Origin of the sequence: Coleofasciculus sp. G2-EDA-02, from assembly GCF_040226375.1 — a bacterium.
In the GTDB taxonomy this organism is placed as follows: Bacteria; Cyanobacteriota; Cyanobacteriia; order Cyanobacteriales; family Coleofasciculaceae; genus Coleofasciculus.
The window spans coordinates 1-57,671 of sequence record NZ_JAVKEW010000152.1; the positions used below are offsets into that span (position 1 = coordinate 1).

The following is a 57,671-nucleotide window of genomic DNA, read 5'->3' on the forward strand; positions in this document are numbered from 1 at the left end:
ATACTCATTAGCTTCCTTTAGGAGTTTAATCAGTCTTTCTTTCTGCTCTTGAGACAGATGATTTTTAGCTGGCATATCCTGGCGACCGCGCTCTTTACCTTGTCTTTATATTATACAATTAAGCTGCGTAGCAGCTTATCAACGCCTCAAATCCGAATTTCCCCAGATTCACGAATCGGCTGACAATGGCTTTCGCCTAACCGATTGGACTTTTGATAATCGTAACCTCACTACCCATCAACTAGAACACCTCAACGCCCTGTGTACGTCAATGGATTGGGGCTTTACCTACAGTTCGGTGCAATGTCACATTAAACCCAGATCTCAGGATAAAGCCACTGGGTTAATCCAAGTGTTACGCGACTACTTTCCCCAGTATCAACCTGAACAAGTGCTGACAGTCGGTGATAGTCCTAACGATGCCAGTTTATTTAACCCACAGCTATTTCCCCTATCGGTGGGCGTTGCTAATGTTTTGGATTATAGCGATGAACTGGACTATAAACCCGCTTATGTAACCGTCGCTACAGAAGGCGAGGGATTTTGTGAGTTAGTAGAGTACCTGAACCAGTTCATGTAGAGACGTGCCATGGCACGTCTGGGTGTAGGAAAAGCAGGGGTAGCAACAAAGAAATGACCAATGACGAATGACCAATGACGAATGTCTGCTAATGTAGTTACCGGACAAGCGATTGTGCAGGCTCCCTCGCGATTTATCCGAGGGATGAAACCGAGCGATGCGTCCAGCACAACAACTTTAGTTGCGAGTGCTAATCAGCTTGTGTTATGATTCTACCATAATCTCAACGCGGTAAAATGATTGTCTACGAGGGTAAGTTAAAAGGGAAAGAGTATCAGTACAGAAGGCTTGATGAAGCCATTCGTACTGGTCTGTTTATCCGTAATGCTTGCCTTAAATATTGGGAAGATGGTCAGGCTAAGACCCGCAATGATTTTTCCAAGTATTGTACGATTCTTGGTAAAAGTAAAGAGTTTCCCTGGGCGGGGAAATTAAACTCTCAGGCTCGACAAGCCATGTCCGAGCGTGCTTGGGCGGCTATTTCAAGATTCTTTGATAACTGCAAAAACCAGATTAAGGGGAAGAAAGGCTACCCCAAGTACAAGAAAAACCGTCCTAATCATGGTTCCGTAGAGTATAAGACATCTGGCTGGAAACTATCAGAGAATCGTGACTCAATCACATTCACCGATGGATTTAAAGCCGGAGAATTCAAGCTCTACGGTACTCGCGACTTAAACTACTATCAACTAACTCAGATAAAGCGAGTTAGGGTAGTACGCCGTGCCGATGGATACTATGCCCAATTCTGTATTGACCATGACAGGACTGAAGATAGGACTCCGACAGGTCACAACGTAGGGTTAGATGTTGGTTTAAACCATTTTTATACCGACTCAGATGGTCAGACAGTTGACAATCCGAGATTCTTGAGAAAGTCAGACCAAGCACTGAAACGACTTCAAAAACGAGTATCCAAGAAGTTTAAGAAAGGTCAACCACAATCTAACAACTACAAAAAGGCTAAGCAAAAGTTAGCCAAAAAGCATTTGAAAGTCAGTAGGCAGCGTAAAGACTTTGCGGTAAAGACTGCATTGTGCGTAGTCCGGTCTAACGACTTGGTAGCTTATGTAGACGCGCCAGCGGCTTGCCGAAGGCTAGACTTGCAAGTGCGGAATATGGTCAAGAATCATCACCTAGCTAAATCAATTAGTGATGCAGCTTGGTCTGAATTTAGGCGCACTCTTGAGTATTTTGGCAAAGTATTTGGTGTAGCAACGGTTGCCGTTAAGCCTCACTACACCTCTCAAAACTGTTCCAACTGCGGCTGTGTTGTAAAGAAAACGCTTTCAACACGAACCCACAAATGTAAATGCGGGTTTATTTTAGACCGTGATTGGAATGCCGCGATAAACATACTCAAGGAAGCACTTCGTACGCTCCGGGCATACAGGAACATTCCAGGAATACTGGATAAACGCTTCGGGACAACTCGCCCTATGCGTGTATTGATGAGAATCAATACTCGCTTGGTGGTTGGATGAGCGAAGAATCCCCCGCGTTTTTAACCGGGGGAGTGTCAATTGATTAATAATTGATGCCTTTTAGCGACCTGGCTCAAATTCACGCCTCAAGGGTTGACAACAAAGGCGTCGAAAAAAGGTGTAGGAGTAACATCTATGGTGCTGGTTGTCCAAAAATATGGTGGAACCTCGGTTGGCTCAGTTGAGCGGATTCAAACCGTTGCCCAACGACTCTTAAAAACAGTTCAAGCGGGTAACTCCTTAGTCGTCGTCGTGTCAGCGATGGGTAAAACGACTGATGGGTTAGTTAAACTGGCTCACGAAATTTCAGCCCATCCCAGCCGTCGGGAAATGGATATGTTACTCTCCACCGGCGAACAAGTCTCCATCGCCCTGCTAGCGATGGCGTTGCAGGAATTAGGACAACCCGCGATTTCTATGACTGGCGCACAAGTGGGCATTGTCACGGAAGCCCAATATAGCCGCGCCCGTATCTTTAGTATCCACACCGAACGAATTTCTCGACATCTAGACGAAGGTAAAGTCGTTGTGGTAGCGGGGTTTCAAGGGATCAGTAGTCTGAATGACTTAGAAATTACCACCTTGGGGCGCGGGGGATCAGATACCTCAGCCGTGGCGTTAGCCGCATCATTAGGGGCGGCTCGGTGTGAGATTTACACCGATGTCCCTGGTATTTTAACGGCTGATCCGCGCTTAGTCCCAGATGCCCAACTCATGGACGAGATTACCTGCGATGAGATGCTGGAATTGGCAAGCTTAGGGGCGAAGGTACTGCATCCGCGTGCGGTGGAAATTGCTAGGAATTACGGTGTACCCTTGGTTGTGCTATCGAGTTGGACTGATGCTCCGGGAACAAAGGTGATTTCTCCCACGCCACAACCCCGTTCTTTAGATGATTTAGAAATAGCTCGCTCGGTCGATGCTGTAGAATTTGATACCGATCAGGCAAAAGTGGCAATGCTGCGGGTTCCGGATCATCCCGGTGTCGCGGCACAATTGTTTGGTGAGATTGCGGGTCAAGATTTAGATGTGGATTTAATTATCCAGTCGATTCACGAGGGGAATACGAATGATATCGCTTTTAGTGTGAGTAAGGGTATTCTCAAACGGGCTGAAGCCGTCGCTGAAGCCATTGCACCCGCTTTGTGCAGCCCCACCAATCCCCGTGGGGATGAGGCGGAAGTCTTAGTGGAACCGGATATCGCCAAAATTGCGATCGCGGGGGCGGGAATGATTGGACACCCCGGTATTGCGGCTCAAATGTTCACCACCCTGGCAAATGCGGGAATCAATATTCTGATGATTTCCACCTCCGAGGTGAAAGTAAGCTGTGTGATTGATGCGGCTGATTGTAATCGTGCGATCGCAGTTTTGTGTGACCAGTTTAATATTAAGAGTTCCCCCGCCCGTCTACCGATTTCTGAGAATGTAGAGACGTTGCGTGGCGCGTCTCTACATTCAAACCCCGTCCGAGGTGTTGCCCTTGACCAAAATCAAGCCCGTTTAGCGATTCGCTATGTTCCTGATCGTCCGGGTATGGCAGCTCGGATATTTAGTATTTTAGCCGAGCAAGCAATCAGCGTGGATATGATTATTCAATCTCAGCGCTGTCGAGTGATTGATGGAATTCCCACACGCGATATTGCTTTCACCGTCGCCCAAGCTGAGGCGGAAAATGCCCAGAAAATTCTCCACAAAGCAGCGCCTATTTTAGGGTACGGAGAGGTTCTCCTTGATGCCGATATTGCTAAAGTCAGTATTGTTGGTGCAGGAATGATTGGACAACCCGGTGTAGCTGCACGAATGTTTGCTGCTCTTTCTCAGCACAAAATTAATATCCAAATGATTACCACTTCGGAAATAAGGATTAGTTGTGTAGTGAATAAAGAGCAAGGGGTGACAGCATTACAAGCCATTCACCAGGCATTTGAGTTGGCGGGAAATCAGCAAATTGAAGTTCCAGCTTAGGAGTTATATCAAGTCAGGATGTTCTTGGTTGTAGGTATCAGAACTAATGACAACGGCTGGACGTTTCTTACTCGTTGTTTGATTAGTAAAAGGAAATGGAACCAGGATAACATCGCCAAAATTATAGCTGGTCATATTCAGCATCATCTGGATTATCCCAGACCTTCGCAAATGTCTTTTCCGAAAGTTTAGCGGCTTCTCGAACCATCGTCTGATGCTGTTGACTGCGTCCTAGTAAAAAATCGACAAAATCGGCTACTTCTTCAAGTTTACCAGGAGGTAAGTCGCGGATTTTTTCAATTAGCGTATGTTCAAAAGGATTGAGGATAACTGTATTATTCATATTTTAATAGATTTTTCTTCACTTATTTAGCATGATTCAATTTTGTCCACTAAATTAGCATATTTTGGATAGGCTGGCAACTGCGATTCTGGATCATTGGCAACCGCTGTTATTAAAAATGCGATCGCGAATCTCTAGAGCGCCAAAGGAATACTGGCTCGACGGGTAAAAAAGCTGACTAATTAAGGCTTTTGATCTAAACGAATCGCCCGATCCAACGCCGTTTTTTCCCTTGCCCTACGAACATAAGGCTCTAATTGTTTCACATCCAAACCGCTTAAAATATTCAAATCCTCCACATTCATCCCTCTCATTAGCATTTCCACACACCATGTCTGTCGCGCTTGCTCAATTGAGGGAGATGGCATTTCCAACCCAGAGGTAAAGTCACGCCATGCGGATCTTAATTCTGACACAGACATCCGTTCCAAGGCTTCATTGACAAACAAGGGTGAGCGATCATCTTTACGATTTTTGAGCCATTGGTTTAAGGGATTGCGGGTGTAAGAACCATAGCGCTTACCCATAATCCGCTGATTCACAGGGACTTGGCGCACGTTACCTTGAGTCACTTGCAACAAGTGTCTGTGGGCGTCACTAATTTGGTGCGATCGCTCTAAGGCAATAATTTCTTCTATCCGCAACCCCGCACCAAAGAGGACATAGGCGAGAGCATAATCCCGGAATCCGCTTTTTTTGGCTTGTTGCAAAATGCCATGAACTAAGGATGGGGGTAAATCGGCTACAGTCTCAGAGGAGATGGCTGGAGAGGGCAAGTTCGGGGAAGAATCGGGTACAAGCTGGCGCACTATCTCCCCTGTATCGCCGCTTCCTGGTTCTTCCTCCGCCTCTTCCCGTCTCTGTAGCTCTCCGTCGGCAAAAGCTCCGTGTAAGATAAGTTCGACCAAACTTTGCAAAAAATCCTCCTGATTCTGCCAAAGCCTGTGGAACTCGCTGGTTAGTTCAATCACCAAATACCCAAATAACATCCCATTAACCAAACTGGCTAATTTTTCCGCTGATAAACGCAAATGTAAGCGATCGCGTTGAATCACGGTGGTAAGATAATTAGCAAAGTCCAGGTTGGCTTGAGTAACACCTTCTCCTAACGCCTGACGATGCTCAACGGTGTATTTTCCTGACTCCCCAACCACAGAGCGCAATAATTCGGGCATTTGCGTGAGAACCTGAAGGCGATCGCGTCCATAGTTGGTCAACGCCTGCTCAAACGTCGTTGTCTGATCCACTTGGGCTCTGAGGGATTCACCCAGACGGGTAAACACCCCAGAGTCTTCGATCACGGCTAAGAGCAATCCTTGTTTGTTACCAAAGTGACGGAACAGCGTGACTTCATTAACTTGGGCTAATTCAGCAATCTGACGTGTTGTCGTCTCGGTAACCCCCTGAACGGTAAACAACTCAAGCGCTGCTTGAATTAAACGCGCTCGTGTTGTAGAACTGGTACGAGACATAGTTTAGTAATGTAAGTAACACTTGCATTTTGATGGATAAATCGTTAAGCTGATGATAGAAGTGTAAGTAACACTTGCACCTCAATTCCTACTGTAACGATTCTCAGTCAACAACCCATCGCTAAAAGCGAGGGCTCCTTATAGCCTAAGTTGACCAGCCTAAGTGCTTAGCGCACTACGTTAACGGCAAGCGTTAAAGTTCCTACCTTGGGATGCGTGCCAGTTCCAAGCTCTAGAACCGAGTGGTTAAACAGGTCTAAAGGGTTAAGCCAGTGCTGCTTGGAAAGTACCGACCGTTAACTTATGCGAGGCAAACATTACCCCGGAAACGGGAGTTGGGGCAACCATACCCCAAAGGGGGGGCAACCATACTCCCCCACCAATTTGTCCAAGGAAAGTAGTACATTCTGCCCTGCTTTCCTCCCGTCGCTAAAAGCGAGGGTCTCCAGCAGGTTTTTAAAAGATGATGACTAATCCCTCAATTTCAGCGCCTCCTCAAAGTCGCGTTAATCTACCCTTTCATTGGCCGAGTCTGCTATTTTTTGGCACGATTCACGCTTTGGCACTGCTGGCGCCCTGGTTTTTTTCCTGGCCAGCCTTGGGAGTAATGATACTTCTCCACTGGCTCTTTGGCAGTATTGGCATCTGCTTATCCTATCACCGACTTTTGACTCATCGGAGTTTTCAAGTGCCTAAGTGGTTAGAATATACCCTTACCACCATTGGGGCTTTAGCTCTCCAAGGGGGACCAATTTTCTGGGTAGCAGGACACCGTCAGCACCATGCTCACCCTGATGATGCAAACAAAGACCCTTACTCAGCACGAAATGGGTTTTGGTGGAGTCACATGCTTTGGCTGTTCTATCACAAACCCGAATTTTTTGATTACCAAGTTTATCAAAAATTTGCTCCTGATATTGCCAGAGATCCCTATTATCGCTGGTTAGATCGCTATTTCTTAGCGCTACAAATTCCTCTGGGTCTATTGCTTTACCTAGTAGGGGGATGGCAATTTGTATTCTGGGGTGTCTTTGTGCGAGCTGTCGTACTGTGGCACAGCACCTGGTTAATTAATTCTGCCACTCACCTGCGCGGTTATCAGACTTATGAAGTTAATGATGGTTCTCGCAATCTCTGGTGGGCAGCTATTTTAACCTACGGAGAAGGTTGGCACAACAATCATCATGCTCAACCCAATGTTGCTCCGGCTGGACGTAAATGGTGGGAAATAGATATGACGTGGTGGGCAATTCAAATACTCCAAGGAGTGGGTTTAGCAAAGAAAGTTGTTCTACCACCCAAAAAGGCAGCATAGTAAAGTTCCTTTGGAATTCAAAACTATGCCCTTGAGCAAGGGCGTTGGCTTAAAAGCTTGTTTTCATCAGATGTTCAGATTGTTGGAAGAGTTGGTAAATATATGCATTGCTAAACTCTAGATTTTAGAGGAGAGTATGTCTTGAGTTAAATACTGTTTGGTACTAACTCAATTAATAATTCAATATAACTGATCAGTCGTTTAATTGAACCATATAACCAGACAAGCATAGGTTATGTGGTTTTTTGCTCTAATATAGCAGTAGACACATCGATTAGGACTTTCTGAACTGTTGTAGAGACGTTGCATGCAACGTCTCTACATAAATGATGTGTCCTAACCGTCTTGGCGGTTGCTATATCTCCTGAATAACGGTAATGTCTACTCTAAATCAACGTATTCGGCTAAATTTTCAATCTGGGGATCAGGAAACTGATAAAGTAGACGCCACAGTACGGTATAACTCCCATCTAAACGCTGGTGAACGGGTTGAAAAGCAACAATAACATCGCTGCTCGGTGTATTGAGAATTTCTGGTAAATAACGGCGCTGCGCTCTGGAAATTGGTTCTCCTTTAAGTACGGCTTCAGGTAACCGGAATTGGATTAATCTGACTAAATAGGTATTATTTAATTCTACCTCTGAACCTGTAGCCGCAGGTGGGCTTAAAGGAGGAACAAATCCGATACCATCCTTACCTGTATAAAAGCGCCGTTGGTCTATTTGTAAGGCTTCTACTGCATTGGGCGGACGATAATTCAGGAATAAATCCCGTTGTTCGGGTGTCAGGGTGGGAATCGTTTTTAGGTTGGCGTCGAGTTCGGCAAAAGAAACATCACCCAAATTTACGATAAAACCATAATCTAGCCCCTGCAAGGGAATGGTAAAGTTTCCATTTTCAATCTCCAGCGCCAAGCTAGGAACGTAATCCGTAGTCGGTTCTACCCCAGCAGTTAAGGGAAAGGGTTGGGGGAGGGGAGATAGCAGGCGGTTTTGCAGCTTATTGGGATCAGGTTGATAGCTTTCGGCGAGAAATATACGAGCAATCCCGGTGTTGGGTTGGGCAAGAAATTCGGCATATCGCTGTGGTTCTAAGGGCAAAAGACCCAAAGTACTTTGAGTTGGAATGACCGAATAGACACCGGGGTCAATTATACGAGCAGAGTCGGGAAATGCGGGTAATGTAGGTAGTAGTTGTTCCCTTGCGGCTTGCATGGTTCGGGTAATAGCTTCCGGAGGCGCGATCGCAGGTTGTAGCGGCGGCTCCTGATCCTCTGTAGTCGGGCGCTTTGTCGGCATACCTAAGACAGGTGGTTCCGGTTTTGGGAAGTCAGGTACAGGCGAAAATCTTGGACGCAGTGGCGTGGCTAAATTCAGCCGCAATCCTATGCGTTGCTCATCGGGTAAGAGACTGGGTGCAGCTACCCCGGCTAGCATCGGTAACCGCATATCCAACAGATCAACCATTGGTTTCAGCTTTTGGGTAGACGCATAAAGATTGCAATACACCTGTCGCTGGGGTAAGGTTAACGGTGCAGGAAAATCGGGATCAGGGGTTCCGTTATTACAGAGAAACTGGGGAATTTGATACTGACTCTTCAAGAAGCGTTCCACTTTGCCTAGATGTAAGAACAGTTGCGATCGCGTCGCTTCTACTTGATATACATTAGGACTGTAAAATGCCCCCTCAATCCGATTAATTAAATTCAGTTGTTCTTGCACCAGTTGTTCGGCGGGACGCCAAAATCCTTGGGCAAACCTAGGTTCTTCTGTTGTATCTTGGGCATTTGCCGGGGACAGGGAAAGTAGCGGGAACGATAGTGATAAGGATAGTAATACAAATAAAGGCGAGTAGTGCATAAGTAGTCGGACAGGAAACTTTAGGGGCGCAAAGGAGGGTTCTCAATGTAACCGTAAAATCTATTCCTCTATTTTATCTCACTGCCCTGCAAGGACAGTGATTTCCTACCAGTCGAACAGAGTTACAGCGCGATGGCGTGTAAGTGAGGTACACAAACAGATCCCCGACTTATTGAAAAAGTAGGGCATCTTGCTTAGTTGTTAAAATCGTAATGTGGTTCGTATTGTGCCAATGAATGTATCATCATTATCGCTATTATGATCAGGTGCAGTGAGCCAAATTATCCCTGGTGTAATTGTAATATTATCGGTTAATTGATACTGGTAGAATGCCTCTAGATGTAGGGATATACTCGGATCATCAATGCCCAAATTCTTCAGGCTATCGCTCCTGTTGGTGACTTTGGGTTCCATACCGACGATAAACCCGGCTAGATTGCCTGTTTTGCCTAAATCGGGTAAGGCTAATGTTACCGCCCAATACCAAAGATTAGCATCCCCTTCATTAATCACCTCGGCTGTGGTATAACCTGCCCATCCCCCGACAACAAATCGTGGATTAATTTGTACTGAAGCGGCGATACCAAAGGAATTTGTGACTACGGGCAAGTCTAATTGATTGACTAAATTAGTATCAAGACTCCCGACTTGCCAGTCTTGATTGTAAGCATTAACATAAGTCAAGCCAATTGTGGCGCGATCGCTCGGCTCATACTTGACTTGGGCTAATGCGCCATAAGCCCCATCAAATAAACCGTTACCGGGTTGAGGATTTCCCCCATTCCCAGCTAAATACCCTAAGCTGACTTCTAAGGTGTCACTCACTGCATGTCTTACCCCCAAACCCGCCCCACTGACTAAATAATAAATGGGCGCACGAGTGGCAAAACGAGACACCGCCCCACTAGCACCATCCCCATCTAGATAAGGATTAATCGTATCGGTAAAGTCATCAGCACCTCCAGCATTCGCCGCGATAACGACTTGCGTCTGATTCCCGATGGGGAAACGGTACAATAGGGCATCAATCTCTAGGTCACTATCCCTAGCCCCAGTAAAGGCTAATTCCCCTTCTGGCGTACCTGTACGACTTTCCAGACTCCTTAACCCTTCGGCTTGCAGTCGGGTTATTAGTACATCTTGACCTGTAAAACTGGTTTCTAAATTTAAGCGGGTACGATGTCCCAATGTGGTTACATGATCATCCTCACTGACAATCCCCGCCGCCCCAATAATCACTTCCCCCTCCAGTTGGGTTGTCGTCGAAAATTGCGTCAGTTCCAGTTCCCGAGTCCGGGCGGTTAGGGCGTCTACATCTGCTCTTAGCAGGGAGAGTTCTAAGACAAATTCATTGGTTAACTGTTCCAGTGTCACCAAGTCTGTTGGAGGAACATCGCGTCCTCTGGCAATTAGTAATTGTATCTGATCCAAAGCCTGACGTAATCCAGCGGCGAACTCATAGCGAGTCATAGCTTGATTGCCCCGGAACGTGCGATCGGGATACCCTGTGAGTATGCCATATCGTTCGATCAGTGATCGCAAGGCTGTATACGCCCAATCACTGGGTTGTACATCCCGCAACTGAGAAACATTTGTTACTTGACCCAAACTATTATTATCGCTGTAGTGATTAATTTGGTCTAAACGTTTCTCGGTGGGATCACTCGACTCATTCTCTGATATTTCTTTTCTCTCTAAGGTTTCTCCAAAGAAACAAAACTCCCCCACGATACCACACCTGTGCACCTCTACCTCTTGTGCCGTAAGGGTTCCAGTCCACAATAGCCAAAACGCGATCGCAGGACTTATCCGCAGCAATTTCTGCCAAATTTGATACATTTTTCGGTTTTTCCTCACAATCCTTTCCCATTCTTAATCCCTGACACGCCTAAACGCCAAGAAAGTTGAGCAAGATAGCTCAGGAACAGGAAGATGACAAATGACTAAAATATAAAATTGTTCTCTTATAAATTTAGACACGATGCCCCCTGCTGTTTGTGTCCAACACGTCAACAAAACCTACGATAAAGTCCCTGTAGTTAAGGACCTCTCCTTCACTATCGAATCGGGAGAGATATTCGGTCTACTCGGTCCCAACGGGGCGGGGAAATCGACAACAATTCGCATGTTAACCACCCTAACCCGACCCACCGAAGGGCAAATTGAGATTGCGGGTTATGATGTGGTGCGTCAACCGGCTGAGGTAAAGCAAAATATCGGCGTCGTGTTGCAACAAACCAGCGTTGACAACGACCTAACCGTTTGGGAAAATATGGAACTCCACGGACGCTTGCACCACATTCCTAATCCCCGACGGCAAACCCTGATTAACCAGTGGTTAGAGTATGTAGAATTAGCCCAACGGCGGGATTCGCCAGTGAAAACCCTATCTGGTGGGATGAAGCGTCGCCTGCAAATTGCCAGGGCGCTACTCCACCAACCTAAAATTCTATTTTTAGATGAACCCACGGTGGGACTTGATCCCCAAACCCGTCGCCGCCTGTGGGAAATTATTCGGGATTTAAACCGCCAAGGGATGACAATGCTGCTGACGACTCATTACATGGACGAGGTGGAGGTGTTGTGTGATCAGTATGGGGCAAGTCAGCCAGGACGCATCGGTATTATGGACTGTGGTAAGCTAATTGAACTGGGAACTCTGCAACAACTCAAAGCTAACCATGGTGAAGGGTTGCTGATGAAACAAATCGGCGATCGCTTTGAGTATAAATTCTTTCCCACTCTAGACGATGCCAATGCCTACCTTGACAGCTTACCGGATAAAACAGGTATGATGGTTCGTCCCTCGAATTTAGAAGATATCTTTGTGGAATTGACGGGACGACAACTCGATTAAGGAGCGTATCGGTACTTCCGTTCCGAAAAACCTATACAGAACTATGCATAGTTAGGCATATCTGTACATAGTCGGAACGTGCAGACTAAGACTCATCGCTGTCTACGTTAGACGGGTCACGACACCAGCCATGTGAACGCCAGCATGATGCTCTGTCGAATTCAGTTAAGTAATCAGTGAACAGGTTTATAGCTGTAGTGCTGAATTCGTAAAAAGCCCGTCTAACATTGTCGAGGCAAACTTTACTTAGCAATAAGGTTGACAGAAGATGTCAAATTACGTTTTTCTCATTGATCAAAAAAAAACACCGATGAATCCCATTCATCCGGCACAAGCTAGGAACTTATTGGCTTGTGAGAAGTGCAACATCAAAAAAGGAATAAAGCCTATTGAAAAATTTCTTAAGAAAAAGCCAGGCTTGCTTAAGCGAATATTGGCTCAAGCTAAACGACCTTTGAAAGACGCAGCCGCCGTTAATTCTACCCGATGGGCGCTGTTTTATCGCCTCAAGAAAACGGGTTTATCCGTCATCACTGGTACAGGTGGACAGACTAAATACAACCGGATTCGATTGGGACTGCCAAAAGAACATTGGCTAGATGCTGCCTGCGTCGGCATAACCGAAACGCTTCATGTGCTGACCAAGCGAATCCTGAAAGTCAAAGCAACCGGGATGGGTGGACGGCAACGCTGTCAAACCAATAAGTATGGCTATCCGATAAAACACCGTCCGCTACGTCCTATTTTTGGGTTCTGTACAGGGGATATTGTACGTGCCGTGGTTCCCAAAGGTAAATACAAGGGGACTTTCATGGGTAGAGTTTGCCCGATGTCAGACGGTCGCGGAGAGTTTGTTATTGACAATAAAAGGAGGTCAATCAAATTAGATTACTGCACCCCAGTTCATCGTAAGGACGGCTATGGCTATGCATTTTGACCATACTTGCATAGATATGCAGAGAAATAGGATTACAGTTTCACACCCAATCCCTAATCCCCAATCACTCACGCGCCATGTCCGACTAGGGAAGCGAAGGATCAAAACTCGGTAAGGGCGGGTTTTGAACCAAAGTTATCGTCAACAGCTTGAGCGAATTCCTTAAAAGAGCCCCTACACATTCAACACTCAAAACGTCCCCAATCCCCAATGCCTCGTCTAGCGACCCAAATTGAAGCAATTCTATACTTAAAGGGCAAACCCTTGTCCTTGGCGGAAATTGCTGAGTGTGCAGGGTGCGATCGCGTTGCGGCAGAAGATGCTTTAATTGAACTGATGTCAGACTATGCCTATCGAGACAGCGCCCTAGAAGTCGTCGAAACACCAAAGGGTTACAGCTTGCAGTTACGAGCTTCATTTGCTACGTTAATGCAAAGTCTAGTGCCTGCTGAATTAGGTCTAGGAGCATTGAGAACCCTAGCCGCGATCGCACTCAAACAACCTATTGCTCAAACTCAACTGATCGACTTACGCGGTAGTGGTGCTTATCAACATGTTCAAGAACTGATTTCCCTGGGATTTGTCAGCAGACGCCGACAAAGTGATGGTCGTTCTTACTGGTTGCAAGTTACGAATAAATTTCATCAACACTTTGAACTCGATAACCTCCTACCGTCCCTACAGACACCCTCTCAATCCTAAGCACCACCTCATCTCATTCTCATCCTTACGCCTGAATCACATCCTGAATTTCTTCCTTAAGAACTAGGGCTGTTGCACCAAAGCACCAAGTCGGTAGGCAGCACAATCGTTTAGAGTAGAAACAAGTAAGTCACGTCTTTTGATTCTAATGGTATTTAACTCTGACTTCCTCAATTCTCCCCCTGAAGATGACGCATCCAACCAATTACTGAACTATCTACAACACCAATCCCCAGATGTGCTGTCCCAAGTTGCCAAATCTGCCAGCCCGGAAATTCAGCAAATCATTTCCCAGAACGTCCAGGGACTGGTGGGCATGCTTCCTTCGGAGAGTTTCAATGTCCAAATTACCACAGATCGCGAAAATTTAGCTGGATTGCTGGCTTCGGCGATGATGACGGGCTATTTTCTGCGTCGCATGGAACAACGCATGGAACTAGAAGATAATATGACCGACACTATGAGTTGGCATAGGCAATCCCATCATAACGATCACTCTTAGGATTCTTCTATCTAAACCGATTCCTGTAAGATCCTAAGAGATTCATGGGAAAGCTATTCCCCCGTTTAATCAAGACGGGTGGCGGGGGATTGGGCTGCCGTAAAGGGCAGTCGTTTTTGTTCGACTAAAGATAGTATAATCCATTATAGCCAATCTTTAAAATCCACAAAATTTTTCCTAACATGAACAACTTATTGCCAATTATTACCGGATTTGTTTTAATCTACGCCTTACTTGTCTTGGTGGGTGGCATAATTGGATATGTAAAAGCCAAAAGCCAAAAATCTCTAATTTCGGGTATCACTAGTGGTCTGGGACTGTTGGTCGCTTGGTGGCTTTGTCGGGTAATCCCAATTATGGGACTGGGACTAGCCACACTAATTTCCCTACTGTTATTTATTGTCTTTGTTATTCGTCTTTTCCGCACCCGCGCCTTTATGCCTTCGGGAATGATGATGGTTTTTTCGCTAATGGCTACCTTACTCTTTTCGGTAGGATTATTAGCAGCAGAAGGTTTATTGCAATAAATTACTGTATTTTACCGATGATCCGGATGCTCAAGCAAAATAGCAGGCGATAAGATGAGAAGTTCTTTAAAAACCCCTTATGTATTACTTCCTATCTTATTGGGCTGCTGCTTTTTTGTTTATTTCATCAGTTCGGGTCAATATCCTTGGCTCAAATCCTTTTCCTTAGATATTGCCTCAGAAATTACTGGCATTATCATCGTTGTCTTTTCAATTGATCGAGTTATGGCTATCGATCAAGAAAATCAACGAATAAAACTCGAATCTGTGGCATTCCTACAGCTCAGGAGACCACTTCAACGTCACTTTTATTTGTTTTTCAATATGTTTAAGGCGGCTATTGCCGAAAAACCAGATAAAAATTATCAAACAGTCGTTGATTTATTTGACCATACATTTTTTGAAGAATTAGCGTTTCTTGATTTTTCCAAGCCAGCCCCGGTATTGGGCGCAATTGAAGCAGATTGGTCTGAATATTTGTTACGGGAATGCTCGCAGTTTAAAGATTCCTTAAACCGCACCATGGAAAAATATTGTTTATTTTTACAACCTGAACTTATTGAATTGATGGAAGAAATGATCAATTCTCCATTTCTGTGGATTGTCTTCAATGCGCCCGTCATTCGCCAGTTTAGCGTAAACAATAACACCTCTAATTCTTATAATTTATTAGCCCGACAAGAAATTCGGGATTTACTGAAAGAGTATATTCAACTCATTACAGCGTTATTAGAGCAATATAATCAAAGAGTTCCAGAAGACAAACAAATTAAAATTTCTGATGAATTGTGGGAAAACGGAGTTCTGCCAAAAATTGGTAGCGGTAGAATCTAGAGATTTAAGGCAAGTAATAAGCCTGCCCGAAAAGCGTTGCGAAAGGTCAATTGTAGGGGTGGGCATGAGCGGTTTAATTTTGATACCTATTGATAAGCTCTCCACAAAACCCTCCCTTATTCATAAATTATAAGTCATAAATTATAATGTATTCTATTCAACGACTCGAATCCATCCCCGATTTAAACCTTCATAAATCTTTTCAACTAGGTTTTGCTCTTCCCTAGAAAGTGACTGCTTCGATAAAAGTGCTGACATGAACAGTTGTTGGTCAATTCGGCTAATTTGGCGCATATCAATAATGCGATTGGCAATTTGCCGGACAGGAAATTTGGGAAAACAAACTTGAGCAGATTTCATTGGGTCTTTAGCAACGTGGTGTATCTCTCCTTAAGATATATTAAAGAACTTATCAATTCTCGAACGTGATCAAATTACCGCATTGTCAGTGATTCTGACTCGACAGAAATTGTGATAAGTGTTTTATTAGCCAAGTGATGAGTCCTCAAGAAAGCTTATGATAAATCTGTCTTCATCAGGTGATCTAAATCACAAAAGAATAGGAATAAGTATGTAAAGTTTCAACATCCTAACCCACTAAAATCCCCTTGTCTCTCTTTTCTTTTGTTTCCAATACTCAGATGCTTTGACCTGTCCTAATTCTAAGAGGTACGGGTCTTTTAGGGTAAGGGTTGACGTTGGCGGCGAGGGTTCAACTCCCAAGGCGGCGATAACTTGATGACCTAAGACTCGTCCGAGTCGTGGCGGTACAGCATTTCCCACCTGTCGAAATCCATGCCATTTCGTAGCATGAAAGCGGAACCAGTCCGGAAACGAATGTAAACGTGCGGCTTCTCGTACTGAAATGACCCGTGGATATTTAGGATGAATGGGACGGGGGGAGGTATAGCTACCGTGTTCGGGTCCGGTACCTGCCCGTAAGGTGTAGCAGGGTTTGTCCCAGTCTAGGCGTTGTAGGCGACTAATCGATTCCAATTGACCGGGTGGTGTTTGATTAAACCGTTCAATCGAGGCTAGATTGTGTCGCGTTCGCTTGGAACTGGTTAAGAGGAACGGATTCCATTGGCGGGGATAGGCAAAATTAAAGGGATCGCTGATTATACCTCGTAGCTTTTCCACGTAAGGCATGGCTAATGCTTGAAGTAATTGTAACTGGGGGAGTGTCAGTTCTACCGAGTCTGAGGTTTGAAGTTCGGTAAAATCATCTAAATTGGGTAAATCCGCGATCGCATCCCGAACCGTACAAAACTCAGAGGGTGATTGCAATTGAGGTTGAGGATAGGTTAAGGGTTTCACTCCCACCTGATTCCCCAAGACAAATAACCGTTGTCGCTGCTGCGGTACACCGAAATTAACCGCGCTTAGTACCTGTATCGGTTGAATTATCTCATACCCGGCTGCTTGAAACTCGCACTGCAACCGATTCAGTAGGTTTTGGTATTTTTTCAGACCTAAACCCGGAACATTTTCCATAACAAAATAACGAGGCTGGAGTTCTTTGACCAAGCGACAGAATTCAAAGACTAAAAGGTTACGTTTGTCACAAACCTGACGTTTCCCCATCACTGAAAATCCCTGACAGGGAGGTCCCCCAAATACCAAGTCAATGTCAATCCTGTCGCGATCGCTAACTAGAACAGGACTCCTTTGCTGATCGCACCAATCCCGCAAGGCTTGCTGGATATGTGTTCCCGTCAAGTCAGATACATCAGCGCACAAGACATGAGTCTGGGGAAAGTTAAACCCATAGACAGCCGCGTGAATCGGGTCTTTTTCCACTGCGATCGCCACATCCAACCCCGCCTGTTCGATCCCCAGGGAAAACCCACCAACTCCTGCAAATAAATCAATGGCGACAGGTCGATACCCCAAATTTGCCATCCCCTCATCCATTGCTTTAGCTTATCGGCGATTCATCTCACGGTCAATCAGAGATTCGACCGTGATCTGTTCCCTGTTTTGTCTAATTCGGTTACCACGCAAAATCCCCCAGTCACTTAAGACAGGGGGAAATTTTTGCGAATTATTGCAGGTTCACCGAAACGCCGTCTTGCCTCAGCTTATGACCTGGAAAACCAGGTGGGCATCGTGGACGCTCGTTTTAAGTTTCCGGGTTCATGCCCGGTCTACTGCCACAAGGTCTCTCGATTCCCTTTGCTATACGGACAAAGATCAAAAAACACTATTGGCAGTCACCAACGTTCCAGTGGAACCTGTCCTTCTATTCTAACGATTTATTTCCAGATGTCCACTGTCCAGTATTGCCATCTTCTGTAGGTACAGATGGTGTGCGATCTGAAGATGACCGATGTTCGTGCCTAATCATAAGCTGTTCTAGACACTCTAGGCTAAACTGATGAGTGTCATCGATCGCAAACCATGATGTTCGGGGTTATTGGCAGATGGTTTACAGCGAACCCCACTCCTATCTTGTCAAACTGGGGTTATTCCACTGGAACAGTTGGCGACAGAAACATCCTGATGTTACTCCCATGCTGGAGGGTGCCAACCTAAATTTATTGGATCTGAGTGGATTTAACCTCCGAGGGGCTAATATTCAAGGTGCTAACCTCTTTGGCACAGATTTGCTTGATGCTGACTTGACGGATGCCAATCTCACAAAAGCTGATTTTACAGGTGCCGATTTGAGGAATGCTTTTCTTTGCGGCGCTGATTTATCGGAAGCACGGTTGATTAGAACCCAAGCTTTAGGTACAAACTTTGAGAGAGCCATATTCACAGGAGTCTGCTTAGAAGACTGGAATATTGATAGTAAAACTAACTTGATTGGAGTTATCTGCGACTACGTTTATCTTAAATCCAGATATTCTCCTCAGAATAAACGATATGTATTACAAGAACGCCGTCCTCATAGTGGCAGATTTGAACCAGGTGAGTTTGCCAAGCTTTTCCAAACAACTCTAGAAACGGTTGAGTTAATCTTTCGCAACGGGATTGATTGGCAAGCGTTTTTGGTTGCTTTTCAAAATTTGGAGAAAGAACAGGGTGATTTTCCTGTCTCTATTCAATCCATTGAAACGAAGGATCGAGGCACTGTAGTCATCCACCTAAATGTTCTGCCAGAGCAGGATAAGGCAAAAATTGAGCAATCCTTTAAACAGTGTTATAAACAGGAACTTCAATGCATTGAGGCAGATTATCAAGAAAAGTTTGGTACTAGAGTTCAGTCAGAGGAATTAATTAGTAAGTATCGCCAGCGAAATTCAGATTTTAAAGCCATGATTCAGGTTATGGCTAAAGATCAAAGTGACTTTGTTTTAAATATGTTGCCACAATTAGAGTGATTTTTCACGGGTCATTGGTCATTCGTACTTTGTTATTTGTTCAATATTTTTTCCACTCAAAACTCAGTAATGGCGGGTTTAGTCAAGTTATATTTGATAGTCTTTAACTGTACCACAGGGTTTCTATGGATTGTGCGATCGCCTGCGGGTTTCTCTCTGGGCTAGAATCCAACAGGACTGTGACATGTCCGAGTTTGCGCCCTGGGCGCGATTGTTTTTTCCCATACCAATGCAGATATGTTTGGGGCTGACGGGCTAGTTTTTGCCGTTTTTCGAGGTAGTCGTTCTGGGAATATTCGTAACCTAATAGGTTAATCATGACGGCTCCCTTACACCTAAGTGTCGGTTTCGTCAATTCTAATCCAGCAACTGCCCGTAAATGCATTTCAAACTGCGAAGTTTCACAAGCATCTAAACTAAAATGCCCAGAATTGTGGGTACGGGGGGAGACTTCGTTGACAAATACCTGATTATTGGCGGTGAGAAACAGTTCAATCCCAAACACGCCCACGGCTTGTAGACTATTGAGTAAGGTACGTGCGATCGCGTCAATTTCTTTTTCTGTCTCTGTGCTAATCGGGGCGGGAATGATCGCCCGACGGCACACTTGCTTTTCCTGCTGGGTTTCAACAACGGGGTAAACCACTACCTCACCGCTTAAAGAACGAGCAGCGATTACAGCTAATTCTCGTTCAAAGGGTACAAATTCCTCGACGAGGAGGGGTGTATCGGCAAGTTTTGAACAGAGTTCCTGAAAACTCTCTCTCTCCTTCAAAATAAACGTGCCTTGACCATCATAGCCGTGGCGTCGCGCTTTGAGAACGACAGGAAAATCCATCCTATCTGGGTTGAGGGGTGTCTGTAGTAAGTTAAAAGCCGGTTGGGGTAAACCAATGTCGCGTAAATAGCAGCGTTGGTGATACTTATCCAGTAGGGGGGCTAAAGCCTCTAGGCGGGGGCGAAAACAGACACCTTGGTTTGCCAAGGGGAACAACCCATCCAAATTAATAAATTCATTCTCAAAGGTGATCACATCACAATCGGCGGCTAACTTAGCCGTCGCGGCGGCGTCATCAATCGGGGCAAAGATGGTATCGGAGGCGACAGTAACGGCTGGATCAGTAGGATGGGGTGTTTGAATGACTAAATCCAATCCCAATGATTTAGCCCCATCTCCCATCATCCAAGCCAGTTGTCCGCCACCAATTACCCCTACTCGTTTCACAGTCTTAGGCATCAATAGGTTTGAGTCACTCGTTTGTCATGTTAGCGGATTTTGGTGTCAACATTAAACTCTGACAAGCAAAGGCTTCTGGACGAGATGATAGCGATAAGCCTTTGACTTTGAGCATATTGCCAGTAAGGCTGGGGTAAACAGCCTGACGCCTAATCAAGAGGGTAAATCAGTTAACTCTCTGAAAGCCCCCCTTTTGAAGGGGGGTTGGGGGGATCTCTCTTACCGCATTTTTGAGACGCCGTGGCAGTCGGTAATTTTGTTTGGGTTCGGGCGTAAGGATGTGGAAAAGAAACAGAAGGAGGAGTTTATTCAGGCGTTAGTAGAATTTGAGGATGGATGGGGAGGTTTTTATTTGAATCAAGCCTATTTTCTAACCGCAACCGGAATGCCATGAACAGTAAGAATGTTGTAAGCTCAATTCTGACTTGAGCTTTAACGCACAAACTTATTTCCTGGCTATACTTCCCTGAAAAACTCAAAACTCTCATCACCAACCATGAGCCAACCCACATCCGATCAACTGCAAATCTTTCTCGACATCGCCACAGAAGCCGCGATGACAGCCGGGGCAATCTTGCAAACTTACTGGGGTAAACTAGATGGGGTAGAAGAGAAAGGGCGTCCGGGTGATTTAGTCACAGTCGCTGATAAAGAAGCAGAAGCCGCCATTGTAAAAGTCTTAGGGCGTCATCTGCCCCATCATGCTATTTTGGCAGAAGAATCGGGTCAAAGGGGAGACCAGAAGAGTGAATATCTTTGGGCAATTGATCCCCTCGACGGTACCACCAATTATGCTCATCAGTACCCCATCGCCGCTACGTCTGTGGGACTGCTCGTTAACGGAATACCGCAAGTGGGAGTTATCTATAATCCCTTTCACAATGAACTATTTCGGGCAGCTAAAGGATTGGGAGCAACTTGCAACCGCCGTCCGATTCAAGTGTCTGGCACCTCTAATCTCCATCAAAGCTTACTAGTAACTGGCTTTGCCTATGACCGCCACCAAACCCCAGACAACAACTATGCCGAGTTTTGTCACCTAACTCACCTCACCCAAGGCGTTCGCCGCAGTGGTTCAGCCTCTCTCGATTTGGCATCTGTGGCTTATGGACGCTTAGATGGGTATTGGGAACGGGGAATTTCACCCTGGGATATTACGGCTGGTGTAGTATTAGTGCAAGAAGCAGGTGGTACAGTCACAGCTTATGATGGTAGCCCCCTCGTCCTAAAATCTGGACGAATTCTCGCCACCAATGGTCAAATTCACAACCAACTCAGTCAGGAACTGTTACAGACACCACCCTTGTCGAGTTGGACGTGACACTTCCTCTAGACGGATCAAAGATTTTAGTGCTGCTTGGCGGCAAATACCCACCCATTAACAATAGACGAAAAAGCAGATACCATAAACCTTACTGCCTTAGAGTCCTGGAGCCTTGGAGACTGGGAGCCTTTGAAAGACAATCCTGCCCAACCGTCAGTTTACCCCTATCTTGGGAATCATATTTTCTACAATAGCTATGAGGATGTCAAGGGGGACTTTCATCTCTGAGACAGACTATAACACTATTCTTTCGTCACAGCAATTGGACAGCACCCTATGGCTTTTGAAATTGAACGCGGACTTTTTAAGTATGATTTCACGGATTATTATGCCATTTTAGGCGTTCCCATTGATGCGGATGAGAAGACAGTCCGGAAGCAGTATCTCAAAGTAACTCGCCGTCTCCATCCTGACAGCAGCAAATTCAAAACGGATGCGGAAAAACAGCAAGCCAATGAACTGTTAACAAAACTCGTCAATCCTGCCAAAGAACAACTGTTTCGTGGCAGTCGTGACTATAAAGTCAGTCTAGGACACATGGGTAAGCGTCTAGCCGCAGAAGGGGGCAAAATTTCGATTTCTAGCGACACGGCAAAAGAATTGGCAAGATCTGGTGCAAATGTCGATGCTGTTTATCGGAATTCATTGAAATTTCTCGCCTCCCAGCAATACGAATCTCTTGATCAAGTAGTGGACAGAATTGGCGAAATCAGTGAGCTCAATTTAGTTTACTTGATGCTCAAAGGAAAAACATCTAAATCCGGCATCAGCAAAACCTCTTCAGGAACAGCCGTTTCTAAAACGGCTGTTCCTGGCGCGGCGGTCAAGAAAACGACGGCTGGCGCAGCGACTAGTGGTGCATCAACTAAGGGGGGTGGGACTCAGGAAGTCTCAAAAGTTAATGCCTATCTCAGCCGCGCCGACAGCTATATGAAGAAAAACAATTTTGCGGGCGCTGTTTTAGAATTACGAGAAGCTCTCAAATTAGAGCAAACCAATAGTAAAAGCCATGGCTTATTGGGGTTAGCTTACTTAAAGCAAAATCAAGTATCCATGGCTAAGGTTCATATTAACAAAGCCTTGCAATTGAATCCCCAGGAAGAAAACGCATTGAAAGGAAAGCAATATATCGACAAATTAACCGAGAAAACAGGTTCAGGCAGCAAGTCGAAAGATCAATCGAGTGGCGGTGGTTTGTTTGGAGGATTGTTTAGCGGCAAGAAAAAGTAAAAGAATCAGGGACAAAGGATGAAAATTGAAACCGTTTTCAGGTTTTCCGATTGTTGGGGCGGGTTTCACCCAGATGTCCCTAAATCCGCCCTAACTGAGTGCGAGAATTTTTTGACAGATGAGGGAGGCGGAATGTAAACGTGCAGCAGCTTTTGCAGCCTAGTGGGCTAAATGTTTGGACTTCACTGGCATTTGCTCACTCACCCTCACTTGCAAAAAGGATCATTGGCAGTAGATGATAGGAGAGGAATCCACCCTGAAGGGTGGCTAGCATATTGAACGATTTGATGGATGGATAATCTAGAGTTTTACGACTACAAGCCGCACCTGAGCAGCTTGCGCGAGGAGATATTCCAGGGTTTGGCTCAACCCCAAAAAGCGATCGCGCCCAAGTTCTTTTATGATAAACGGGGTTCGGAACTGTTTGATCTCATCTGTGAGTTGGAGGAATACTATCCCACCCGCACAGAAATTCATCTGTTAAAAACCTATTGCTGGGATATTGCCCAACTTGTGGGTCAAGATTGCTTGCTGATCGAGTATGGTAGTGGCAGTAGTGCTAAAGTCCGCCTTCTGTTGGATGCCTTGCCGCACCTAGCCGGCTATATGCCCATCGATATCTCCCAAGAACACATGCTGCAAGCGTCAGCCGAACTAGCACAATCCTATCCTGACTTGGATGTGATTGCTGTTTGTGCGGATTATACCCAGGATTTTCAACTGCCACCCTATAGCAAAAAACCCGTCAATCATAAGCTAATTTTCTTTCCGGGTTCCACGATTGGTAATCTTCATCCCCCTGAAGCACTCCATCTGCTCAAACAGTCACGTTGTCTTTTGGATAAAGGCGATGGCATGTTAATTGGTGTTGATCTCAAAAAAGACTCAACTATTTTAAACGCCGCCTATAATGATGCCGAGGGAGTCACGGCTGAATTTAATCTACACCTATTGGAGCGGATTAATCAGGAGCTAAACGCTAATTTTGATTTATCGCACTTTCGCCACTGGGCTTTTTATAATCAAGATCAAAGCCGCATTGAGATGCATTTAGTCAGTCTCAAGGAACAAACTGTGATCATAGATAGGACACCGTTTCACTTTCGTCAAGATGAAACGATTCATACAGAAAACTCTTATAAATACAGCGTTGAAGAGTTCCAGGATATGGCAACTTATGCTGGATTCGAGGCTCAACAGGTATGGATAGATACCAACCATCTCTTCAGCATCCATTACCTAACGATTAGGAATTAAGAATTTTAATTCCTTGCTGCCCTAGAAGGGCGGGTTTAGTATAGTTATCGGTTTGTCGCTCTCATTTTATCGATAAAACCCGCCCCTACACCCCGGCTTCCTCTGTTCCCTGTTCTCTGTTCCCTGACAAATGACAAAAACTGACAAAATAAATTTTTCTTGTCCGAGTGGTTTTCCCGAATTTCTCCCAGGTGAAAAGCGTCTGGAGATGTATTTGATAGATACCATCCGCCAGGTGTTTGAGCGGTATGGATTCACACCAATCGAAACCCCTGCAGTTGAGCGGTTGGAAGTGCTGCAAGCCAAAGGAAATCAAGGGGATAATATTATTTATGGGCTACAACCCATTTTGCCCCCGAATCGCCAAGCCGAAAAAGAACAAGCTGGAGAAAGTGGTTCAGAGGAGAGAGCATTAAAGTTTGATCAGACGGTTCCCCTAGCCGCTTATATTGCCCGTCACCTGAATGAACTTCAGTTTCCCTTTGCTCGCTATCAGATGGATATTGTATTTCGGGGAGAACGGGCAAAAGCTGGACGCTATCGCCAATTTCGCCAATGTGATATTGATGTAGTGGGTCGTAATAAACTTAGTTTGCTCTATGATGCCCAAATTCCCGCGATTATTGCCGAGATTTTTACGGCGATTAATATCGGAGACTTTTTGATCCGGATTAACAATCGCAAAGTTCTCAGTGGGTTTTTTGAGTCGATTGGTTTGGATGAGAGCAAAATTATGCCCTCTATCCGAATTGTGGATGCAGGGGAAAAAATTGGCGAAGCTAAGGTGAAAAAAGCGCTCTTGGCTGAAGGGTTATCCGATGAACAAGTCGAGCAAATTCTTGCCTTTACTAAGATTCAGGGTTCGGTGGATGAAGTGTTGGCGCAATTAAACGCCATGCTTGAGGATAAACCCGATGCTCAGGTATTGAAAACGGGCATTGCTGAACTGGAAACGGTGATTACAGGGGTACGGAATTTGGGGGTGAGCGATCGCGTGTTTTGCCTTGACCTCTCAATTGCCCGTGGATTAGACTATTACACGGGAACGGTGTATGAAACAACACTCGTTGGTCATGAAGCCTTGGGCAGTATTTGTTCAGGGGGACGGTATGAAGAACTTGTGGGAATGTTTGTCGGGGATAAAATGCCAGGAGTGGGCATTTCCATCGGTTTAACTCGGTTGATGAGTCGGCTGATTCAAGCCGGGATGCTGGAGTCTTTCTCATCCACACCCGCTCAAGTGCTGGTGGTGAATATGCAAAGCGACTTGATGCCCTTATATTTAGACGTATCTCAGAAACTGCGTCAGGCGGGAATTAGTACGATTACCAATTTTGAAGAACGTTCTGTGGGCAAACAGTTACAGCAAGCCGATAAATGGGGAATTCCCCTTTGTGTAATTATTGGCTCTGAAGAAGCCGCCGACCAAAAATGCGGTCTGAAAAATATGAAAACCGGGGAGCAAATTGCCGTCAAGATAGAGCAGCTAGCTGATGAGGTGAGCAAGCAACTAGCATAAGGGCATTTCCGTAGAGACGTTGCATGCAACGTCTCTACAGAATGGGCAATTTTGTAGCATAAATGACAGACAAGAACAATGAACTACACTGCCACTAGAGCATCTTGGTAAGAGTTATGGTTTAAGCGGAAATGAACCTGACTCAGAGCATACCACGTTTGCTCACCGACCACTCCATCTACCACTAAGCCATGACGTTTCTGGAACGCTCGCACCGCTTGTTCTGTTTGTTCGCCAAAGTCACCATCAATTGGCGCTGAATAATCCTGAGTCAGATGCAGCACCCACTGTAAAGGAATCACCATATCATGTCTGCTGCCTCGATTGAGTACAGGCATATTAACCGGGGCGCCGTGATAAAGGGCTTGCCATGTTAGGGAATCGACAATACCATCAGCTTTGAGGAACATACTTTGCTGAAATTCCATCACAGCATCATGGACTGAGCGATCAAAATACCCCCCCATGGGACCTGTGTAAGTGCCGCAATGAGCTAGAAGCTTTTGCAGTTCTAAAACCTCAGCTCCCACCGAACCCAGTTGCAGTATAGGTTTGCGAACCGATGATTTAGCGGTGAGTCTAACCTTTGATGTCGTTTCCGGATTAAAAAGCGCTTGCATAGTACAGTTTTCATAAGGAGTGAGTTTGTACAGTATTGTGAACTACCAACATCAAATCAAAGATTATGATGTTGGCTTCGCGTCTTATTCGCCGATGCCGCCACACCAAAAGATGTATTGGTCTTACTTAGCGTTTCTGGTTGGATTCCAACCTTTATCTCCTCAATAGGGAGAACCCGCGCAGCCGCCCTGGTTCCCAAGGCTCAATTGTGTTTTTACCGCTTGGTTTTCGCGGTTTGTCACTAGAGTTATAGTCAATAATTTCAACACTCAACAATAACATATCTTATTAATTGATCACAAGGCAAGAAGTGCATAAGTTTACAAAAACAAGTTTTTCCTCACGGGCAATTTATCTCGCCGCTATACCTGTAGGGTTAGCGGGAGACTTCTTGCCATGTCTAGTTAAGGTACGGTTGATGCCTGGGAACTTATCCTAGCTAACCCAATCAGCCTTGTCATCATCCGATTGGACAATTGGGTTAAAGGATGTATTCAGTCTCAACTTAATCCTACAGTAGGTTTAACAGGAAATGATCCAAAAGCGATCGCGCCTAAGTAAGAAGGTTCAATCACGCGATCGCTTAATTAAATTTAACGGATTTTATCTGTGTAGCAGCGCTTAAGCTGTCACGCATTTAAATGGGGAATGGGTAGCGAGCTGGCTGGCTCGCATTACAACGATGCCAGCAGTTGTTGACATTAAGGTTTAAATGCCGAACAGCTTACTCAAACAAAAACTCTACAACCGCTAAGTCAACTTAAGCCCTGGGGATTGCCAATCGCGGAACCAAACGAAACAAAGTCCACCTAAGTCGAAAGAGAGAAAAACCAGGAGTGTGGAAACCCGCGCAGGCGGGTTTCGTTTGTGTAGCTGCGGTTTTAACCGCCCAATGAACGGTTAACTTGGCTCTAGGCGAGGATAAAATCACTCCTGTCGAGGGCATTTGCTTGAATCCCACTCAAGATAGCTAGGTCTGTATTGAAGACACTAATGCGAGTATCATTACCATCTTGAATCAGGTCAAGCTGTTGGAACGTGATGCCCAAACCACGAATGCCAATCCGGTCAATCTCTAGCTCAAAATCGGTAATCGTGTGAGCCGCACTGGGAACAAAGCCATTGACAATCCAGAACTGCTCTTCACCATTGCCACCCGTCATGGTGCTACCACCATCACCACCGAACAACAGATCATCACCGTCACCGCCTGAGAGTTGATCATTGAAGCCAGCAATCAGGATATCATCACCTTTGCCACCATCAAGGCTATTATTGCCTGAACCAAAAGAGGCATTAAGAATATCATCGCCATCGCCACCAAACAATTGATCATTGAAGCCAGCTAAAAGATTGTCGTCGCCATCGCCACCATCTAGGCTGTTATTTCCTGTACCAACAGAAGCGTTAAGGATATCATCGCCATCACCGCCCAAAAGTTGGTCATTAGAACCAGCAATTAGGATATCATCACCTTGACCCCCATCAAGCAGGTTATTTCCGCCACCATTTAAGGCATTGAGAATATCATCGCCTTGACCCCCATCAAGCACGTTATGACTGCCACCACTGGAAACATCAAGGATATCTTCACCCTTACCGCCTAATAAGTGGTCATTAGAGCCAGCTATTAGAACATCGTCACCATTGCCTCCATCAAGCAGGTTATTGCCGCCACCACTAGAGGCATCTAGGGTATCATGACCTTGGCCGCCAAACAACTGATCGTTGAAGTTAGCCAACAGTTCATCCTTGCCTTTACCACCATCAAGCAGGTTGTTTCCGCCACCATTGGATACATCCAGGCGGTCATCGCCAGCTTCACCAAAGAGTTGGTCGTAGCTATTGCCAATCAGCGTATCATTACCTTTACCGCCGTAGAACTGATTCCCACCAACGCTGCCTGAACCATCCACCTCATCGTTCCCAGCCAGGGCAAAGACGATGACGGGACTGTCAGTAATGGTGAAAACATCATCGCCAGAAGTGCCAAATATAGTTTTCGGAGGAATCTTTTGATTGCCAAAGTCGATATTGGTGACTATATCACCAGAGCCGAGAGTTACCTTCTGGCTACCACCGATAGGAAATGAATTACCCGTGAATGATAAGTTGTCAACCAGTAATCCTGAGTCAACAACGGTATCTCCCACATCCACAACCCCAATTCCCAGGGTAAAAGTACCGGCGGTTTGGAAAGTATAGGAGAAGGTTCCGAATCCAGTCTCTTCATTAAAAATGGTGGGAGAGGACACAAAAGAGCTATTTGTATTAGCCAGTGTGTTTAAGGTGTTCGAGACAATCGAAACGAAGCCAAAATCGTTGAAGAAAGTGGGCGTAGCTTCATTTGTGAGGAAGTTCCAATCAAAGCTCAATTGAGTGCCAGCTGACACGGTGACTGTTTGCTTGATTGCTGAACCAACAGTGGCATTGCCATTGCCCAAACCATCGAGGCTTCCGGAAGTCAACCCTAAGAAAGTTTCGAGCTGGGTATCGCTTACGGAAGTCCCGCCGTTAGTGAGTAACGCTTGATTGGTTCCCTCCGTTGGACCCGAACCAAAGGCAGCTGTCTCGATAGTAGTGTTACCTGTTGTTTGCCAAGGATCAAAGCTGCCCGTTTCAAAACCACCGTTAACACTCGGAAATGTCTGCTTCCAACCGGGGCGCAGCACCTCGGCAACGGTGTAACTACCTGGATTCAGGTTAGTGAAGGTATAGTCACCGTTGATATCGGTTTTCGTAGAGGTCTCACCGGGATCGAGCTGACCATTTTGATTATTGTCTAAGTAAATTGTCCAACCCGCCAAACCTGGCTCATTGGCATCTTGTTTTCCATCCCCATTAAGATCATTCCACTTACTGCCGCTAATTTCTGCTGGCTGAGGTACTCCGACAAATACATTATCGATCGCCCAGTTATCGAAGCCATTACCACTATGATTAACTTGACGCCAGCGGAAACTGGTGCTACTCGTCTGAGCTGCGGTGGGAATTGTTTCGCTGAGGGTTGTCCAACTGGTGAAGGCTTCCGTGTCATAGAGTCCGAGTTGAGTCCAACTGCTACCACCATTGATGGAATATTCCAGTACTACATCTTCCCCAGCATCAGCATTCTCACCACCATTGGAGCCATTGCCAAAAATCAAGTCAAAGAAGACTGTACCACCGCTGGAGACATCGACAAAGTTTGTAGTGGCAAGGCGAGAGTTCCCGCCAGAAGCACCACCGTTAAACCACAGGGAGTTCCCATCACTACCGACAAAGTTGCTGTTGGCTGTGCCGTTGGTGATCGTTGACCATTGGCTATTATCAATGTCTGGATCAAAGTCATCAACAACGCTGTTGAGGATCGGTGCTCCGACAGTTACATTATCGATTGCCCAGTTATCGAAACTATTGCCACTGTGAGCGATTTGCCGCCAACGGAAGTTGGTGCTACTCGTCTGAGCAGCAGTAGGAATCGTTTCCGTTAGAGTTGTCCAAGTGGTAAAGGCTTCGGTGTCGTAAAGACCAAACTGGTTCCAAGTGGTGCCACCGTTTGTGGAGTATTCCAGCACCACGTCTTCCCCTGGATCAGCATTTTCGCCACCATTGGAGCCATTGCCAAAGATCAGGTCAAAGGTAATCGTACCACCATTAGCGACATCTACCAGGTTGGTGATGGCAAAACGAGAGCTACCGCCAGCAGAACCTCCGTTAAACCATAGGGAGTTCCCATCACTGCCAACAAGGTTGCTATTGGCTGTACCGTTGGTGATAGTTGACCATTGGCTATTGTCAATGTCTGGGTCAAAGTCATCAAAGATTACGGGAACAACTGGAGGAAGGGTAGAGCCAGTCAGGGCGCTGTAGGCATTGAGCCGCCCACCTGAAACGGTTATTCCTTGTAATGCTGGAATTGGGTCAACGGTTGCCAGGATGCGATCCTTGACCTGTTGGGCTGTTAATGTGGGGTCTTGAGACCAAATCAAACTAGCAACACCTGCTACGTGAGGGCTTGCCATGGATGTTCCACTCTTGAAACCGTATCCACCCCCAGGAATCGTGCTATAGACAGAAGAGCCTGGTGCGCCTAGGTCTACGGAATTAAGTCCATAACTGGAAGTCCCAGACAGCTGATCGTTATGATTTGTGTTGGCTACGGAAATAATGTTATTTAGGTTATAGCTAGCAGGGTAATGGGGGGAGAAGTCGGTATTTCCACCAGTATTCCCAGCCGCCGCAATAAATAACTGTCCGGCTGCACCAGCCGCCGCGATCGCATCATACAACCCCTGGGAAAAGCCGCCCCCCCCCCAACTGTTGTTGGTCAGGTTAGCACCCATCATTGTGGCATATTCCACTGCCTGAATCGCATTAAAGGTACTGCCAGAACCTGAGGCGCCTAGGAACTTGAGCGCCATGATATTAGCTGACCAACTGACACCTGTCACACCGATACCATTGTTTCCTTCGGCAGCGATGGTTCCGGCTACGTGGGTGCCGTGACTGTTATCGTCAAACGGGTTGTTATCGTTATTAATAAAGTCCCAACCGTAGACATCATCGACGTAGCCATTACCATCATCATCAATTCCATTTCCGGCAATTTCTCCCGGATTTATCCACATATTATCGTTGAGATCGGGATGGTTATAGTCCACCCCGGTATCAATCACGCCAACGACTATATTGTTTCCAGTTTCAATATCCCAGGCTTCGGGAGCATCAATGTCCGCGTCAGCCGTACCACCTGTCTGTCCGGTATTATTTAACCCCCAAAGTTGATTGAATTGGGGGTCATTTGGAACAGTTGTATTGGTGGAAACGATATAGTTGGGTTCGATATATTCAACGGCGGGATCATTGCTATAGAGAGCGATGGCTTCAGCGACGCTCATCCCTTGGATTTGCCAAAGCTGAATGCCCAAGTTCTGAGTGGACTCTTTCACATTGGCGCCAAGGCTGGTTTGCAGAGCGTTAATTTGATTCGTTGAGGCAATTGATGGGTTAAATTTAATGATTACCTCACCGGGGTGGTAGTCTGTTCCTTCTACACCCATGGTGCTAGAGAGTTCTTGCACTAATGCTTGGATCTCAGGTGACTCCATCTCTCGCTTGGGCGCAACGGCTACCTGATTCGTACTCTCCCCCTGATCAGTACTCTCATCTTCTACGTCTACTGAACCATTGAGTTCAATTTGGCTATTTTCGGATAGATCCAACAAATCATCGTTAACTGACATAGTTCTCACTCCTTAAACAAAATTCCTTAGAAAATCCGATCGAGTGGCTATTTCACTCCAGTAGATTCGCTGCAACTCGTGAACCTTCACCGATTACTCTGGATTGGGCAGCGAATTTTACGCGAATGAGCGATTTTTTTAACAAAACTTTACACAACCTGAACAGTCAGACACAGGATTCACTCCTTCACGCTTAATGCAAGTCAAAACTGATGCAACGAAACACTGTATCTGGGAGGTTTCCACTTTCGGGCGTAAGTCCTCAAAAATTAACCTGAACTTAACCTTACTTATGCAGTCCTAAGGTTAGAACATCGATATCTAGGTGAGGAATATAAGAGTTTCTGCGCCGTAAATCCAAATAGTTAACAAAACTTATGAGTAGAAAAATAACCCACTGTCCCAGCCGGCATTGAAACCCTAGTCATTTGCCTAAATCCAATTGTAAATGTAAATATTTTTAACAAAGACTGACCTATTGCGTAAAATCTTCCCCATCAGCCAGAGTGATCAGGTGAACGGTTAAACTGTTGCGATTCGCAGAGTGATTCCGTCGCGTCAGACATCTGAAATAGATACTGGTAATAATTCTGCTTTTTGAACAAAATAGTGAAAGAGGTCATCTGATGAACTTATTACTGGGAATTGCTTTATTTGCCATCGGCTTCCTCTTGGCAATCATTGGTGGGTTTTGGACACTAATCCTCGCGTTTATGGATCATTGGGGTTGGGGATTGGCTTGTTTATTCATTCCCTTCGCCGGTTTAGTCTTTATTATCATGAAATGGAGTAATCAATCGGTCAGGCGTTCTTTCTTCCTACAGCTTGCAAGTTTACCTTTGACAGGATTAGGACTAGTTTTTGGCGGACTCTCTGCCTTTAACTTCATGTCAACTAATACAATTACCCTATCTGAGGATGACATCTTCGTAGAAGTACCAGAATCAGAGGCATCTATAGATACAGAACAAGAGTCATCTGCAACACAAACACCTGCTAGTTCTCCTACTCCTGATGTGGCTGTATCTCCATCTCCAACTTCCCCTGTATCTCCTACGCCTAATACCGCTGCATCCCCTACTGCCAAACGCGACTATACTCAATATATGCTGATTGGTTATGCGGCTTCCGACCAGGGAGATTATCAGACAGCTTTAATTAATTTCAAAAGGGCATTGAATGAAAGACCAGGAGATACTTATGCAACCAAAGCAATTGAAAATACGGAAGCGATCATTAATCGCAACCCTTAGTAGGGCAACGCAGAAGTAAAACGTTAAAATCAAAGTTTCAGTTTAGTGGTCATGATTCATTGATTTTACAGGTTGTGTTGAGTGGATGAGGCACTAGATAATTCAGTTGGCTCAGGACATTGAAGAGAGTAAACTTAGATAATTATGAGTGATAAAAATGTATGAGATTGTCAGATTGAAGCGAACAAAAGAACGGATGAATAAAAAGCAGTTAGAAAAGGAGATTAATAGATGTCTAATACATCTCAAAAGACTGAATTACTTAATTTACTTCTTGACGCGAAACAAACTGTCCCAGGAAGTATAGAGCGAAGGCAAAGTGTAACCAAACTGGTTGATCGAATCCTGCGATCGCGCCCAATATGCCGTCCGCTAAAAGACCAACCCCTATCTAATGCTTGCCAAGACATTTATCAAGCCGCACGCCAGCAACTTTTGGGTACTCTGTACTCGGATATTGACCGCTACAATCCTGAAAATGAATCCCTAAGACAATGGGCAAATATAAGGATGCGGGAAGCCTTTCAAGAAATACTCACTGACAATCGCCTGAAACAGCTAGCTCTAGAAGCAAAACAATATTCAGCCCAAACACAGCAACGCCAATATCTCTTAACTGAACTGGTTAATGCGATTCAACTATCTCGGAGACTTATCCGTCCTCATCGAGGTGAACTAAACAGTGATTTTTATAACATAATTTATGATGATGCCGTCAATCGAACCTTGCTTTATGTTTTCCAAAAAATTGACTTATATGACCCGGAACGAGGGAATGGGGTATTTATGAATTGGGTTAACTTTAGACTGGATAGAACATTAAGAGATATTCGAGCATCTTACCAGATTACCCAAGACGAGCCGATTGCTATCGAAGAAATAGATAATCTGGGAACAACTGAGGCGGCTCCCACGACATTTGAAATAATCATGCATTATATAGAACGTGATCCCGATGAAATTTTTAAACGGGAATTGATTCAAAAACATCCCAACGCCAGCTTCCAAGCTATATTTTTAGCGAAACGCATTCAGGGGAAAAGCTGGAAAGAGATTTCACAAGACTTGGGAATTCCTGTGACAACCTTAAGTAGTTTCTATTGGCGCTGTATTCAACGGTTTGCCCCAAAAATTAGACAGTACGTCCAAGACTGCGCGTAAACCTAAAAAGGAGAAAAAGTCATGATTACTATTGATAATAAAGTTAAGCTAAGTTGGCAAGTACATCAAAAAGCCAAACAGTTTCGTCAACACCAATCCACCCCGTTCAATTTTGTCAACGCCCAGCAGGTTTATCTGAATACCTTAGCCGTGTATGCGGTGAATGACTACCTCAAGCGCCAAGGAATAGAGACAGACTTGAGGGCAAGTGATAGCTGGGACCCATTAATGCAGTCTTTAGTCAATATTGCCGATTTAAAGGTTAAACGGCAAGGTCAATGGGTAAAATTAGAGTGCCGTCCTGTATTCTCGGATACAAACTTTGTTTACATTCCAGCAGAAGTTTGGGAAGATAGGATTGGCTATGTTGCAGTAGGGATAAATGAATCCCTCACAGAAGCAACATTACTCGGTTTTACTCCAACCGTGACAACGGAGGAGTTATCCCTTAGCCAGTTCCAATCTCTGAATGATTTGCTCAAGTGTCTTACACCCAAAAGTGAATCATTACCTCTAGTTAACTTAAGTCGATGGTTTGATAATATCGTGGCAGAGGGTTGGCAAACTGTTGAAGCTTTACTAGGTACACCAGAAGTTAGTCTAGCATTCAGAAGTATCAATCCGGCGACGGTTAAGCGGGGGAAAACAATTCAACTGAAAGACCACACTCTAGCACTTATACTCGACCTGAATCAAGACAATGAACAAAACATTCGCATCCGTGTCAAGGTTCGTTCCTTAGCGAGTAACACCTCTTTACCCGAAGGGATCACCCTCAGGGTACTGGATGAAACAGGAGAACCTTTTCTAGAAACTAAAGCTGGAAAGGCGGATAGTTCCATTCAAACTAAACCCTTTCAGTTTATTGAACAACCTGAAGAAAAATTTACCGTTAAAGTGGTGCTAGGGGAGGAGAGTATAACGGAGAATTTTTTAATTTAAACTGAGGAAAGCAGGAACATAACTATGGGTAAAGTCGTTAAACTTAATCTAGAACATGGGGATTTTAGCCAAGGGTTTCAGATTACCCTAGAAATTAGCGACGAGAGTTTTCCGCACCGTCAAATCCGAACGGGTGGTAGTTTACCCGCTAATTTACAGGTTTGGGCAAACTATGATAATTGGCAGAAAACTTATCGCCGCTTAGAAACAGCATTCAGGCGCCCGGTTATTTTAGATGATGAAACCGAATTACTTCCCCCTGTTTCTGCTGACGAATGTCAAGTTTTATTTGAAACCCTAAAAGGCAGTATTAATCATTGGCTTAGCGCTGAAGAGTTTCGCCGTGTCAAAGAGCAATTACTTAGAGAGTTAGACGAAGAAGAAGAAATTCGCGTCATTGTCCGCACCAGTGAATATAACTTACGGAAATTACCCTGGGATGCGTGGGAGTTTTTGGATGAGTTTCCCAATGCTGCTGTGGCGATTAGTCCGACAGAACATGATGTAGGAACTCAGGTTAAACCGAAAAGTAAAGTCAGAATTTTAGCAATTTTAGGCAATAGCCAGGGAATTAATATTGCCAGAGACAGAGGTTTACTGGAAAATTTACCCCAGGCGGATGTCCGCTTTCTGGTTGAACCGCAACGTCAAGAATTTGAAACTCTGTGGAGTGAAGAATGGGATATTCTTTTCTTTGCGGGACATAGTTACTCTCAAGGAGATGGCGATTGCGGTTATATTTATATTAATCAAACCGAAAAGCTAGGGATTAGCGAGTTGAAAAATACCCTAAAAAGAGCGATAAAGAAAGGGTTACAACTGGCGATTTTTAATTCCTGTGATGGCTTAGGATTAGCGAATGAGTTGCAGCGGCTGAATATCCCGCAAATGATTGTCATGCGGGAACCTGTACCGGATAAGTTTGCTCAGGAATTTTTGAAATATTTTCTGGAATCGTTTTCTAGTGGCAAATCGTTATATAGTTCAGTACGAGAAGCACGGGAAAAACTCCATGACTTATCGGATATTGAGAGAAGGTTTCCGGGTGCAAGTTTGTTACCTGTAATTTGCCAAAATCCCACAGTTTTACCAGTAAAATGGGAGGATTTTTTGGCAAAGGCAAAGCCTGAGGCGGAATCAGGGGAGTCGATTGAACCTCCAGTTTTATCTGAAGATAAAGAGACATTACCCAAACAGATTTCTCTGAAAAAGTCAGCGAGTGAAGATAAATCCCTTCAGGTTTCACCCCCAGCAAAAAAGCCAATCGGTAAACTCATAGCTATTGGACTTTTGGGGGGGGCGATTTGTCTTTCAGCCATCAGTGGTTGGTTATGGTGGAAACGCCCGATTTGTTCATTGAGCGATAGTCGGATACCCTTAATGATTAATATGCCCCAAGGACAACTCTTTAACTATGGGGGAAGTACAACTTGGGTTCCTATTGCTCAACCCTTTCACGAACAGCTCAAGACAGCCTTGCCCGATTTTCACCTCAATCCACCTAAGTATAGTGGTTCAGTTGAGGGAATTCAACAGGTATTGGGAGGCTATTTTGCGTTCAGTTTATCCTCTACCCATCTGCAAAAAAAAGATTTAGCAGAGGCTAGACAGCAAGGCTATGAACTGATTCAGAGGTCGGTAGCGATTGACGCGATCGCAGTCGGGGTAAATCCTCAACTCAATGTTCCTAACTTAACCCTAACTCAGCTTAAAGATATTTATACCGGAAAAATTCGTAACTGGCAACAAGTGGGGGGTTCAGATTTGCCAATTACTCCCTACTCCCGCCAATCTGATCAAGGCGGAACAGTGCGATTTTTTACCGATGCGGTTTTAGGAGGACAACCGTTTAATACCCAAATTGTCCAATTTGTTAGTTCGACAACCACGGGAATCGGTAAAGTTAGCAATGATCCAGGCGGTATTTACTACGCCTCAGCACCAGAACTTGTCTCTCAATGTGGAATTCGTCCTTTACCTTTGGGGCTTCCGGGAAAGGCTCCAATTGCTCCCTATCAGGGTGACTTAGTTCCACTGGAGTCTTGTCCCCAGCAGCGCAATCAGATTAATTTCGCCGGATTCAAAAGTGGAGAGTATCCCTTAACTCGAAACTTATTTGTGATTATCAAAGATTTTCCCGGCGAGAATAATACTCAAGAACAAGCGGGGAGAGCGTATACTAATTTGATATTAACGGGTAAGGGTCAAGGGATGGTAAAAGAACCTGGATTTGTTCCTGTTGCTCAGGCTTGTCCGTCGCCCTAGGGGAGCAGAGGTTGTAGAGACGTAGCATGCTACGTCTGGGAGCAGAGGTTGTAGAGACGTAGCATGCTACGTCTGGGAGCTGGGGGAGATGTTAGCTGTTGGTGTTATTTCTGCATTCTTGCACTAGAATGCAGAGGGCAGATAACAGAAGGCTCCAGGGGGTAAAATGAAAAAGTCTCAAGTAATCTATTTTAATCGCCTGAGTAGAAAGGAGCTTACATTTGACTCAGGTTGGCAACAGCAACTCAATATCTAATAAAAAGATAGTTTTTGTTCCCGAATCTTGAGGAATCACCGCCACATGACGGGCAATATTAACCGTATCAGAACGACGATAGGATTCCGGTAAAAGCCGAATTGCTGAAAGTGGCACATCTATTAAAATAGGCGCTTCAGCTACGGGAATGCCATAGATTTCACCGACTTGATTTTGCATAGTTACCAGATATCCTCCTCCTGTGGCGGCTTCCGGTAAGCTTTCTTTGAAAAAACGCTGATATAAATCAATTACCGTAATGTCTTCTTCGCCAGAATGAGTAACTCCCACCTGATTCATCCCACTCCCATGAACAGGGGCGCGATTCAAGATTTTGTAGACGGATTCAATGGGTAAGGCTAGATACAATTTCCCTAGAGTAAAATGAATTAATTTTAATGCCTGTGTCGTCTTTTGTGAAAGGGCAAGTTGCCTTTTGTTCGATTGATTGTTCATTACATTACTATTCATAACCAAAACCCTTCTTTAGACAATAAAAATTACAGTGGGTAGATAAGCTGCAAGGCATTTACAGCATTTTCCGCTCTTATGGAATACGTTTGATCCCCCTAAATCCCCCTTAAAAAGGGGGACTTTAACGTGTCGTAAACTCGGACGCCAGGAAATAAATTTCTTACCTTTAAGCTCAAGTAAGCTCTAGCTTACTAAAATCAAGGATTTTAACCCGTTTTAACAGGTTTAAGCTTTTAGCCTGAACTTTAGTTCAGGACTTAAGTCAGCGCTAATAAAAAAGGACAAAGAACGAATGACTAATGACGAACAAAACTATTTTCGTGGATAATATCTTTGAGCGAGCCGACAAACTCTTGTTCTAAATAAGGCTTAGTGAAATACCCACTCGCCCCCAACTGCATCGCTAACCAGCGATGTTTTTGACTGCTGCGAGAGGTTAGCATGGCAACGGGAACCCTCGACAACTTCGGATCTTGACGCCGTTGACTGAGAAACTCAAACCCATTCATATTCGGCATCTCAATATCACAAACCACCAACTGCACCGATGCACTTTGCTGCAACTGGTTGATCGCCTCTCGACCATCCCGCGCCTGTAACACCCGAAAACCCGCCCGTTCTAGAGTTAGCGCTAAGGTTTGTCGCAAAGCCACCGCATCATCGACAATCAAAATTGTCGGGACTTGTACCATTGTGATGGGAGTGGTGGTATCCTCTGAACTAATCACCGTACCTGGAGAAGTATCCTGACGCACAGGAGTCGCCGTTGGCGTCGTCGCTCCATGGACAAATTCCAACAATGCAATACCATCAACCACCGGCATTACCGTCCCATCCCCCAAAATCGTACAACCGTAGGTATAACTAGGAGGAGAAATCGCCCCACCAAAAGGTTTAATCACCAATTCTTGTTCCGTCACCAGACGCTCAACTTCCACAGCAAACACCTGCTGATCCTGACGCAGTATCAGCATAGGTAACTCCCACGTCTTTGGCGCCGCCACTGAACTTAACGTTTGACTCGCCAAGTTCTCCGGTAAGGGACGCTGATACTCCAACAGTTCACCTAATCGATAGGTTGTTATCAATTCTCCCCGCCAATGAAGAAACCGTTGCGCCCCGGATTTTTTAACTTGGTTGGCTTTAGGAATAATAATCTCTTCGATACTGTCAGAGGGTAACGCCAGCACCGTCGAACCGACGAAACAGACTAATAATTTAGCGATGGTTAGGGTTAAAGGTAGACGTAAGGTAAACGTCGTACCGCCTCCCGGCGTCGAAGTTACAGAAATTTTACCTTTAAGCGATCGCAGCTGAGTTCGTACCACATCTAAACCAACCCCTCGTCCCGATAACTCACTCACTTGCTGGGCGGTAGAAAATCCTGGCTCAAAAATATATCCCCACAAACTCCCCTGGGACGTCGTCGCCAATTGTTCACTAGATAACAATCCCAACTCCACCGCCCGACGCCCAATCCGTTCTGCATTTAAGCCTTGACCATCATCCCGAACTTCAATAATTGTTTGACTCCCCTTGTGATAAGCGCGAATTTCAATCTGTCCCGATTCTGGTTTCCCCCCTTGACGCCGGATTTCAGGAGACTCAATTCCATGATCAAAGGCATTTCGGAGTAAATGCAGCAACGGATCAGAGAGTTTTTCCAACACCGCTTTATCAACCAAAACACCTGTTCCGGTTAATTTCAAATTCACCCGTTTGTGATATGTATTAGACAGTTCCCGTAATACTCTAGGAAACCGATTCAACACCTCCCCAATCGGTAACATCCGCGCCCACATCAGCTCATCCCGCAAGTGGTTGATCACCTTCAGCTGCTGTTGGGTGGTTTGATCAGATTTCTTAGCAAACAGGGCGATATCGTCAACGGCTTCTTCAAGCTGCACCATTTCTTCTAAGATCCCTTGGATTTGGGAATAGAGAACGCCGTAGCTATCCATTTCCAAGGAGTCAAAGTCTGCTAATGTCTTTAGCGTTACATCCGTGGAGTGATCAGAATGGTGAAGTCCGAGCGATCGCACATCAGCACTTCTAGGAACGCGACGATCCATCTGAGCAGAACCCGACATCATCCCATAACTGTACCGTTCTGGCGCGACCAGTATCTTATCCGATACATGCTGCAATTTATTCACAATCTGCCCAAATCGAGTAAATCGATCTAGCAATGCTCGCGCGGCTACCTGTAATTGCTGATTCTGGAGTGATAAACCATTGCGGTTAATCGCTAATTCCCCAACCAAGTTATTCATCCGTTCGAGTCGATCTAAATCCACCCGCACGGATAAATTAGGCGTGGGTGCTGGTGAACGAGGGCGCGTGGATTCAACGGGATTGAAACTCGTATTCGGATCGAGTATCAAAGAGGGAGACTGGGCGATATGACGTTCACCCGATTGGCTCTTAACTAACGGATTCCCCTGAAACAGGGTTAATTGTGACGCCTCTTTCAGGGAGGGAAGTTGATCAAAAACTTGCTCAATCGATTGAATGGCAAAATCCAGGTTGAGCGGTGCGGCGGGAACTAATGCAGAGGTTTCAGGTACGACATCCGGTTCGACTTCCGTAATGGTTTCGGGAGTAGCCAGGGAGTGATCCTCGGTTTGGTTGAACAAAGATGTCGCTTGCTCAACCCATTCTGTATCTAAAATCTCCTGATTCTCAGGATTACCAAAAATATCCTCTAAAGAAGGAACTGATGATGTAGATTCTGCTGTGGCTGGCAGGGTATAGGGTTCAGTCTCTTGAGAAAATAGTTCAGCCAGCAACGGAAGCGTTTCGGGTGAAGATGCGATCGCATCGTCTTCTGTAAATGCTTCAATCGGTTGCACGGCGAACTCTGGAGCTTCAACGGAAACGTCTGTGAAGGGCAATCCTAATCCCCAATCACTCTCCTCCCACTCACCCGAAGCCGTTGCTGGAGATTTAGCGAGGGCGACTAATGCTTCACCAGGATTTCCTCCCGTCGTCTGTTCACCGGAGAGAACAGCTTGACGGCTGAGTTCAAAATCAGCCAGTGCCAATTTTGTAATCTCTACAGCCCTTTGGGGGTGAGCCTCTAACGCCTGTTGTGCCCTTTGTGCGATCGCGCCAAATCCGGGCAGGTTTAAGAACTCAGCAAATCCAGCAAAAACGTCAAGTTGGGCGCGTAATTCTCCCGCCACTTCATAGTCTTGAGGATTTTTCACCACCGTAGCAAGGCGTTCCAATCCTTCGGCGACATCGACTTCAAAAATAGATACCGCCATATTGATCCCCAATTCGGCGGAACTGGGCATATAATAATTATCCGCCTGCGTCAGGGCATCTCCCAATCGTGCCTCAATTTGGTCAAAAATGGGAGTCCCTGTGGCTAAAGCTGCTTGAGGATCAAAGTAACCCGTGGTAATTTGCGATTTCAGGGGCAAACTCAGGCAGTCATAAGCTTGCAGCAGTTTATTTTCTAGCTCTATGTCAATCTCTACGGTATCACTATAGAGTGCCTTAAAGATATTTTCCAAGCGGTGAGCTAGAGTCGCGATCGCCTCTAATTCTACACTGGCTGCGCCCCCTTTTAGCGAGTGGGCGGCTCGCATTAATTCGTGAACTTGGGCAGTAGTGCGCTCATCTTTTAGATTTAATAACCCGGTTTCAATGATCTGTAAAAGTTCTGGGGCTTCGGCAATAAAAAACTGATAGGCTTGGTCACGAATATCGGGATTGATTGCCATGGTTTTTCCTGGTTTATTGGTTATTTATGAACGGTGTGTTGGGCGAAGCATTCGCGTTGTAATTTTGACAGGCAACCGATCAATCTAGGCGCGAATGCTTCGCCCCTACGTTACGAAACGAAACGCAACGAAACGAAACGAAACGAAACGAAACGTCGCGAATATCGGGATTAATTGGCGATCACCCTAAATTCAATCAACAAATGACGAATGAAAAATGATTAACTCAATTTAAACTGACCCACTTCTGCTTGTAACGCTTGCGCGACTTGTCGGAGTTGTTCAAATGAGTAAGATACGTCACTGGCTCCTGTGGATGTGTGTGCGGCAATGTTTGCTACTTTTGTCATGGTTTCAGTTACAGATTCAGCGGCTTGTGTCTGAATTAATGTGGCATCTGTAATGGCTTCAACGAGTTTACTAATCTTGGCGGATACGGTGGTAATTTGGTTCAGGGAGGCGCGGGTTTCATCTACGAGTTTTGTACCCATAACTACCTGTTCTGTACCTGCTTCCATTGCAGTTACCACCTCGTTAGTTTCCGCTTGAATCGCCGCCACAAGCTTTTCAATTTCACTCGTCGCATCGGCTGACTGTTGTGCCAGCGATCGCACTTCGTCGGCAACCACCGCAAACCCTCGTCCTTCTTCCCCGGCGCGGGCTGCCTCAATGGAGGCGTTGAGCGCCAGCAAGTTGGTTTGGGCGGCAAAGGTGCTAATCAGGTTAACGACGGTGGAAATCTTTTGTGAGGATTCACCCAAGTGTTTGACTTTTTTCGCCGTTTCTGCTACTGTTTCGCGGATGGCGAGAATCCCGTCTACAGTACGGTTCATCGCCACGTCTCCTGCTTGTACCATTTGAGACGCTTCTTGCACAGCGGTTAAGGCTTGTTCAGCGTTATTCGCGACCATTCGCACCGACTGAGCCATTTCTTGGGCGCGGTCAAGAGCGACGGAAATTTCTTCGGCTTGGTGCAGCGCTTCTTCTGCCAAGGATTGAACCGCAACTTCATTAAAGCTCGTGGTTTCAGCCACTTGACCCGCCGCCGCTTGCACCTGGTTAACGATTTTCCGCAGGTTAGCAACGGTAGCATTATAGGAGTCCGCGATCGTACCAATTTCATCTTCCGTGACTCGTGCGCGAATGGTTAGGTCACCTTTACTAATCGGGTCTACTTCCTTGAGCAGTTCCAAAGCTCGGTGTTGCAAACCTTCTTTCAATTGACGCTGTTCTTCCGCCAGGTTTCGCGTTTGGTCAAGTAGAGTCAGTCGGTCAAGAGACAGTCGCATTTGGTCGGCTAAGCGTTGGAGGAAATCGATTTCCTCTGGCTGCCATGGGTGGGAGTTCTGGCAGTGGTGAACGCTGAGCAAGGCAAAGGGTTGACCTTGAGACAGGAGTAAAACATCTAGGGTAGACTTTACTTCTAGATGTTCCATAAACTTTAACTGTTCAGCCGATAACCCAGCGGCGGTAATATTGGTGATTGCCACAATACCGTCATCGCTGTGAGTGGCAAGCTGTTTTGGCGACAGGGGGGGATGTTTGATATTGCTATTAAACGCATGAAACTGACCGGGCGTCACGGATTCAGCCATAGCCTCGCCACTGCCGTCAGAGTTGAGACGATAAACAATTACCCGATCCGCTTTATAGATTTTGCGAGCATTAATCACCGCGATATCAAAGATATCTTGGATCGCTTGGGCGTCAAAGGAACGGACACTGGTAATTTCTGCCAATAAGTTTGCCTTTTCTGCTGCCAAGGTTTGTTGCTGCACCAAACTTCCGAGCTGTTGAGCCATGTCGTTGATGTTTTTACCCAAGACAGCCAGTTCGTCTTCCCCAGCCACGTTTAGACGGGTATCCAAGTCTCCCTGACCAATTTTGGTTACCGCGTCGGCGGCACTCACAATTGGGGTTGTAGCGCGGTTGGCAATGGCGGCGGCTACCGCTGACACCAGCAAAGCGGTGAGCGCTGTACCACTAGCTAGAGCGAGAAGTAACTGTCGCTGCGGTTCAAACGCAATCTTGGTTGGCGTGGCTACAGCCGCACTCCAGGGAAGTTTTGGCACACCTTCAAGTTCGTGTAAGGGAGCATAAGCTAACAAGTCTTGACTGTTATCAATCGTGTCAGTTGTCACCGTACTTCCTGGCTTGCCTGCAGTTTTCAATTGCTCAAAGTGAGCAAACACTTCTGCGGCATTCTTTTGCTGCTTATCCGGCTGGTTGGATACGAAAATTTCAGGCGTTTCTTCAGACAAGTCAATTAGGTGGTATTGGTCACCGCCAGCGCCGAAACTGGAAACCAAGTCATCAAGAGCTTCCACAGGCATACGAGATCGAATAGTGCCAATGGTTTTACCCGTGACTTGATCTTTAACGGGTGCAGCAATGTGGATCACAAACTTCCCACTGGAATCAGAGATCCCAGGGTTGCCAATATAGGGTTGATCCAGTTTGAGGGCGGCTTGAATGTAATCGCGATCGCTGTGGTTACCTAAAGGCTCTCCCTGAGACTGTACAATCACATTGCCATTGAGATCAAACACGGCAATGCTGTCATAGATTTTGTAAAATTCGATGTAGTTGTCCAGAGTGGTTTGTTTTTGAGCCAGGGTTGTTGATTCAACCAGTTTGGGATCAGTGAGAACTTGCAGACTCGCCATAACCTGAATATCCCCGTAACGTTCCCGCATGAAGCGAATCACCTTATCTTCCATCCCTTCAGCCCGGGCGATTTTCGCTTCGGCAATTTCTGTAACAACCGCTCGGTCAGCAAAATAGTAGGCGGTGATTCCAGTCACCAGTACGGGAAGCGTACCAATCAGGATTGCCACAGCCGTGGCTTTATTTCGCAGATTCAGCCGTTGCCACCAAGAGGTTGATGAATGTTGTGTGGGAATAGTTTGATTCTTTGCCTTATAGCCTCCCCCATCAGGTTCTAGTCGTTTGAGAGCGTTTGGGGTTGGAGTCGAGAGGCTGTGAGCAGAAAGGGGATAATCCATGAGTGCTGCGCCATCATCACTAGATGTCAGCTTGGAAATAGCACCGTTATTCTTGGCGGAATTTGTGTTGGGTGATGTTTGAGTCATGATATGAACCTCATCGTTGAACATCAATAGGGTAGAAAGGATAGTACTCAACTGATCCGCAAGCCAAAGGAAAGCCTTGCGTTTGGTTAAGCAATACCGGATAGGTTATGAAATTAAGCAGAATTTTTTTGGCGATAGTTGTCAGCCGTCTTCAATTGGCTGCTTTCGAGAGATTTTTGATAGACGCCAATCGCAGTTAAAACATGCTTCTCGAATAGCAAGTAACACAAATGACAAAATCTACTGAGTTTTGGGCATTGCTTCGGTAATGGCTGTACCATCGAGAACGGCTAACATCTCACCCGTGGATTTCACCCAATATCCCCGCAAAAATGGAGCAAGTTCGGGAGTAACGGGAGCAGAGGGTGGGGATTGAATCCCATCGGGATTGCACCACTCAATATCTTCGACACGGTTTACCACAAGTCCTAGTATCTGACTTTTGACTTGGGTAGAGGTTTGTGACGGGGAAGGAGTATTTAACACAATTGCCGTGTAATTTGAAGCACCGGTTATCTGCTGATACCACGGCGTGAGTCCGACTAAATGTCCGACATCCACCATCCAAAGAATCTCACCCCGCCAGTTATAAACACCCATAACCCAAGGGGGTGTATGAGGGATGGGGACAATCTGACCCATGGGAATATTCAACACCTCAGTTAACTGACGAACGGACAACAAAGCGGTTGTATCCGGTAGCAGATGAAACCGCAAAAACTGTTCTGTTTCACTAGCTACAGACGCAGGCGATCGCAGCTGGATCTGCATGGACGATGAGAAGAGGTTTTGGGTTGATAAAGTGTCAGACATAGTCACGAACCGTTTTGTTTGTAGTAGGCACTTTAGTGTTTGTAGTAGGCACGAAGCGTGCCTTATGCTTGACTTACCAGCACTAAAGTGCTGACTAGGAACACTTTAATTAGGTGCGAATGAGCTGTTTAACAGTGCGGACGAGTTCGTTTTGATCAACGGGTTTAGCTAGGTAAGCATCTGCTCCCTGTTTCATTCCCCAAAACTTATCCATTTCACCTCCTTTTGTCGAACAAATAACGACAGGAATATTGCTGGTTTCAGCCGCTGCTTTTAATTCGCGACAAACTTCAAAACCACTGCGACCCGGTAGCACGATGTCTAAAATAATCACATCCGGTTTTTGCGTGCTAATTTTAGTCAGAGCCTCTTCGCCACTATGAGCGACCAAGACATTGATCCCACCTTGCTGTAAGCAACTGGTGATAATTTGCATATCCGTTGAGGAATCTTCAACAACTAGAGCTGTTCCCATGGTAATTACCTAATGAATACAAAAGAAATTGGTCAATGATAGTTAGTGTCAGACTCACGTCAATTCATCGCCTTACTAACCCTGAACGATGAACAAGCAACAATCAATAAACACCCTGTTTTATATGCTTGTGGAGTACAGTGAGCAGATCTCTAGAACTTAAAGGTTTGCTCAAGAAATCCGATGCACCAACAAACTTAGCGTGAAGTCTATCCGCTGCCCCATCTTTTCCGGTCAAAAAAACAATCGGCGTTTTTTGGAAACAGGACAGTTTGCGTAATTGAGTGCAAAGCTCATATCCATTTACATTTGGCATCACCAAGTCTAAAAAGATTAGATCCGGTTTTCGTGCCAAAAGAGTTGGAATGGCTCGCAGGGCATTTTCCACACCAATAAATCGGTAACCTGCCGCCCCGATTACTTTTTCCATGGTGTGAATCACCCAACGACTGTCATCTACACAAGCAACCAGGGATTTAGTTGCATCTACGTTTGCACTTTTGAGTGGTATTTTCGGTAGGTTAGCTTTCCCAGAGGTGGGGGCAATACCCGTGGGATAAGCTTTAACCTTCTCTTTCCCTGGCTCTGCGAGGTGTCGTGGCGAGACGTGCCGTGGCGAGACGTGCCGTGGCTCGTCTCTACATTTTTCTCGGCTTTCTTGCTTGTGAGCACCAACATTTTCTCTATGCCTTGCCGTATTGGGGGTGGGTGCTGTTAAATCGGGAATGTTACTTAGTTCTACCCAGCCTAATTCCAGGTAAGGGATTAACGCTTGGGCAATATCCACAACATGCCGACGCTGTTTTACCGCTAAGTCAAGCAATGTATGTTGTCCGTCGAGTAGGTTAGTTAAAGTTTGGTAAACCTCGACGGAACGGTTTTTGCGTAACTGTTCCGGTTGTTTGATCACGGGGGCTTGATTAGGAGAATAATCCGCAAGCTGGGCATTCTGCCAAGTCTGCCACAAAGATTGTACCTGTGCGATCGCTTGATCAATTTCAATCAAAACCAGTTTCGTGGGTAACGAATAATTATGCTGGATTTGATGGGTTACTTGCTTCGCTTGCACGAGATCGAACACAACCTCAGTAAGCACCGCACGAATCATGTTGGCAGCTTGTTCTGGAGTGATTCGTCGCTGCTTGACCCATAGAGACAATAGCTGATAGTCCCAGCATGTTTTAGAATTAATACTGGCTAAATCACGCCGAATTGTATCAGGATGAGTCAAAATTTGAGGGCAGTGAATGGCTAAATTGCGTTGCCACCGTCTCACAGGATGAACTCCTCCTGTGGCATAAAGAATACCGCCCAGGTACAAAAAAAATATCCATTGGTGTCCCTTTGGATCGTTCAACACCAGTTCACCACTAAACTGAAATCGCTGCAAGGTTCTAAGAGACCGAACTTGCTCTAGGGAAGAGAGCGTTGGAGTTGAGATTACAGAGGGAATTTGTCTAGCCGTCATCGGTTTCTTGCTATGACTAAGGGATTAACAAAAGCCGGAAATGTCTAATAGTGTCGGTGTTTTATACCCGCGTTAGACTTCAGCCGCTTTTGCAGGGAACAATTAAGCTTGGAGTCCTTCAGCGTTGTGCCACAAATTATTTGGCGCATTCAGTTATCCAAAACTTTAGAGATTCAAAATTAGTCAATCGCGAGTGGTAGAGGTCCCTAGGTGGGTCAACTCTTTTCGGGGAGAATAAGATGTGCAGTTGGTTGGTCTGCGACTGGTCACTCCTGATCGGCTAAGAGTTGAGCTTTTAGAGATTGTCTTACACGTTAGACAATCTGTAATACAGACTAACTTACTTTCCCATGTTTGTCTAGAGGAATCGGAGCTGAAGTGACTATTTGAGGTAAGTTTTAGACAAAGCTTTACAAAAGACTCCGTTTCCTAAAGTTCAGGTTAATCCTTCGTCAGAATTTATTGAAAATAATAGGTAAATTAACTCAGTCTATAATTCTCCTTAACCTCGACACTTGATTTCAATGGGGTGCAAGTTCAAGGATTTAAAATAGTAAAAATTTTATCTATTCAAGAGATTATTTATAATTCAAAAAATTTAATTTTTTCGGGGTATTATTAATATATCTTTACATCAAAAGTATTGGCTTGGCGGTTAAAACCGCAGCTACACAAACAAAACCCGCCGACGCGGGTTTTAAAATCCTTAATCTTCCGTTATGACAAATGACATCTAGCCTTCGCTCAAATTCATCTGACCTCGAAATCCTGTAACAATGCGGCTGCCATCTTTGAGGATATGAATCTCCATTTGATCAGAAGCCCAGGTAATTTGGTCTTTTAATGCGGGATTAAATACACGGACGCGCTGATTTCGAGATGAGACGGGTGAATCGGGGGAATTAATTGCTAAGGATTCGACAAAGGGACCATCGACTAAAATATCGAGTTGTCGTAATAACTCTTGTGCGCCTGGAGGTGCATCAGGTGATTGCAGTTCTCCTAAAGTAAATCCACTAAATGACATAACATTTAACCCCGCCGCTTTGAGTTTCTTGGCTAACTGGGCTAGGGCTGGTGCTTGCCAAAAAGGTTCTCCACCAGAAAAGGTGACTCCTTGATTACTGCGATTGGATAAAATTTTATCCGCTAATTCATCAACTGCGATTAACTGATTAATTTCAAATGACCAGGATGCTGGATTGAAACAGCTAGGGCATTCTCGGTTACACCCTTGCACCCAAACAACAGCGCGACAGCCAGGACCATTCACTTCTGACTCGTCAACGTACCCCATAATATTTAGATATCCAGGGGGAATGTCATTGGTGATTCGTTCTTTGTCATTAGTCATTGGTCTTTTGTCCTTTGTCAAAGATTTCCACAACGCTTTAACTCAATCGGGGCGGGTTTAGTTGCATCTCTTGTGAGGTCAGAAACGATAATAGTGAAAAGAGCCCCTACACCCTTCAGGGCGGGTTTTGAACAAAATGTTATCATTAACAGTCCCTAAACCCGCCCCTACACCCTTCAGGGCGGGTTTTGAATAAAATGTTATCATTAACAGCGAGACGAAAGTCCCTAAACCCGCCCCTACACCCTTCAGGGCGGGTTTTGAACAAAATGTTATCATTAACAGCGAGACGAAAGTCCCTAAACCCGCCCCTACACCCTTCAGGGCGGGTTTTGAACAAAATGTTATCATTAACAGCGAGACGAAAGTCCCTAAACCCGCCCCTACACACTCAAAACTTTTTCAACGGGGAGCGCATCGAACGGGGATATTGGTTTCATCTTGTATTTTAGTGGCAAAGGCTTGTAAGACATCCCGACTAACTCGCTTGAGTTGTTGTACAGGATAGGAACGTGATTCAGTGGGGGTATGATTACCACGTCCATCGAGTTGATGAGTTAAGGGTTTAGGACGGGTGGGGGTGTTGAGTTGAATTTCATCGGGATGTAGCGATCGCACTAATTGCATGTAAGTTTCTTGACTGGGCTGATTCGGTGGGGTTAACAGCATCGTTTGTATTCCCATTTGTCCTGGATACCCCTGACGAAATTCCTGGATACCTGTCCAGATTTTGAGCCAATCGACTTCCATGACAGGACGATTGACACGCCGTAGTTGATCTTGATTCACAGCATCTAGTTTAACTGAGACTTTATCCGCCAAGGATAACGCCGCCTGCACGTCTTTATTACCTAAAAGTGTGCCATTTGTCAAGACCAAGACAGGTTTGTGAGTAATTTCCTTAACCTGGGAAATAATCTCAGCCAGGTTGAGGGCTAGAGTTGGTTCACCATTACCACTGAGGGTTACCACATCTACATCCCAAGGGGCAAAAGCTTGTAAATCTTGGATAATTTTTGCGGTAGGGACAAAAACTTGACGTTGGCTGGTGCGGACTTGAATTTCCCCTAGCTGACAATAGACGCAGTTAAATGAGCAAGTTGATTGGAGTCCAATGGGATCAATACCCAGCGATCGCCCGTAGCGCCAAGAGTCCACTGGACCATAGACGGAGGTGAATGTGGCGGTTGATTGAGTGGTCATAATTTTTCCTCCTGTATTAGACGAGGATTCCTCACATCGGTTGCGAGGAGATGTTTTCTCTATTGTCCGCTATTCACCACCGGACATGGTGTGAGTTGGTTTGGGTTGCGCTATCCTAAAAGAGGAGTTAGCTAGCCGCCAATGGAGTTGTAGGAGGAAGGTATTATAACTAACAAAGACAAGCAACGAATCAACCGTCAAATCAAGTCTCCTCAGGTTCTGTTGATTGATCACGAGAATAACAATCGCGGTTTGATCGATACTCGTGAGGCTTTACAACTGGCTAAAGATGTAGGTCTGGATTTGGTGGTAGTCTCTGAGCGTAAAGAGGCTCCCGTGGCAAAAATATTGGACTACGGTAAGCATCAGTACCAACAGAAGAAACGCCAGCGCCAGAGTTCCAAGCCAACGCTCAAGGAAGTGAAACTGCGTCCAAATGTGGGCGAGTCTGATTACAGCTTACGCATCAACAGAGCTGTTGAGTGGTTGAAAAAAGGCGATTCTGTGAAGTTTCAGGTGCGTCTGCGGGGTCGGGAACATCAACATCGCGATCGCGCCACAGAATTGCTGGAGCGGGTGGTGACTGATCTGGGTGAAGTTGGCAAAGTTCAGTCTTTTGATCGGCGGGCGCTGGTGCTTCAGATTGTTCCATCCTAGATTAGTGTTACCGTGTGGGTAACGCTGTTGCAAAAAAAGCCCCCGCGTTTTAACCGGGGGAGTGTCAATGCTGATGTCTAATCGACCATCACCTTTGTCAAACCTTAGCGGGATGTGAGGTGATCAGCATTGGGTTACCCTGGTAGGAGTTAGCCCGTAGGATATTCTATTGAACTTAGGAGGAAAGTCTTATCGCTAAGAAACAGAAACAACTGATGAACCATAAAATCAGATCACCTCAGGTTTTGTTGATTGACCATGAAAATAACAATCGTGGTTTGACTGATACCCGTGAGGCTCTACAAGTCGCTAAGGATGCAGGACTTGATTTAGTAGTCGTCTCTCAAACTAAAGACGCTCCCGTGGCGAAGGTTTTGGACTACGGGAAACATCAGTACCAGCAGAAAAAGCGTCAACGCCAAAGTTCTAAACCAACGCTTAAGGAAGTGAAATTGCGTCCGAATGTTGGTGACTCCGATTACGGCTTACGCATCAAAAGAGCGCTCGACTGGTTGGATAAAGGTAATTTAGTTAAGTTTCAGGTGCGTCTGAGAGGTCGAGAACATCAGCATCGCGATCGCGCAAACGAATTGCTAGAGCGTGTGATTGCGGATCTCGGCGAAGCGGGGAAAGTCCAGTCTTTTGATAAGCGATCGCTGATTGTTCAGGTGGCTCCCGGCTAGATTAGCCTTTCACTCACAGATAATATCATTTAGATTGTAGAGACGTTGCATGCAACGTCTCTATAATGTTTGGTTGTCTCTAACTTATGATCAAGTACAGATAGTTTAATGACCAGAAGTCCACGATATGATCCAGCACAGAAGCAACTCACTTAGGTGAACAGGTTTTTCCCGAAGCATGTCCTTACACTCCAGAACAAATCATGAATCCTGAATTCCTACCGGAGCCGAATCAGGTTGATGGTCAAGGGGAGTAAATGATCCACCGACAATAAGAAGATTTCACGTTTCATTTCGCCAAACTATAAATACTCCTGCTCGATAATTTTTAGGATTTCAGTATCCAACTTATGAATTTTGGTGGTGACAACATCCCACACAATATGGTAATCAACGCCAAAATAATTATGGATTAAGCGGTCACCCATTCCCGCGATCGCACGCCATTCAATTGTGGTATAGTTCTGATACCAAATCCGCCTTTATTACCCCCTTTTGCCACGGCGATTGAAATCGCTGCTACACAAACTTTCGTCCGCCTACGCGGACTTCGTTATAACGGGGGTAGCTAACCCTGATTTGGTATAACGTAGTGTATCAAGTAGTTGTTTAACCGCTTCGCCAATTACTTCAATGCTATAGCAAGCCCTAAATAGAATGGAACAAGCGAGAGGCTTGAAACCCAGCTATAGCAAGGATTTCAGTTTTGAAAATTGCCACAACCTAAATAGGATTGCTATACGAACATAACTTAAAGGATTTGGTGAATACTCTCAACAACCTGCTCAACAAAGTTAACTGCATCGCTGACTAGAATTTCATTAATGTACCAGCGGCTTCCAATATTATATGTAGGATCTATATCAGCTTCATGAGCAATTTTGTTTCTACGATCAACTATCGCACTCAGTTGTTGTTTAACATCTTTGGCGGATCTGCCCAACTTCTGAGCAACCTCTTCCCACAATTTCTTATCTGAAATTAGTCGAATGGCATCGGCTATTTTTTCAGGTTGCTGAAAGCTTTGATAGCTAAGACGTTCTCGGACTTCATCTTCGAGCCAAGAAGCATTGTTCAGTCTGTTCAAAACACTATTTAATATAACTGGGAGCAAAGCTGAGACTGTGTGAGATTGCTGCAAAAATGAGGAACCTTGACTTTGTTGGATTTCATTCTCTAACCAGGATGCAATATCCATCGCTATCAATCGTTCTTGTCGTGCGCCACCTAGGGAAACTTGAAAACGAGAAAATGCAGATTCAGAACTGTTGTTTGGAGGATTAGGTTCGGAACGCTGACCCCTGTGAATCTCTAGCATTCCTAGGGTTACAACTTCATGGACATAGTAATCCAAGGCGCTCACAGCTAGAACCAGAGCAGCCCTCAAAATATCTGACAAATCTAGGGCGGGAGTTGATTGGGCTTTGACAGAGTTGTGAATAGAAATCAGATCTCGAACACGAGCAATGCTGATTCGGAATTGCTCAAGCGCTGACTGCATAGGAAGGAGACGTTAGTCCTATAATCTTATCGGCTAAATCCGAAAATGTGCTTTCAAATTTTTCTTGCTTCTCTTGAGCCTTTTCTATAACATTGCCCTGCCATTTAGCAGAACGTAATTGCTCAGGTGTCAAGGCATAGACGGGTGCTTGATGCTCCTGTGACAGAGCTATTAAACTATTAAAGTTAGGAATTTTCGTAAGAGTGTAACTTTGATCAATACCATTCTCCCTATAAAGTTGTTCGGGAAGCATCATGTTATTTTGCCTCAGAACAGGAATCAGTTTTCTAGCAACATCTTGCTCAATTTTCTGAATCCATTTTTCAAAAGCAGCCGTTTCCTTGCCGCGAATGATCCGAAAATTTTGAACAATAGTACCTAAAAAGCGTAGTGTAATGTCAGGAAAGGGATAGGATGCTCCTTTCAAGACAGGAAGTGAACTAGCTTGTTTAGCCCAGGCGTACCATTTGGGTAGAACTTTAGCTAACGAATCAATTGCCATTACAGAAAAGAAATCGGCAGTAGTAGGCACGATAAAAAAGTCACTGGTCATTAGTAAATTTTGATTGATTGCTCCTAAACTCGGACTCATATCAATCAAAATGTAATCTGCACTAAACTTTTCAGCAGTTTTATTCAATAAATCTGTAATAGAGCCGGGTAAGTTTTTGAGAGCCTGAATTGAGCCACTTAGCTCTTGAGCAATTCCCAATGTGACTTCATATTCCGCAAAACCCACATGACCAGGCAGTAAAAACAGTCCATCTTGTCCCTCAATGGGAATGCAGTCTACTGCCTCAATAGCCCTTGGCTGTGACTCAAAAGCTGGTGCTAGCCCTGTTCTAATATTTGAATGTGTATTGTAAATCGCTTCAATTCTTTCCTCGTCGCTCTCTGTTCCTTGCCCTAAAGCCATACCCGTTAGGTTGCACTGGGGGTCGGTATCTACAAGAATTACTGTTTTTCCCTTTGAGGCAAGCATCCAACCAAGATTAAAGGTGGTTGTAGTTTTGCTGACTCCGCCTTTGTGATTAAAGAAGGCAATTTTTTGAACCATTGCACTTACTACTGCCTCTTAGTTCTCCAACTTTAGACTTTAGTATAGCGTAAGCCTGACTTTTCCGGACTTACTCTGCAAAATGGTTAGTTTCAAGGACTCCCATGCTAGCTCTACCTAGGTTTTATGCCCCAATAGTAACCTAATCAGCACAGAATTGAGATACAAAGCCCTGCTAAAATGGAATTAATGGCGAAGTAAAGAAAAAAGCAGAAGAATATTCAAAAGTTAACAGTCTAGAATTTCCTTAATAACACTTTGTATATCTCGGTCGCCAGGACGTTTGGTAAACTGCTCATGACTATAAATCCAAACAGGTTTGACTATGCAGGTAGTCGTATTGACTAAATACATCAATCTGATTTGTCCGGAAGCCCCTTTGGAAATCCTAAACTCTAACTTGTGAAATGTCCATCCTTCTGTTAATTTAATCTTTCCCGGCAACGGTTCATTTCGGGAGTTTCTGGGATACTGATCTTCAGTTAAATCTTCTAAGATGTCGGCGACAAGCTCAACAAAACTAGCGCCATGAACTTTGGCAAGTTTCTTGAAAGAACGTTTGAAATTATCGGATTCTTCAATCAAGAATTGACTTGAGCCAGTCACGCACTTCTCCTTTCTGAATGCGATTTGGGCATTGTGAAGTCTGAACATCCGTCAGAATTTTGGACATTACCGACTCATACGCAGGATTGTCACGTTCTATGACATCGAGCTTTTGATGACCGAGTTCTTTCATATCCTCTCGCAGAATGGGTTCAGTTGAACTTGCTTCAGGTGGTAATCCCCTGCGAGCTTTGCGCCAAGGAAACTCGAAGTGAGTCATGCCACTCAGTCGATAGGCATGATAGCTACCGAAATATTCCCACGTTTCTTTTAATAGCTCTTGCTTGTCATCAGGTATCTGTAACAAGAATTCTTGGGTAGGAATGGGTAATTGTTCAGCTTCAAATTTACTATAAAATCTATAAGCAGGAGGACAAACAGGACCGTACCGCCATGCTTGGATTTCCTCATCAAACAATGGCTCATCGTACAAGGCTAAATGTAGACTTTGTGCATAATACAGAAGCTTTTGAACCTTCATATTGGTCATTTCAGCTTCTATACCGTCCTCGTATGCTCTGACAATGAAGTAGCGAGCTGCATTGAGACAATCGATCATAGCCCAGACCCGCAAATTAAAACAATCTTAAAGCAAACATACATACTTAGTATTATAGTCGAAGTCTATGTTTATGTAGTACATAATTACTATTTTATTGACAGTGGCAATATAGGGTTCAGGTTTCAAGTTGTATAAATTTTACCTCCCTTACATCCAATCGGCTGATTGAGGATGATGCAGGATGTAAGTTGAAACGAATATCCGCTTGAATCGCTTATCTCGTCTGTAGACTTGACTCAATTGGATAATCCTTTGATAGTGGAATTGGTTCCACTAGCGACAAACCCAATAAACGCAGACCCCAACGCTCAAACCAAGGTACAGATAACCCCCATCGCATCTTAGTCAAGAAAAATCGCTCAAAGGCAATCTTCAACCAGCTTACCCAACGACCGCGTTTTGCGATCGCACGGCGCCGTTGACCCGTTTTCGGATCAGGTAAAACGGGATCAGCCAAGAATACAATTCCCGTATCACCAAAATCCGCCATACAAATTGCTGCCAAAGTTGGCGTCATCGGTGCAGCTTGAATCACACCTAACTCTCTAGCAATGTTGTGCGCCACCGCCATACCCATCGCCTCCGCCATTTGCCCTGTTTTTGGCACACCGATAGGCAAAGGTGTCTTTTCCGGTGGCGATAACTGCACCACCACCCCCGCACTATAGATAGAGGGAAATGAGGGATGCTGATATGTTGGTAATACAGGTAGAAAACCCTTCTCATCACTCAACCCAGGGACATCTCGGACAAAGCGCGGTCCCCGGAACGGCGGTAGCAGCATGGCATAGTGGAATGGTAGCCTATGAGCCTCTGCTAAGGTTATCTGTTGCGGATGAATGGCAGTAATTTCAGCATTCTCAATCACCTCAATCTGCCGTTGACGCATTAATTCAGTTAGCAACTCCGCCGAATGTGCCATACCCCCAATTCCCAAATGACCCGCATAGGGTTCTGGGGTGACAAAGGTAATCGGTACTTGTTCTCGCAATCCCTGTCGCCGCAACATCCAATCGGCTAATAGGGCAAACTCATAAGCCGGTCCCATACAACTCGCACCCGGAACCGCCCCCACAACCAAAGGTCCCGGATTTTCCAGAAATTTCGCCCACGCTTGTTTTGCCATCAAAGCATGGTGAGGATTGCACACCGATTGGGTGTAACCGCGATCGGGTCCTAATCCTGGAATGGCATCTAGGGCTAATTCTGCCCCGGTAGCAATCACTACATAGTCATAATCAATTGACCTGTCTCCCACCCTTAACCATTGAGCGTGGGGGTCAAGATCGGTTACCTTACCTTGAACAAACTCAATTTGACGGGATCTTACCACAGAAGCAATATCTACTTGAATTCGCTGGAGTGGAGTCAAATTGAACGCAACCCAAGGAAGAGAAGGAATAAACGTAAATTGAGGTTTGTCACAAATCAACGTAATTCGGTGGACGTGAGGCAGGAGATGCCGCAGTTCGTAAGCGGTAGGTAGTCCGCCAATACCCGCACCGATTACCACAATATGAGCCATGATTACACCACGGTTTATTAAAACTATACAACTTTGTAACTATATTTGCATTCTATATGAACTGAGTCATGCCCCACAACGAAACACCTGTAGGAAGTGTGTAGGAATCACCCCCTTGCCATCCGTGTCAACTTAAGCCACAACCCTCGCACTCGTTTTCAGCGGAGGCAGAGCCTCAAAAGGAGCATTCCTAGGCAGAGCCTAGGAACGAGGGTACTACGAAAAAATTACCCACACCTGAAGCAGATCATCTCTCCAGAAAATTATTACTTGACTAAATAGTAAAATAGTTATTAAACTAGGTAACAACTCGTAAATCTTTTTTACACAAATCGGAGGATATCCATGGAAGAGAGTCTATCGATGCAAAGTCCCTCAATGTCTCGGCGACAGCTTCTCAACTTCCTCACCGGGGCTACCATCGCCGCCACAGCTAGCGCCGCCCTCTATCCAGCCGCTAAATTCTTTGTCCCACCCCAAGAAGGAGGCGCAGATGGTTCGATTATCGCCAAAGATAAATTAGGGAATCCCATCCCAGTGTCCCAGATAGTCGCCCAAGGTGCAGGCGCCCGTGCTTTGGTTGCGGGTTTGGCAGGTGAACCGACGTATTTAACCGTTACCGACGATAACACCTTAAACTCAATCGGAATTATCGATAACTGCACCCACTTAGGTTGTACCTTTCCTTGGAACAATATCGACCAACAATTTCAATGTCCCTGTCACGGGTCTCGTTATAGTCCAGATGGTTCGGTTGTCCGGGGTCCGGCTGACCGTCCCCTGAAGCTGGTGCAGGTTAACATCGAAGGCGACTACATCCGCATAGCGCCTTGGACAGAAACTGATCCCCGCACTGGAGAAACACCGTGGTGGGTGTAAATCCTAGTAATTTTGTCTGATACTAGTCTGTATGACGTTGCACTTTTACCCCACCGCCTACGGCACCTCCCCTGACTCAGGGGAGGTTGGGAGGGGTGAATGAATCAGTGCCATGTTATGAAGAAATGGTATGAGATTTTGTTGCATTTTCCACGTTACTATAGACTTTCGGTCAAAAATGTCTATGGAAACAGCAATGCTATTGAGTTTTAACATTTTGAATTGGCAATAACCTATGAACTCTGTCTCCTCTTTCTCGCCCTCTGTCAAAGACTGTTCTCCACAAGAATTTGTCCAATCTCCAAATCAGCTTTTACTCATCGATGTCCGCAGTGGTTTTGAATATGCTATGGGTCACGCTCCGGGCGCAATTAACCTCAGTTTACCCCGCATTCTTATCGGCATGATCCCGATATTTCGCCGCTGGGTTTTACCGCCATGGTTCCAAGATTTGCCCAAAGATAAACCCATTGCCGTTATTTGTTTAACCGCCCATCGCAGTCCTATTGCTGCCAAACAACTGGCTAAAGCGGGTTTTGCTAAGGTGTTTAACATCACGGGCGGTATGGTGGAATGGCGACGGTTAGGCTTAGA

General features: G+C 45.3%; 45 protein-coding genes, 1 other RNA gene and 3 pseudogenes (1 of these 49 running past the window's edge). 24 read left to right on the forward strand and 25 right to left on the reverse strand.

The annotated features are described in order from the left end of the window. Nucleotides 1-136 precede the first annotated feature (136 nt). From RLO19_RS18010 to RLO19_RS18025, 4 genes and pseudogenes are all read left to right on the forward strand, one after another. A pseudogene (locus tag RLO19_RS18010) lies at nucleotides 137-580 on the forward strand (HAD hydrolase family protein); the annotation flags it as partial. Nucleotides 581-661: 81 nt separating this feature from the next. Beyond that, a complete protein-coding gene (locus RLO19_RS18015) occupies nucleotides 662-790 on the forward strand; it encodes a hypothetical protein (RefSeq protein ID WP_446358595.1) in 129 nt (42 codons plus the stop codon). Nucleotides 791-816: 26 nt separating this feature from the next. Then, nucleotides 817-2,032 (forward strand): annotated as a pseudogene (locus tag RLO19_RS18020) (RNA-guided endonuclease InsQ/TnpB family protein). A gap of 167 nt (nucleotides 2,033-2,199) precedes the next feature. Further along, complete coding sequence (locus RLO19_RS18025) at nucleotides 2,200-4,032, forward strand: aspartate kinase (protein WP_446358597.1); 1,833 nt, start codon at nucleotides 2,200-2,202, stop codon at nucleotides 4,030-4,032. 6 nt (nucleotides 4,033-4,038) lie between these two features. Here RLO19_RS18025 and RLO19_RS18030 read toward each other — a convergent pair. The 3 genes and pseudogenes from RLO19_RS18030 to RLO19_RS18040 all read right to left on the reverse strand — a co-directional run. Next, nucleotides 4,039-4,167 (reverse strand): annotated as a pseudogene (locus tag RLO19_RS18030) (type II toxin-antitoxin system PemK/MazF family toxin); the annotation flags it as partial. Continuing rightward, nucleotides 4,154-4,375 (reverse strand): toxin-antitoxin system, antitoxin component, Xre family protein, encoded by a 222-nt coding sequence (locus tag RLO19_RS18035; protein ID WP_446358599.1) that lies wholly within the window; start codon nucleotides 4,373-4,375, stop codon nucleotides 4,154-4,156. The pseudogene RLO19_RS18030 and the gene RLO19_RS18035, both read right to left, overlap by 14 nt. A gap of 182 nt (nucleotides 4,376-4,557) precedes the next feature. Continuing rightward, complete coding sequence (locus tag RLO19_RS18040; protein ID WP_446358601.1) at nucleotides 4,558-5,847, reverse strand: TetR family transcriptional regulator; 1,290 nt, start codon at nucleotides 5,845-5,847, stop codon at nucleotides 4,558-4,560. Nucleotides 5,848-6,313: 466 nt separating this feature from the next. Here RLO19_RS18040 and RLO19_RS18045 point away from each other — a divergent pair, with 466 nt between their 5' ends. Next, nucleotides 6,314-7,162 carry an acyl-CoA desaturase gene (locus RLO19_RS18045; protein WP_446358689.1) on the forward strand — a complete coding sequence of 283 codons (849 nt, stop codon included), beginning with the start codon at nucleotides 6,314-6,316 and terminating at the stop codon, nucleotides 7,160-7,162. Between the two features lie 381 nt (nucleotides 7,163-7,543). Here the strand turns inward: RLO19_RS18045 and RLO19_RS18050 are convergent, their stop codons facing one another. Both RLO19_RS18050 and RLO19_RS18055 read right to left on the reverse strand, forming a co-directional pair. Then, nucleotides 7,544-9,022 (reverse strand): hypothetical protein, encoded by a 1,479-nt coding sequence (locus RLO19_RS18050; protein WP_446358602.1) that lies wholly within the window; start codon nucleotides 9,020-9,022, stop codon nucleotides 7,544-7,546. Between the two features lie 201 nt (nucleotides 9,023-9,223). Further along, on the reverse strand, nucleotides 9,224-10,861 hold the full coding sequence (locus tag RLO19_RS18055) for an iron uptake porin (protein ID WP_446358604.1): 1,638 nt from the start codon (nucleotides 10,859-10,861) through the stop codon (nucleotides 9,224-9,226). Between the two features lie 142 nt (nucleotides 10,862-11,003). Between RLO19_RS18055 and RLO19_RS18060 the strand changes: the two genes are divergently transcribed. From RLO19_RS18060 to RLO19_RS18085, 6 genes are all read left to right on the forward strand, one after another. Next, nucleotides 11,004-11,879: an ABC transporter ATP-binding protein gene (locus RLO19_RS18060; RefSeq protein WP_446358606.1), complete on the forward strand. Its 876-nt coding sequence runs from the start codon at nucleotides 11,004-11,006 to the stop codon at nucleotides 11,877-11,879. A gap of 268 nt (nucleotides 11,880-12,147) precedes the next feature. Further along, the gene (locus RLO19_RS18065; RefSeq protein WP_446358608.1) at nucleotides 12,148-12,816 is read left to right on the forward strand and encodes a hypothetical protein; all 669 of its coding nucleotides are present in this window, start codon (nucleotides 12,148-12,150) and stop codon (nucleotides 12,814-12,816) included. A 210-nt stretch (nucleotides 12,817-13,026) separates the two neighbouring features. Next, nucleotides 13,027-13,518: an SMC-Scp complex subunit ScpB gene (scpB, locus tag RLO19_RS18070; protein WP_446335418.1), complete on the forward strand. Its 492-nt coding sequence runs from the start codon at nucleotides 13,027-13,029 to the stop codon at nucleotides 13,516-13,518. Nucleotides 13,519-13,666: 148 nt separating this feature from the next. Continuing rightward, nucleotides 13,667-14,020, forward strand: a complete 354-nt coding sequence (locus tag RLO19_RS18075) for a DUF760 domain-containing protein (protein WP_446335419.1) — start codon at nucleotides 13,667-13,669, stop codon at nucleotides 14,018-14,020. 182 nt (nucleotides 14,021-14,202) lie between these two features. Then, nucleotides 14,203-14,547 (forward strand): TMEM14 family protein, encoded by a 345-nt coding sequence (locus RLO19_RS18080; protein ID WP_446358610.1) that lies wholly within the window; start codon nucleotides 14,203-14,205, stop codon nucleotides 14,545-14,547. 54 nt (nucleotides 14,548-14,601) lie between these two features. Further along, complete coding sequence (locus RLO19_RS18085; protein WP_446358611.1) at nucleotides 14,602-15,381, forward strand: hypothetical protein; 780 nt, start codon at nucleotides 14,602-14,604, stop codon at nucleotides 15,379-15,381. A 153-nt stretch (nucleotides 15,382-15,534) separates the two neighbouring features. Here RLO19_RS18085 and RLO19_RS18090 read toward each other — a convergent pair whose 3' ends face one another. The 3 genes from RLO19_RS18090 to ssrS form a co-directional block, all read right to left on the reverse strand. Beyond that, complete coding sequence (locus tag RLO19_RS18090) at nucleotides 15,535-15,741, reverse strand: hypothetical protein (protein WP_446358613.1); 207 nt, start codon at nucleotides 15,739-15,741, stop codon at nucleotides 15,535-15,537. A gap of 237 nt (nucleotides 15,742-15,978) precedes the next feature. Beyond that, the gene (locus RLO19_RS18095; RefSeq protein WP_446358615.1) at nucleotides 15,979-17,283 is read right to left on the reverse strand and encodes a DNA cytosine methyltransferase; all 1,305 of its coding nucleotides are present in this window, start codon (nucleotides 17,281-17,283) and stop codon (nucleotides 15,979-15,981) included. A 149-nt stretch (nucleotides 17,284-17,432) separates the two neighbouring features. Then, a non-coding RNA gene (ssrS, locus tag RLO19_RS18100) (6S RNA) lies at nucleotides 17,433-17,615 on the reverse strand. 147 nt (nucleotides 17,616-17,762) lie between these two features. Between ssrS and RLO19_RS18105 the strand changes: the two genes are divergently transcribed. Next, the gene (locus RLO19_RS18105) at nucleotides 17,763-18,707 is read left to right on the forward strand and encodes a pentapeptide repeat-containing protein (protein WP_446358617.1); all 945 of its coding nucleotides are present in this window, start codon (nucleotides 17,763-17,765) and stop codon (nucleotides 18,705-18,707) included. A 103-nt stretch (nucleotides 18,708-18,810) separates the two neighbouring features. Here the strand turns inward: RLO19_RS18105 and RLO19_RS18110 are convergent, their stop codons facing one another. Continuing rightward, nucleotides 18,811-19,944, reverse strand: a complete 1,134-nt coding sequence (locus RLO19_RS18110) for a 5-(carboxyamino)imidazole ribonucleotide synthase (RefSeq protein ID WP_446358690.1) — start codon at nucleotides 19,942-19,944, stop codon at nucleotides 18,811-18,813. Between the two features lie 496 nt (nucleotides 19,945-20,440). Here RLO19_RS18110 and RLO19_RS18115 point away from each other — a divergent pair, with 496 nt between their 5' ends. The 4 genes from RLO19_RS18115 to hisS all read left to right on the forward strand — a co-directional run bounded on the left by RLO19_RS18115 (nucleotide 20,441) and on the right by hisS (nucleotide 25,274). After that, nucleotides 20,441-21,265, forward strand: a complete 825-nt coding sequence (locus tag RLO19_RS18115; protein WP_446358619.1) for an inositol monophosphatase family protein — start codon at nucleotides 20,441-20,443, stop codon at nucleotides 21,263-21,265. A gap of 279 nt (nucleotides 21,266-21,544) precedes the next feature. Then, entirely contained in the window at nucleotides 21,545-22,498 is a 954-nt protein-coding gene (locus tag RLO19_RS18120) for a J domain-containing protein (RefSeq protein WP_446358621.1), read from the forward strand. Between the two features lie 291 nt (nucleotides 22,499-22,789). Continuing rightward, the gene (gene egtD, locus RLO19_RS18125) at nucleotides 22,790-23,755 is read left to right on the forward strand and encodes an L-histidine N(alpha)-methyltransferase (protein WP_446358623.1); all 966 of its coding nucleotides are present in this window, start codon (nucleotides 22,790-22,792) and stop codon (nucleotides 23,753-23,755) included. A 130-nt stretch (nucleotides 23,756-23,885) separates the two neighbouring features. Next, nucleotides 23,886-25,274 carry a histidine--tRNA ligase gene (hisS, locus tag RLO19_RS18130; RefSeq protein WP_446358625.1) on the forward strand — a complete coding sequence of 463 codons (1,389 nt, stop codon included), beginning with the start codon at nucleotides 23,886-23,888 and terminating at the stop codon, nucleotides 25,272-25,274. A gap of 83 nt (nucleotides 25,275-25,357) precedes the next feature. Here hisS and RLO19_RS18135 read toward each other — a convergent pair whose 3' ends face one another. Both RLO19_RS18135 and RLO19_RS18140 read right to left on the reverse strand, forming a co-directional pair. Further along, nucleotides 25,358-25,894, reverse strand: coding sequence for a peptidoglycan-binding domain-containing protein (locus RLO19_RS18135; protein WP_446358627.1), 537 nt, complete (start codon nucleotides 25,892-25,894; stop codon nucleotides 25,358-25,360). 912 nt (nucleotides 25,895-26,806) lie between these two features. Beyond that, nucleotides 26,807-31,120 carry a S8 family serine peptidase gene (locus RLO19_RS18140; protein ID WP_446358629.1) on the reverse strand — a complete coding sequence of 1,438 codons (4,314 nt, stop codon included), beginning with the start codon at nucleotides 31,118-31,120 and terminating at the stop codon, nucleotides 26,807-26,809. Between the two features lie 626 nt (nucleotides 31,121-31,746). Between RLO19_RS18140 and RLO19_RS18145 the strand changes: the two genes are divergently transcribed. The 4 genes from RLO19_RS18145 (at nucleotide 31,747) to RLO19_RS18160 (ending at nucleotide 36,741) form a co-directional block, all read left to right on the forward strand. After that, nucleotides 31,747-32,373, forward strand: a complete 627-nt coding sequence (locus RLO19_RS18145) for a hypothetical protein (protein WP_446358631.1) — start codon at nucleotides 31,747-31,749, stop codon at nucleotides 32,371-32,373. Between the two features lie 231 nt (nucleotides 32,374-32,604). Further along, nucleotides 32,605-33,534 (forward strand): hypothetical protein, encoded by a 930-nt coding sequence (locus RLO19_RS18150; RefSeq protein WP_446358633.1) that lies wholly within the window; start codon nucleotides 32,605-32,607, stop codon nucleotides 33,532-33,534. Between the two features lie 21 nt (nucleotides 33,535-33,555). Beyond that, nucleotides 33,556-34,476: a DUF1822 family protein gene (locus RLO19_RS18155; RefSeq protein WP_446358635.1), complete on the forward strand. Its 921-nt coding sequence runs from the start codon at nucleotides 33,556-33,558 to the stop codon at nucleotides 34,474-34,476. Between the two features lie 24 nt (nucleotides 34,477-34,500). Further along, nucleotides 34,501-36,741: a substrate-binding domain-containing protein gene (locus RLO19_RS18160; protein ID WP_446358637.1), complete on the forward strand. Its 2,241-nt coding sequence runs from the start codon at nucleotides 34,501-34,503 to the stop codon at nucleotides 36,739-36,741. 226 nt (nucleotides 36,742-36,967) lie between these two features. Here the strand turns inward: RLO19_RS18160 and RLO19_RS18165 are convergent, their stop codons facing one another. The 8 genes from RLO19_RS18165 to RLO19_RS18200 all read right to left on the reverse strand — a co-directional run bounded on the left by RLO19_RS18165 (nucleotide 36,968) and on the right by RLO19_RS18200 (nucleotide 49,607). Continuing rightward, nucleotides 36,968-37,468, reverse strand: a complete 501-nt coding sequence (locus RLO19_RS18165; RefSeq protein WP_446358638.1) for a chemotaxis protein CheW — start codon at nucleotides 37,466-37,468, stop codon at nucleotides 36,968-36,970. Between the two features lie 299 nt (nucleotides 37,469-37,767). Then, on the reverse strand, nucleotides 37,768-41,202 hold the full coding sequence (locus RLO19_RS18170; RefSeq protein ID WP_446358640.1) for a response regulator: 3,435 nt from the start codon (nucleotides 41,200-41,202) through the stop codon (nucleotides 37,768-37,770). Nucleotides 41,203-41,423: 221 nt separating this feature from the next. Next, complete coding sequence (locus RLO19_RS18175) at nucleotides 41,424-44,294, reverse strand: methyl-accepting chemotaxis protein (RefSeq protein ID WP_446358642.1); 2,871 nt, start codon at nucleotides 44,292-44,294, stop codon at nucleotides 41,424-41,426. Nucleotides 44,295-44,534: 240 nt separating this feature from the next. Then, nucleotides 44,535-45,107, reverse strand: a complete 573-nt coding sequence (locus RLO19_RS18180; protein WP_446358644.1) for a chemotaxis protein CheW — start codon at nucleotides 45,105-45,107, stop codon at nucleotides 44,535-44,537. Nucleotides 45,108-45,216: 109 nt separating this feature from the next. Then, nucleotides 45,217-45,582, reverse strand: a complete 366-nt coding sequence (locus RLO19_RS18185) for a response regulator transcription factor (protein ID WP_446358646.1) — start codon at nucleotides 45,580-45,582, stop codon at nucleotides 45,217-45,219. 103 nt (nucleotides 45,583-45,685) lie between these two features. Beyond that, nucleotides 45,686-47,050 (reverse strand): response regulator, encoded by a 1,365-nt coding sequence (locus RLO19_RS18190; RefSeq protein ID WP_446358648.1) that lies wholly within the window; start codon nucleotides 47,048-47,050, stop codon nucleotides 45,686-45,688. 733 nt (nucleotides 47,051-47,783) lie between these two features. Beyond that, nucleotides 47,784-48,404: a 4Fe-4S single cluster domain-containing protein gene (locus tag RLO19_RS18195; RefSeq protein ID WP_446358650.1), complete on the reverse strand. Its 621-nt coding sequence runs from the start codon at nucleotides 48,402-48,404 to the stop codon at nucleotides 47,784-47,786. 402 nt (nucleotides 48,405-48,806) lie between these two features. Beyond that, nucleotides 48,807-49,607, reverse strand: coding sequence for a radical SAM protein (locus RLO19_RS18200; protein WP_446358652.1), 801 nt, complete (start codon nucleotides 49,605-49,607; stop codon nucleotides 48,807-48,809). 165 nt (nucleotides 49,608-49,772) lie between these two features. Between RLO19_RS18200 and infC (RLO19_RS18205) the strand changes: the two genes are divergently transcribed. Together infC (RLO19_RS18205) and infC (RLO19_RS18210) are read left to right on the forward strand one after the other, a co-directional pair. After that, nucleotides 49,773-50,264, forward strand: coding sequence for a translation initiation factor IF-3 (gene infC, locus RLO19_RS18205; RefSeq protein WP_446358692.1), 492 nt, complete (start codon nucleotides 49,773-49,775; stop codon nucleotides 50,262-50,264). Nucleotides 50,265-50,455: 191 nt separating this feature from the next. Next, nucleotides 50,456-50,947 (forward strand): translation initiation factor IF-3, encoded by a 492-nt coding sequence (gene infC, locus RLO19_RS18210; RefSeq protein WP_446358694.1) that lies wholly within the window; start codon nucleotides 50,456-50,458, stop codon nucleotides 50,945-50,947. A gap of 302 nt (nucleotides 50,948-51,249) precedes the next feature. Here the strand turns inward: infC (RLO19_RS18210) and RLO19_RS18215 are convergent, their stop codons facing one another. From RLO19_RS18215 to RLO19_RS18240, 6 genes are all read right to left on the reverse strand, one after another. Further along, nucleotides 51,250-51,423, reverse strand: coding sequence for a HepT-like ribonuclease domain-containing protein (locus RLO19_RS18215; RefSeq protein WP_446358696.1), 174 nt, complete (start codon nucleotides 51,421-51,423; stop codon nucleotides 51,250-51,252). Nucleotides 51,424-51,698: 275 nt separating this feature from the next. Continuing rightward, nucleotides 51,699-52,448: a HEPN domain-containing protein gene (locus tag RLO19_RS18220; protein ID WP_446358653.1), complete on the reverse strand. Its 750-nt coding sequence runs from the start codon at nucleotides 52,446-52,448 to the stop codon at nucleotides 51,699-51,701. Further along, on the reverse strand, nucleotides 52,432-53,505 hold the full coding sequence (locus RLO19_RS18225) for a ParA family protein (protein ID WP_446358655.1): 1,074 nt from the start codon (nucleotides 53,503-53,505) through the stop codon (nucleotides 52,432-52,434). Before RLO19_RS18225 ends, RLO19_RS18220 begins: the two co-directional genes overlap by 17 nt. 228 nt (nucleotides 53,506-53,733) lie before the next feature. Further along, nucleotides 53,734-54,111 carry a hypothetical protein gene (locus tag RLO19_RS18230; protein WP_446358656.1) on the reverse strand — a complete coding sequence of 126 codons (378 nt, stop codon included), beginning with the start codon at nucleotides 54,109-54,111 and terminating at the stop codon, nucleotides 53,734-53,736. Next, on the reverse strand, nucleotides 54,083-54,670 hold the full coding sequence (locus RLO19_RS18235; RefSeq protein ID WP_446358658.1) for a Panacea domain-containing protein: 588 nt from the start codon (nucleotides 54,668-54,670) through the stop codon (nucleotides 54,083-54,085). Before RLO19_RS18235 ends, RLO19_RS18230 begins: the two co-directional genes overlap by 29 nt. 217 nt (nucleotides 54,671-54,887) lie before the next feature. Next, a complete protein-coding gene (locus tag RLO19_RS18240) occupies nucleotides 54,888-56,198 on the reverse strand; it encodes an NAD(P)/FAD-dependent oxidoreductase (RefSeq protein WP_446358660.1) in 1,311 nt (436 codons plus the stop codon). Nucleotides 56,199-56,543: 345 nt separating this feature from the next. On the opposite strand from RLO19_RS18240, the gene petC reads away from it, so the two are divergent. Both petC and RLO19_RS18250 read left to right on the forward strand, forming a co-directional pair. Next, nucleotides 56,544-57,077 (forward strand): cytochrome b6-f complex iron-sulfur subunit, encoded by a 534-nt coding sequence (gene petC, locus RLO19_RS18245; protein WP_446358662.1) that lies wholly within the window; start codon nucleotides 56,544-56,546, stop codon nucleotides 57,075-57,077. Nucleotides 57,078-57,312: 235 nt separating this feature from the next. After that, nucleotides 57,313-57,671, forward strand: partial view of a rhodanese-like domain-containing protein gene (locus RLO19_RS18250; protein ID WP_446358664.1) — the 5' portion only. It continues 19 nt past the right edge of the window; the window shows 359 of its 378 coding nt (coding positions 1-359); the start codon lies at nucleotides 57,313-57,315; its stop codon lies off the right edge, out of view.

Bases quoted from the DNA above. Each gene is read 5' to 3' on its own strand.
- RLO19_RS18140 (WP_446358629.1), bottom strand. From the start codon at position 31,120: ATGTCAGTTAACGATGATTTGTTGGATCTATCCGAAAATAGCCAAATT.
- RLO19_RS18175 (WP_446358642.1), bottom strand. From the start codon at position 44,294: ATGACTCAAACATCACCCAACACAAATTCCGCCAAGAATAACGGTGCT.
- RLO19_RS18235 (WP_446358658.1), bottom strand. From the start codon at position 54,670: ATGATCGATTGTCTCAATGCAGCTCGCTACTTCATTGTCAGAGCATAC.
- RLO19_RS18045 (WP_446358689.1), top strand. From the start codon at position 6,314: ATGACTAATCCCTCAATTTCAGCGCCTCCTCAAAGTCGCGTTAATCTA.
- RLO19_RS18160 (WP_446358637.1), top strand. From the start codon at position 34,501: ATGGGTAAAGTCGTTAAACTTAATCTAGAACATGGGGATTTTAGCCAA.
- RLO19_RS18040 (WP_446358601.1), bottom strand. From the start codon at position 5,847: ATGTCTCGTACCAGTTCTACAACACGAGCGCGTTTAATTCAAGCAGCG.
- RLO19_RS18155 (WP_446358635.1), top strand. From the start codon at position 33,556: ATGATTACTATTGATAATAAAGTTAAGCTAAGTTGGCAAGTACATCAA.
- RLO19_RS18015 (WP_446358595.1), top strand. From the start codon at position 662: ATGTCTGCTAATGTAGTTACCGGACAAGCGATTGTGCAGGCTCCCTCG.
- RLO19_RS18150 (WP_446358633.1), top strand. From the start codon at position 32,605: ATGTCTAATACATCTCAAAAGACTGAATTACTTAATTTACTTCTTGAC.
- RLO19_RS18170 (WP_446358640.1), bottom strand. From the start codon at position 41,202: ATGGCAATCAATCCCGATATTCGTGACCAAGCCTATCAGTTTTTTATT.
- RLO19_RS18165 (WP_446358638.1), bottom strand. From the start codon at position 37,468: ATGAATAGTAATGTAATGAACAATCAATCGAACAAAAGGCAACTTGCC.
- RLO19_RS18185 (WP_446358646.1), bottom strand. From the start codon at position 45,582: ATGGGAACAGCTCTAGTTGTTGAAGATTCCTCAACGGATATGCAAATT.
- RLO19_RS18180 (WP_446358644.1), bottom strand. From the start codon at position 45,107: ATGTCTGACACTTTATCAACCCAAAACCTCTTCTCATCGTCCATGCAG.
- RLO19_RS18055 (WP_446358604.1), bottom strand. From the start codon at position 10,861: ATGTATCAAATTTGGCAGAAATTGCTGCGGATAAGTCCTGCGATCGCG.
- RLO19_RS18085 (WP_446358611.1), top strand. From the start codon at position 14,602: ATGAGAAGTTCTTTAAAAACCCCTTATGTATTACTTCCTATCTTATTG.
- RLO19_RS18135 (WP_446358627.1), bottom strand. From the start codon at position 25,894: ATGCAAGCGCTTTTTAATCCGGAAACGACATCAAAGGTTAGACTCACC.
- RLO19_RS18060 (WP_446358606.1), top strand. From the start codon at position 11,004: ATGCCCCCTGCTGTTTGTGTCCAACACGTCAACAAAACCTACGATAAA.
- RLO19_RS18080 (WP_446358610.1), top strand. From the start codon at position 14,203: ATGAACAACTTATTGCCAATTATTACCGGATTTGTTTTAATCTACGCC.
- RLO19_RS18120 (WP_446358621.1), top strand. From the start codon at position 21,545: ATGGCTTTTGAAATTGAACGCGGACTTTTTAAGTATGATTTCACGGAT.
- RLO19_RS18190 (WP_446358648.1), bottom strand. From the start codon at position 47,050: ATGACGGCTAGACAAATTCCCTCTGTAATCTCAACTCCAACGCTCTCT.
- RLO19_RS18075 (WP_446335419.1), top strand. From the start codon at position 13,667: ATGGTATTTAACTCTGACTTCCTCAATTCTCCCCCTGAAGATGACGCA.
- RLO19_RS18195 (WP_446358650.1), bottom strand. From the start codon at position 48,404: ATGACTAATGACAAAGAACGAATCACCAATGACATTCCCCCTGGATAT.
- RLO19_RS18095 (WP_446358615.1), bottom strand. From the start codon at position 17,283: ATGGCAAATTTGGGGTATCGACCTGTCGCCATTGATTTATTTGCAGGA.
- RLO19_RS18200 (WP_446358652.1), bottom strand. From the start codon at position 49,607: ATGACCACTCAATCAACCGCCACATTCACCTCCGTCTATGGTCCAGTG.
- RLO19_RS18050 (WP_446358602.1), bottom strand. From the start codon at position 9,022: ATGCACTACTCGCCTTTATTTGTATTACTATCCTTATCACTATCGTTC.
- RLO19_RS18035 (WP_446358599.1), bottom strand. From the start codon at position 4,375: ATGAATAATACAGTTATCCTCAATCCTTTTGAACATACGCTAATTGAA.
- hisS (WP_446358625.1), top strand. From the start codon at position 23,886: ATGACAAAAACTGACAAAATAAATTTTTCTTGTCCGAGTGGTTTTCCC.
- RLO19_RS18115 (WP_446358619.1), top strand. From the start codon at position 20,441: ATGAGCCAACCCACATCCGATCAACTGCAAATCTTTCTCGACATCGCC.
- petC (WP_446358662.1), top strand. From the start codon at position 56,544: ATGGAAGAGAGTCTATCGATGCAAAGTCCCTCAATGTCTCGGCGACAG.
- egtD (WP_446358623.1), top strand. From the start codon at position 22,790: ATGGATAATCTAGAGTTTTACGACTACAAGCCGCACCTGAGCAGCTTG.
- RLO19_RS18225 (WP_446358655.1), bottom strand. From the start codon at position 53,505: ATGGTTCAAAAAATTGCCTTCTTTAATCACAAAGGCGGAGTCAGCAAA.
- RLO19_RS18065 (WP_446358608.1), top strand. From the start codon at position 12,148: ATGTCAAATTACGTTTTTCTCATTGATCAAAAAAAAACACCGATGAAT.
- RLO19_RS18090 (WP_446358613.1), bottom strand. From the start codon at position 15,741: ATGAAATCTGCTCAAGTTTGTTTTCCCAAATTTCCTGTCCGGCAAATT.
- RLO19_RS18240 (WP_446358660.1), bottom strand. From the start codon at position 56,198: ATGGCTCATATTGTGGTAATCGGTGCGGGTATTGGCGGACTACCTACC.
- scpB (WP_446335418.1), top strand. From the start codon at position 13,027: ATGCCTCGTCTAGCGACCCAAATTGAAGCAATTCTATACTTAAAGGGC.
- RLO19_RS18025 (WP_446358597.1), top strand. From the start codon at position 2,200: ATGGTGCTGGTTGTCCAAAAATATGGTGGAACCTCGGTTGGCTCAGTT.
- RLO19_RS18110 (WP_446358690.1), bottom strand. From the start codon at position 19,944: ATGCCTAAGACTGTGAAACGAGTAGGGGTAATTGGTGGCGGACAACTG.
- RLO19_RS18220 (WP_446358653.1), bottom strand. From the start codon at position 52,448: ATGCAGTCAGCGCTTGAGCAATTCCGAATCAGCATTGCTCGTGTTCGA.
- RLO19_RS18145 (WP_446358631.1), top strand. From the start codon at position 31,747: ATGAACTTATTACTGGGAATTGCTTTATTTGCCATCGGCTTCCTCTTG.